The 57671-nt window shown below is 76.2% G+C and carries 49 protein-coding genes and 1 pseudogene (1 of these 50 only partly in view); 30 read left to right on the forward strand and 20 right to left on the reverse strand.

The annotated features are described in order from the left end of the window. Window positions 1-32: 32 nt before the first annotated feature. The 8 genes from JOE68_RS27860 to JOE68_RS27895 all read left to right on the forward strand — a co-directional run bounded on the left by JOE68_RS27860 (window position 33) and on the right by JOE68_RS27895 (window position 8803). Window positions 33-158, forward strand: coding sequence for a keywimysin-related RiPP (locus JOE68_RS27860; protein ID WP_204845350.1), 126 nt, complete (start codon window positions 33-35; stop codon window positions 156-158). 91 nt (window positions 159-249) lie between these two features. Then, window positions 250-2085, forward strand: coding sequence for an asparagine synthase-related protein (locus tag JOE68_RS27865; protein WP_204845351.1), 1836 nt, complete (start codon window positions 250-252; stop codon window positions 2083-2085). After that, window positions 2082-2339 carry a lasso peptide biosynthesis PqqD family chaperone gene (locus JOE68_RS27870; RefSeq protein WP_204845352.1) on the forward strand — a complete coding sequence of 86 codons (258 nt, stop codon included), beginning with the start codon at window positions 2082-2084 and terminating at the stop codon, window positions 2337-2339. Before JOE68_RS27865 ends, JOE68_RS27870 begins: the two co-directional genes overlap by 4 nt. Before the next feature lie 2 nt (window positions 2340-2341). After that, window positions 2342-2752 (forward strand): lasso peptide biosynthesis B2 protein, encoded by a 411-nt coding sequence (locus JOE68_RS27875; protein ID WP_204846321.1) that lies wholly within the window; start codon window positions 2342-2344, stop codon window positions 2750-2752. A gap of 10 nt (window positions 2753-2762) precedes the next feature. Further along, window positions 2763-3800 (forward strand): LLM class flavin-dependent oxidoreductase, encoded by a 1038-nt coding sequence (locus JOE68_RS27880; RefSeq protein WP_204845353.1) that lies wholly within the window; start codon window positions 2763-2765, stop codon window positions 3798-3800. Window positions 3801-3941: 141 nt separating this feature from the next. Further along, window positions 3942-5798 (forward strand): ABC transporter ATP-binding protein, encoded by a 1857-nt coding sequence (locus JOE68_RS27885; protein WP_204845354.1) that lies wholly within the window; start codon window positions 3942-3944, stop codon window positions 5796-5798. Between the two features lies 1 nt (window position 5799). Then, the gene (locus JOE68_RS27890) at window positions 5800-7479 is read left to right on the forward strand and encodes an ATP-binding cassette domain-containing protein (protein WP_204845355.1); all 1680 of its coding nucleotides are present in this window, start codon (window positions 5800-5802) and stop codon (window positions 7477-7479) included. Between the two features lie 175 nt (window positions 7480-7654). Beyond that, window positions 7655-8803, forward strand: a complete 1149-nt coding sequence (locus JOE68_RS27895; protein ID WP_204845356.1) for a histidine decarboxylase — start codon at window positions 7655-7657, stop codon at window positions 8801-8803. A gap of 53 nt (window positions 8804-8856) precedes the next feature. Here the strand turns inward: JOE68_RS27895 and JOE68_RS27900 are convergent, their stop codons facing one another. The 3 genes from JOE68_RS27900 to JOE68_RS31480 form a co-directional block, all read right to left on the reverse strand. Next, a complete protein-coding gene (locus tag JOE68_RS27900) occupies window positions 8857-9504 on the reverse strand; it encodes a hypothetical protein (protein ID WP_204845357.1) in 648 nt (215 codons plus the stop codon). 115 nt (window positions 9505-9619) lie between these two features. Next, window positions 9620-10948, reverse strand: coding sequence for an NsdA family TPR-like regulatory protein (locus JOE68_RS27905; RefSeq protein ID WP_204845358.1), 1329 nt, complete (start codon window positions 10946-10948; stop codon window positions 9620-9622). A 220-nt stretch (window positions 10949-11168) separates the two neighbouring features. Beyond that, on the reverse strand, window positions 11169-11633 hold the full coding sequence (locus JOE68_RS31480; protein ID WP_239565095.1) for a hypothetical protein: 465 nt from the start codon (window positions 11631-11633) through the stop codon (window positions 11169-11171). Window positions 11634-11821: 188 nt separating this feature from the next. On the opposite strand from JOE68_RS31480, the gene JOE68_RS31485 reads away from it, so the two are divergent. Next, a complete protein-coding gene (locus JOE68_RS31485) occupies window positions 11822-12022 on the forward strand; it encodes a hypothetical protein (RefSeq protein WP_239562375.1) in 201 nt (66 codons plus the stop codon). A 332-nt stretch (window positions 12023-12354) separates the two neighbouring features. Further along, window positions 12355-14484 carry a transglycosylase domain-containing protein gene (locus tag JOE68_RS27915; protein WP_307819938.1) on the forward strand — a complete coding sequence of 710 codons (2130 nt, stop codon included), beginning with the start codon at window positions 12355-12357 and terminating at the stop codon, window positions 14482-14484. 13 nt (window positions 14485-14497) lie between these two features. Here JOE68_RS27915 and JOE68_RS27920 read toward each other — a convergent pair whose 3' ends face one another. Continuing rightward, entirely contained in the window at window positions 14498-17284 is a 2787-nt protein-coding gene (locus JOE68_RS27920; protein WP_307819939.1) for an AfsR/SARP family transcriptional regulator, read from the reverse strand. Window positions 17285-17444: 160 nt separating this feature from the next. Here JOE68_RS27920 and JOE68_RS27925 point away from each other — a divergent pair, with 160 nt between their 5' ends. The 4 genes and pseudogenes from JOE68_RS27925 to JOE68_RS27940 form a co-directional block, all read left to right on the forward strand. Then, window positions 17445-18365, forward strand: a complete 921-nt coding sequence (locus JOE68_RS27925) for a hypothetical protein (RefSeq protein WP_204845362.1) — start codon at window positions 17445-17447, stop codon at window positions 18363-18365. A 263-nt stretch (window positions 18366-18628) separates the two neighbouring features. Beyond that, window positions 18629-19927 (forward strand): glycoside hydrolase family 18 protein, encoded by a 1299-nt coding sequence (locus tag JOE68_RS27930; protein WP_307819940.1) that lies wholly within the window; start codon window positions 18629-18631, stop codon window positions 19925-19927. A gap of 190 nt (window positions 19928-20117) precedes the next feature. Beyond that, entirely contained in the window at window positions 20118-21050 is a 933-nt protein-coding gene (gene sph, locus JOE68_RS27935; RefSeq protein WP_239562376.1) for a sphingomyelin phosphodiesterase, read from the forward strand. A gap of 95 nt (window positions 21051-21145) precedes the next feature. After that, a pseudogene (locus JOE68_RS27940) lies at window positions 21146-21577 on the forward strand (hypothetical protein); the annotation flags it as partial. 246 nt (window positions 21578-21823) lie between these two features. Here the strand turns inward: JOE68_RS27940 and JOE68_RS27945 are convergent. Both JOE68_RS27945 and JOE68_RS27950 read right to left on the reverse strand, forming a co-directional pair. Next, window positions 21824-21970 carry a hypothetical protein gene (locus JOE68_RS27945; protein WP_204845366.1) on the reverse strand — a complete coding sequence of 49 codons (147 nt, stop codon included), beginning with the start codon at window positions 21968-21970 and terminating at the stop codon, window positions 21824-21826. Next, on the reverse strand, window positions 21967-22326 hold the full coding sequence (locus JOE68_RS27950) for a hypothetical protein (protein ID WP_204845367.1): 360 nt from the start codon (window positions 22324-22326) through the stop codon (window positions 21967-21969). The genes JOE68_RS27945 and JOE68_RS27950 overlap by 4 nt, the downstream gene beginning before the upstream one ends. A 240-nt stretch (window positions 22327-22566) precedes the next feature. Between JOE68_RS27950 and JOE68_RS27955 the strand changes: the two genes are divergently transcribed. Beyond that, window positions 22567-23433, forward strand: a complete 867-nt coding sequence (locus JOE68_RS27955) for a GNAT family N-acetyltransferase (protein WP_204845368.1) — start codon at window positions 22567-22569, stop codon at window positions 23431-23433. Window positions 23434-23655: 222 nt separating this feature from the next. Here JOE68_RS27955 and JOE68_RS27960 read toward each other — a convergent pair whose 3' ends face one another. Further along, entirely contained in the window at window positions 23656-24030 is a 375-nt protein-coding gene (locus tag JOE68_RS27960) for a hypothetical protein (protein WP_204845369.1), read from the reverse strand. Window positions 24031-24646: 616 nt separating this feature from the next. On the opposite strand from JOE68_RS27960, the gene JOE68_RS27965 reads away from it, so the two are divergent. Then, window positions 24647-25912 carry a YcaO-like family protein gene (locus tag JOE68_RS27965; RefSeq protein WP_204845370.1) on the forward strand — a complete coding sequence of 422 codons (1266 nt, stop codon included), beginning with the start codon at window positions 24647-24649 and terminating at the stop codon, window positions 25910-25912. A 66-nt stretch (window positions 25913-25978) separates the two neighbouring features. Here JOE68_RS27965 and sigJ read toward each other — a convergent pair whose 3' ends face one another. Further along, complete coding sequence (gene sigJ / locus JOE68_RS27970; protein ID WP_204845371.1) at window positions 25979-26866, reverse strand: RNA polymerase sigma factor SigJ; 888 nt, start codon at window positions 26864-26866, stop codon at window positions 25979-25981. 160 nt (window positions 26867-27026) lie between these two features. Between sigJ and JOE68_RS27975 the strand changes: the two genes are divergently transcribed. Beyond that, window positions 27027-27521, forward strand: a complete 495-nt coding sequence (locus tag JOE68_RS27975; RefSeq protein ID WP_204845372.1) for a carboxymuconolactone decarboxylase family protein — start codon at window positions 27027-27029, stop codon at window positions 27519-27521. A gap of 168 nt (window positions 27522-27689) precedes the next feature. Here the strand turns inward: JOE68_RS27975 and JOE68_RS27980 are convergent, their stop codons facing one another. From JOE68_RS27980 to JOE68_RS28005, 6 genes are all read right to left on the reverse strand, one after another. Continuing rightward, the gene (locus JOE68_RS27980) at window positions 27690-28454 is read right to left on the reverse strand and encodes an alpha/beta fold hydrolase (protein WP_239562377.1); all 765 of its coding nucleotides are present in this window, start codon (window positions 28452-28454) and stop codon (window positions 27690-27692) included. Between the two features lie 344 nt (window positions 28455-28798). After that, the gene (locus tag JOE68_RS27985; protein ID WP_204845373.1) at window positions 28799-29227 is read right to left on the reverse strand and encodes a hypothetical protein; all 429 of its coding nucleotides are present in this window, start codon (window positions 29225-29227) and stop codon (window positions 28799-28801) included. 336 nt (window positions 29228-29563) lie between these two features. Further along, on the reverse strand, window positions 29564-30550 hold the full coding sequence (locus JOE68_RS27990; RefSeq protein WP_307819941.1) for a serine hydrolase domain-containing protein: 987 nt from the start codon (window positions 30548-30550) through the stop codon (window positions 29564-29566). 190 nt (window positions 30551-30740) lie between these two features. Then, on the reverse strand, window positions 30741-31529 hold the full coding sequence (locus JOE68_RS27995; RefSeq protein ID WP_204845374.1) for a putative adhesin: 789 nt from the start codon (window positions 31527-31529) through the stop codon (window positions 30741-30743). A gap of 215 nt (window positions 31530-31744) precedes the next feature. Continuing rightward, window positions 31745-33088: an MFS transporter gene (locus JOE68_RS28000; protein WP_204845375.1), complete on the reverse strand. Its 1344-nt coding sequence runs from the start codon at window positions 33086-33088 to the stop codon at window positions 31745-31747. Next, window positions 33081-34454: a radical SAM/SPASM domain-containing protein gene (locus JOE68_RS28005; protein WP_204845376.1), complete on the reverse strand. Its 1374-nt coding sequence runs from the start codon at window positions 34452-34454 to the stop codon at window positions 33081-33083. The genes JOE68_RS28000 and JOE68_RS28005 overlap by 8 nt, the downstream gene beginning before the upstream one ends. A gap of 794 nt (window positions 34455-35248) precedes the next feature. On the opposite strand from JOE68_RS28005, the gene JOE68_RS28010 reads away from it, so the two are divergent. From JOE68_RS28010 to JOE68_RS28025, 4 genes are all read left to right on the forward strand, one after another. Further along, on the forward strand, window positions 35249-38128 hold the full coding sequence (locus JOE68_RS28010) for an AfsR/SARP family transcriptional regulator (RefSeq protein WP_204845377.1): 2880 nt from the start codon (window positions 35249-35251) through the stop codon (window positions 38126-38128). A gap of 290 nt (window positions 38129-38418) precedes the next feature. Continuing rightward, on the forward strand, window positions 38419-39252 hold the full coding sequence (locus tag JOE68_RS28015; RefSeq protein ID WP_204845378.1) for a hypothetical protein: 834 nt from the start codon (window positions 38419-38421) through the stop codon (window positions 39250-39252). Beyond that, entirely contained in the window at window positions 39239-39670 is a 432-nt protein-coding gene (locus tag JOE68_RS28020) for a phage holin family protein (protein ID WP_204845379.1), read from the forward strand. Before JOE68_RS28015 ends, JOE68_RS28020 begins: the two co-directional genes overlap by 14 nt. Then, window positions 39646-40311: a DUF3618 domain-containing protein gene (locus JOE68_RS28025; protein WP_204845380.1), complete on the forward strand. Its 666-nt coding sequence runs from the start codon at window positions 39646-39648 to the stop codon at window positions 40309-40311. Before JOE68_RS28020 ends, JOE68_RS28025 begins: the two co-directional genes overlap by 25 nt. 200 nt (window positions 40312-40511) lie before the next feature. Here JOE68_RS28025 and JOE68_RS28030 read toward each other — a convergent pair whose 3' ends face one another. Further along, window positions 40512-41045, reverse strand: a complete 534-nt coding sequence (locus tag JOE68_RS28030) for a hypothetical protein (protein ID WP_204845381.1) — start codon at window positions 41043-41045, stop codon at window positions 40512-40514. A 465-nt stretch (window positions 41046-41510) separates the two neighbouring features. Between JOE68_RS28030 and JOE68_RS28035 the strand changes: the two genes are divergently transcribed. From JOE68_RS28035 to JOE68_RS28060, 6 genes are all read left to right on the forward strand, one after another. Next, on the forward strand, window positions 41511-42704 hold the full coding sequence (locus JOE68_RS28035) for an MFS transporter (protein WP_204846324.1): 1194 nt from the start codon (window positions 41511-41513) through the stop codon (window positions 42702-42704). A gap of 117 nt (window positions 42705-42821) precedes the next feature. Beyond that, window positions 42822-46541, forward strand: a complete 3720-nt coding sequence (locus tag JOE68_RS28040; RefSeq protein WP_204846325.1) for a nitrate reductase subunit alpha — start codon at window positions 42822-42824, stop codon at window positions 46539-46541. Then, complete coding sequence (narH, locus tag JOE68_RS28045) at window positions 46541-48235, forward strand: nitrate reductase subunit beta (RefSeq protein ID WP_204845382.1); 1695 nt, start codon at window positions 46541-46543, stop codon at window positions 48233-48235. Before JOE68_RS28040 ends, narH begins: the two co-directional genes overlap by 1 nt. Next, window positions 48232-48873, forward strand: a complete 642-nt coding sequence (gene narJ, locus JOE68_RS28050) for a nitrate reductase molybdenum cofactor assembly chaperone (protein ID WP_307819942.1) — start codon at window positions 48232-48234, stop codon at window positions 48871-48873. Before narH ends, narJ begins: the two co-directional genes overlap by 4 nt. Window positions 48874-48881: 8 nt before the next feature. Continuing rightward, window positions 48882-49658, forward strand: coding sequence for a respiratory nitrate reductase subunit gamma (gene narI, locus JOE68_RS28055; protein ID WP_204846327.1), 777 nt, complete (start codon window positions 48882-48884; stop codon window positions 49656-49658). Continuing rightward, window positions 49655-49987 carry a cupin domain-containing protein gene (locus JOE68_RS28060; RefSeq protein ID WP_204845383.1) on the forward strand — a complete coding sequence of 111 codons (333 nt, stop codon included), beginning with the start codon at window positions 49655-49657 and terminating at the stop codon, window positions 49985-49987. The genes narI and JOE68_RS28060 overlap by 4 nt, the downstream gene beginning before the upstream one ends. A 115-nt stretch (window positions 49988-50102) precedes the next feature. On the opposite strand, the gene JOE68_RS28065 is transcribed toward JOE68_RS28060, so the two are convergent. Next, window positions 50103-50384 carry a hypothetical protein gene (locus JOE68_RS28065; protein ID WP_204845384.1) on the reverse strand — a complete coding sequence of 94 codons (282 nt, stop codon included), beginning with the start codon at window positions 50382-50384 and terminating at the stop codon, window positions 50103-50105. 234 nt (window positions 50385-50618) lie between these two features. Here JOE68_RS28065 and JOE68_RS28070 point away from each other — a divergent pair, with 234 nt between their 5' ends. Together JOE68_RS28070 and JOE68_RS28075 are read left to right on the forward strand one after the other, a co-directional pair. After that, complete coding sequence (locus tag JOE68_RS28070; protein ID WP_204845385.1) at window positions 50619-51533, forward strand: universal stress protein; 915 nt, start codon at window positions 50619-50621, stop codon at window positions 51531-51533. 230 nt (window positions 51534-51763) lie between these two features. Next, on the forward strand, window positions 51764-52609 hold the full coding sequence (locus tag JOE68_RS28075) for a CPBP family intramembrane glutamic endopeptidase (protein WP_307819943.1): 846 nt from the start codon (window positions 51764-51766) through the stop codon (window positions 52607-52609). Between the two features lie 11 nt (window positions 52610-52620). Here JOE68_RS28075 and JOE68_RS28080 read toward each other — a convergent pair whose 3' ends face one another. The 3 genes from JOE68_RS28080 to JOE68_RS28090 all read right to left on the reverse strand — a co-directional run bounded on the left by JOE68_RS28080 (window position 52621) and on the right by JOE68_RS28090 (window position 55402). After that, window positions 52621-54006 (reverse strand): cytochrome P450, encoded by a 1386-nt coding sequence (locus JOE68_RS28080; protein ID WP_204845386.1) that lies wholly within the window; start codon window positions 54004-54006, stop codon window positions 52621-52623. 170 nt (window positions 54007-54176) lie between these two features. Then, window positions 54177-54689 (reverse strand): DUF2938 domain-containing protein, encoded by a 513-nt coding sequence (locus JOE68_RS28085; protein ID WP_204845387.1) that lies wholly within the window; start codon window positions 54687-54689, stop codon window positions 54177-54179. A gap of 47 nt (window positions 54690-54736) precedes the next feature. Then, entirely contained in the window at window positions 54737-55402 is a 666-nt protein-coding gene (locus JOE68_RS28090; RefSeq protein WP_307819944.1) for an ArsR/SmtB family transcription factor, read from the reverse strand. A 368-nt stretch (window positions 55403-55770) separates the two neighbouring features. Here JOE68_RS28090 and JOE68_RS28095 point away from each other — a divergent pair, with 368 nt between their 5' ends. Continuing rightward, entirely contained in the window at window positions 55771-56832 is a 1062-nt protein-coding gene (locus JOE68_RS28095) for a methyltransferase (protein WP_204845389.1), read from the forward strand. Window positions 56833-57003: 171 nt separating this feature from the next. Here the strand turns inward: JOE68_RS28095 and JOE68_RS28100 are convergent, their stop codons facing one another. Continuing rightward, on the reverse strand, window positions 57004-57671 hold the final stretch of the coding sequence (locus JOE68_RS28100; RefSeq protein ID WP_204845390.1) for an acyltransferase family protein. Its footprint extends 1378 nt past the window's final position; only the last 668 of its 2046 coding nucleotides appear in the window; the start codon falls outside the window, past its right edge; the stop codon is at window positions 57004-57006.

Raw genomic sequence — 57671 nt, forward strand, 5'->3', positions numbered from 1 at the left:
ACACCCCTGCCACGAACTACCGGAGGTACGAGATGACCGAGGACGCGAACACCTACGAGCCGCCCACCATGTCCGACGCGGGCGAGTTCGACGAGGTCACCCTCGGCGGCGGCGGCCGCGGCTACGACTACGACAAGGAGTGCTGGATCTTCTGCTGATCCGGCCCGAGGTGCGGTGACGCCGCGCCGCGCCCCGGCGCGGCCCCGCCCGGCCCGATCCCGGTCCCGGTCGCACGAGGTGGAGGGTGACGTGCAGTTCCTGGTTCTTCCCGACAGCGCGGCGGGCGCCCGCGTCGCGGAATCGGTCCGCCCGGCCGCGGGGGGACGGGTGATCGCGCACCCCTCCGGCCGGCCCTGGGTCGTGGGCGCCTGGCGGTCCGACGAGGTGGTGACGGCCACCGCCGGCACCCGGTCGCTGGTCCTGCTGGGCAGCTCGACGGCCACGGCGGCCGGCCTGCTCGCCGAGCTGGACCGGCTCTCCGGGCTGCGCGACCTCGACGCCGTGCCCGGCCGGATCGCGGGCAGCTACCACCTGCTGGCCTCCTTCGACGGCCGGCTGCGGGCGCAGGGCACGATCTCCGCGGCCCGCCAGGTGTTCCGCACCAGGGCCGGCGGCACCACGGTCCTGGCCGACCGGCCGCAGGCGCTGGCCGCGCTCGTCGGCGCCGGGCTGGACGAGGCCCACGTCGCCCGCCACCTGATGGCGCCCTCCGCGCCGTGGCCGCTCGCCGACCGCCCCGCCTGGACCGGTGTCGTGCGGGTCGAGCCCGACAGCCACGTCGTGGTCGACCCCGACGGCACGCACACCACCACCCGCTGGTGGACGCCGCCCGCGGCGGAACTGCCCCTGCGCGAGGGGGCCGAGCGGGTGCGCGGCGCCCTGCGGGCCGCCGTGGCCGCCCGCGCCCACGGGCCGGGCCGCACCAGCGCCGACCTGTCCGGCGGCATGGACTCCACCAGCCTGAGCTTCCTGCTCGCCGAGCGGAACCCCGACCTGGTCACCACCCGGCTGGAGGCGGTCGACCCGGCCAACGACGACGCCCGCTGGGCCGCCCGCGCCGCCCTGGACCTGCCCGAGGCCGACCACGTGGTGATCCCCCGCGGCGAAGCGCCGCTGAACTTCACCGGCGCGCTGGACCCCGACCCGGACGCGGAGGGACCCTTCGCGTGGCTGCGCACCAAGGGCGTGCTGGCGCACCACGCGCGGCTGCTCGCGGACAAGGGCGTCACCCGCCACCTGACCGGGCACGGCGGCGACGAGCTGTTCTACGTGATGCCCGCCCACGACCACAGCGCGGTGCGCGTCGACCCGCTGGGCTACCTGCCCCACCTGCGGCCCAACCGCAGCCTGCGCCGGTGGAGCCTGGGGCAGGCGCTGCGCTTCCTCGCCGACGGGACCAGCTACGCGTCGTGGCTCGACGCCGCCTCCCGCACGCTCACCGCCGGCCTGGGCCACACCTCGCACCCCAGCATGGGGTGGGGCGAGCCGCCCCGGCTGCCCGCGTGGGCCACGCCGCGCGCGGTCGAGGCCAACCGGGTGCTGCTGCGCGAGGCCGCTGCCGCCGCGCCCGAACCGCTCTCGCCGCTGCGCGCCCAGCACGCCACCCTCGACATGGCGCGCACCTGCGGGGACGGGCTGCGCCGCGCCACCCGCGTCACCGAGCGCCACGGCGTCAGCTGGCACGCGCCGTTCGTCGACGACCACGTCGTCGAAGCCGCCCTGTCGATCCGGCTGCGCGACCGCGCGGAGGCCAACCGCTACAAGCCGGTCCTCGCCGCCGCCATGCGCGGCTCGGTGCCCGACCACGTCCTGGGCCGCCCGACCAAGGGCGAGTTCAGCGCCGACGTCTACGCGGGCCTCGACCACCACAAGCGGGAACTGCTCGCGCAGTGCGCCGACCTCGAACTGGAGCGGCTCGGCCTGGTCGACGGCGACGCGTTCCGGCGCGCCCTGGTCACCCCGCACCCGGCCGCGCGCACGCTGATCCCGGTGATCACCACGCTGGCGTGCGAGTCGTGGCTGCGGTCCGCCGCCGCCGCGCGGACTTCCGCGCCCCTGTCCGCCACCTCGGGAGGAGCCCGATGACCTTCACCCTGGCCCGCCACGTCAGCGCGACCGACACCGACAGCGGCATGGTGCTGCTGGACCAGCGGTCGGGGCGCTACTGGCAGCTCAACGGCACGGCCGCCGCGGTGGTGCGCGGCCTGGTCGACGGCAAGCGGCCCGAGGACGTGGTCCGGGCGCTGAGCCAGGCGCACCCGCAGCACGCGGAGCGGGTGGCGTCGGACGTGTCGGCGTTCCTCGGTTCGCTGCGCGAGGCGAAGCTGGTGACCACGTGAGCATGCCGATCACGCTCGAAGCCGCCGGCCGGGTCCGGTTGCCGCGCCGGGTCGCGGCGCTCGTGGCCGTCGGCGCGGCCCGGGCGCTGACCCGGCTGTCCCCGTGGCGGTTGCGGCGCGCCCTGGAGGTCGTGCGGCGCGGTGCTCGACCGGCCACCGCCGCGCGTGCGCTCGCCGCCCGCTCCGCCGTGGTCTCGGTCAGCACGCGGTGCGCGGGCCAGCAGTGCCTGCAACGGGCCGTCGCCACCGCGCTGCTGTGCCGGATGGCCGGCCAGTGGCCGGACTGGCGCACCGGGGTGCGGACCGAGCCGTTCCGCGCGCACGCCTGGGTCGAGGTGGCCGGGGAGGCCGTCGGCGAGAACGAGGACGTCTCGCTGTACCGGGTCGTGTTCTCCGTGCCCGCGTCGGTGTGAAGGAGGATCCGTGGACGCCCGTTTCGGTCTTCTGCTCAGCGCACGGCGCGACGACGGCCAGTCCGACGCCGACGTGCTCGGCCGCACGGTGTCGCTGGCCCGCCAGGCCGACGCCCTGGGCCTGGACGACGTCTGGGTCACCGAGCACCACTTCCTCGACCGGGTGGTCTCGCCGTCCGCGCTCGCGCTGGCGGCCTACCTGCTGGGCGCGACGCGCCGGGTGACCGTCGGCACGGCGGTCACGCTGCTGCCGCTGCACTCGCCCGCGCACGTCGCCGAGCAGGCCGCGCTGCTCGACCACGTCTCCGGCGGTCGCTTCGCGCTCGGCGTCGGGCGGGGGCAGCCGCTGGCCGAGTACGAGGTGATCGGGCGCGGCGCCGACCGCTGGCGCGCCGGGATGCCCGGAGCCGTCCGGGAGCTGCTGGCGGCGTTGCGCGGCGAGCCCGTCGCGGAGGACCTGGTGATCACGCCCGGCCCGCGCGCGGCGGGTGGGCCGGACGTCCTCGTCGCCGCGAACTCGGAGGACTCGGTCCGCCTGGCCGCGGCGCACGGCCTGCCGATGCTGCTGTACTTCGACAAGGACACCGCCGCCAAGCGCGAGATGATCGCCGAGTACCGCCGGGCGGGCGGGCCGGCGGACGCCGACCACGCCTTCGCCGCCTTCGTGGCGGTCACCGGGACCGAGGCCGAGGCCCGCGCGCTGATGCGGGACCGGGCCCGCACGGTGGTGGGCGCCGACAACCGGCCGCGCCACCTGGTCCCGGTGTCCCGCACGCCGCCCACCGGCGCCGCGCTGGAGGCGGTGCTGGACACCGTCACCGAGCGGCTGCTCGGCTCCCACCCCGTCGGCGCCCTCGACACCTGCGTCGAGCGGCTGGCGGGGGAGATCGCGGCCTCCGGCTGCACCCGCGTCCTGTGCCAGGTGGAGTCGCCCGGCGGCACCGCCGACGCGCAGCGCCAGCTGCGGCTGCTGGCGCAGGCCGTCGTCCCCGGCGTCCGCTCCGCCCTCGCCGCCGCGCAGGCCCCGCCGAAGCCGGTCCTGCGCTGACCCCACCGCGGCCGGTGCCGTGCCGACCGCACTGCGGCCGGTGCCGTGCCGACCGCACCGCGGCCGGTCCTGCGCCGACCGCACCGCGGCCGGTGCCGGTGCCGGCCGCACCGCCGCGGCACCACACCGAGAGGACGGCACATGCGCTTCGACGGGCGGTTGCTGCTCACCGCCACCAGGGCGAGCGGGTGGCACGGCGCGGGGATCGCGGTGGCCGCCCTGGTCGAGGCCGGGGCGGCGCTGGCGCTGCCCGCGGTGGTGGCGCGGGTCGTGGACGGGGCGATCGCGGGCACGCCGGCGCCGGTGTGGCCCGTCGTCGTGGCGCTGGCGCTGGTCACGGCCGCCGAAGCGGCGGCCGTCGGGTTCGAGCGGCGGGCCGGGGTGCTGGGCGCGGTGCGGCTGCGGCGGGGGCTGCTGCGGCACCTGCTCGCGCTCGACGTCGCGACGGCGCGGACGTGGAGCACCGGGGACCTGCTCGGCCGCGTCCTGCAGTCGACCACCGCCGCGGCGTCCGCCACCAGCGCCGCGATCGGGCTGGTCGTCTCGCTGCTCACCTCGCTCGGCGGCGTGGTCGCCCTCGTGCTCGTCGACGGCTGGCTCGGGGTGGCCGTGCTCGCCGCCGCGCCGGTCGTGCTGTGGCTGTTCCGCTGGCTCACCCGGCAGGTCAGCGCCAACACCGGCGACTACCAGGACGCCTTCGCCGACCTGGTCACCCGCTTCGGCGACGCCGTGGACGGCGCCCGGACCATCCGGGCGAGCGGGACGCTGGAGCGCGAGACCGCGCGCGTGCTCGACGTCGTCCCGCGCCTGGGCGCGGCGGGCGCGCGGTTCTGGCGGATCCAGCGGACGGCCGTGTGGCGCTCGGGCCTGGTCATGCCCGCGCTGCAGGTCCTGGTGCTGGCCGTCGGGTGCGCGCGGCTGGTGTCCGGCCACCTCAGCGTGGGCGAACTGCTGGCCGTGCAGGCGTACTTCGGCTACGCGACCGGCCTGTTCCGGCAGAACGCCCTGCTGAGCAGGGTCGCCCGCGCCCTCGGGTCGGCCGAGCGGGTGGCCGGGGTGCTGGCCGAGTCGCTGCCGCCGGCCGGGCGCGCGACCCTGCCGGCGGGCGGCGGGGCGGTGGAGTTGGACGACGTCGGCGTCGTGCGCGGCGGGCGGGTCCTGCTCGACGGGGTCACCCTGCGGATCCGCCCCGGGCAGACGGTGGCGGTCGTCGGCGGCACCGGGTCCGGCAAGTCGACCCTCGCCGAGGTCGTGGGCGGGCTCAGCAGGCCCGGCACCGGGCGGGTGCGGCTCGACGGCGTGGACCTCGCCGAGCTGAGCGGGCCCGAGCTGCGGGCCGCCGTCACCTACGCGTTCGAGCGGCCCGTCCTGCTGGGCGCGACCGTCGCCGACGCGATCGGCTACTGCGACCGGCCCGCCTCCGCCGCCGACGTCACCGCCGCGCTGCGCGCCGCCGCGGCCGAGGACTTCGTGCGCCGGCTGCCGCTCGGGGCCGACACCCCGCTCGGCGACCTGCGGCTGTCCGGCGGTGAGCTGCAGCGCCTCGGCCTCGCGCGGGCGTTGTGGCGCGAGGCCCGCCTGGTCGTCCTGGACGACGCGACCTCCAGCGTCGACGTGGTGACCGAGGAGCGCATCACCGCCGCGCTCGGCGCGGCGATGCGCACCGGGACGCGGCTCGTGGTGGCCCACCGCGTCGCCACCGCCCGCGCCGCCGACCTCGTGGTCTGGTTGGCGGGTGGGCGGGTGCGCGCCGTCGCGCCGCACGCCGACCTCGCGGCCGACCCCGACTACCGCGCGGTGTTCACCGCTCCTGACCTCGCCGCTCCTGACCTCGCCGCTCCCGATCCCGCCACGCCCGATCCCGCCACGCCGGTTCCCGCCGCTCCCGAACCAGCCGTGCCCGAGTCCGCAGCGCCCGAGTCCGCGGCGGCCGAACCCGCAGCGGCCGAGTCCGCCGCGGCCGAGTCCGCCGCGGCCGAACCCGCCCGGAGCGTGTGACGTGGCGATCCCGCAGCTGCTGCGCCCGGTGGTCGTGGAGCACCGGGCGGCGCTGGCCGGCGTCGTGGGCTGGTCGCTCGTGGCGGCCCTGCCCGCGCTGGCGTCCGGCCGGCTGATCGCGGTCGCGCTCGACGGCGGGTTCCTCGCCGGGCGCGCGCCCCTCGGGTTCGCGCTGCTCGCGGTCTACGCCGCCGCGCTGGTGTCCGGCGCGTTCGCGGTGCGCCAGGCGATGCGCCCCATGGGGGTGTTCACCGAGGCCGTGCGCGACCACCTGGTGCGGACCGTGGTGCGCGGCGGGCTGGGCGAGGCCGTCGCGGCCGGCCGGGGCGCGCCGGGGGTCGGGGCGCGGCTGGTCGGCCAGGTCGAGACGGCCCGGCAGATCGTGTCGAACCTGGTCATGTCGGTCACCTCGGCCGGGCTGATGGTGCTCGCCGCCGCGATCGGGCTGGTCGCGCTGGCCCCGGTCGCGCTCGTGGCCCTGGTGCCGCTCGCCCTGGCCACCGGGGTGGCGCTGGTCGCGCTGACCCGGGCCTGGCGACGCCGCTACCGGGCCGCGCTCGCCCGCGAGGAGGCCCTGGCCGACGAGGTCGACGCCGTGCTGCGCGGGGTGCGCGACGTCGCCGCGTGCGGCGCCGCCGGCCGGGCCGCGGCCGACCTGGACCGCCTGCTGGGCGCGCACGCGGCGGCCGTGGGGCGGGCGGCCGACCTCGGCGGCGCGCGGATCGCGGTGATCGGCGCCGCCGCCCGCCTGCCGCTGCTGTTCCTGCTGCTGCTCGCCCCCGGCCTGCTCGACGGCGGCGCGCTCACGCCGGGCGAGCTGGTGGGCGCGGTCGTCTACGTCGTCTCCGGCCTCGAACCCGCCTGGCGGGCAGCCGCGGAGATCCTGGGCAACCAGGGCGTCGAGCTGGGCGCGCTGCTCGCGCGGCTGGGCCGGCGCCCCGCGGTCCCCGAGCCCCCCGCGTCGGGGGTCCGCCCGCCCGAGCGCGGCGCCCTGGCGCTGCGCTCGGCGACCTTCCGCTACGGCGAGCACTCCGACCCGGTCCTCGACCGGGCCGACCTGGTGATCGCCGACGGGGAGTGGGTCGTCGTGCTCGGGCCCAGCGGCATCGGCAAGTCGACGCTCGCGTCCGTCCTCACCGGGCTGGAGCGGCCGGAGTCCGGCTCGGTGGAGTTCGCCGGGCTCGACCTGTCCCGCTACCGGGCGGCCGAGCTGCGCCGCCGCCTGGCGCTGATCCCCCAGGAGGCGTACGTGTTCTCCGGCACCGTCCGCGCGAACCTGGCGCTGCTGGCCCCCGACGCCGACGACGCCGCGATCGGCGCCGCGGTCCGCGCGGTCGGGCTGGAGGAGCTGGTGGCCCGCCACGGCGGGCTCGACGGGCAGGTCGTCCCCCGGGCGCTGTCGGCGGGCGAGCGCCAGCTGGTCGCGCTCGGCCGGGTCCACCTCTCCCCGGCCCGCGTCGTGGTCCTGGACGAGGCGACCTGCCACCTGGACCCCGCCGCCGAGGCCCGCGCCGAGCACGCCTTCCACCGCCGCGGCGGCACCCTGGTGGTCATCGCGCACCGGGCCACCTCGGCGGCCCGCGCCCACCGCGTCCTGGTGCTCGACGAGACCGGCCTGCACGACCGCGCCGCGGCCCCGGCTCCCGGCGGCGCCCCCGCGCCCCGACGCGCCGGGCGTTGAACCTGTTGAACCGCCGTTCACCCGGCCCCGGCCACCGTGCGACACTCGGCCCCGCGCGGCCCGCCGCCCCTCGCGCGCGGCGTTCGCGTCGCCGCGGCGGCACCCCCGCGGCCGTGCCCCGACCCGCGCGGGTGGCGCTCGCGCCCCCGCCGCTGCCAACGGAGGTGACAGGGTCGTGGAAGCCCTTGACCCGCAACGGCTCCGCATCGGGGAGGACGGCGCGCCGCCGGATCCCGGCCCGCTGTCCGAGCTGGCGCGGCGGATGCGCGGCGAGCGGGACCGGATGCTCGGCTTCCCGTTCAACCTCGACTTCGACTACCGGCCGCTGGCGGAGTTCCTGGCGGTGCACGGCAACAACGTCGGCAACCCGCGCAGCGGCAGCGACTACCGGATCGACACCAGGCCGTTCGAGGTGGCGGTGCTCGACTTCTTCACCCGGCTGGCGGGCGGCGACCCGGCCCGCGTGTCCGGGTACGTGACCACCGGCGGCACCGAGAGCAACATGTACGCGGTGTGGGTGGCGCGCGAGCGGTACCCCGACGCGGTCCTGTACGCCTCCGCCGAGGCGCACTACTCGCTGCCCAAGATCGGCAGGCTGCTCCGCGTGCCCTACGTCGAGGTGCCCACCGCCGCCGACGGCACGATGGACACGACGGCCCTGCTGCGGGAACTGGCCCGCCACCCCGGCCGGGCCGCCGTGGTGGCGGCCACGATCGGCACGACCGGGCGGGGCGCGGTGGACGACCTGCCCGGGATCCGCCGCGCGCTGGCGTCGGCGGGGGTCGAGCGGAGCCGGGTGCACTGCGACGCCGCGTTCGGCGGCCTGCTGGCCGAGTTCGGCGACGAGGCGATCCCCTGGAACCTCGCCGCGGGCGCGGACAGCGTCGCCCTGAGCGGGCACAAGGTGATCGGGGCACCGATACCGTGCGGCGTGGTGCTCGCCCGGGAGGACGACGTCGAGGCCGTCCGGGCGGAGGGGGTCGCGGTCGGCGCGGACGACGACACCATCACCGGGTCGCGGGACGCGGTGTCGCCGGTCCTGCTCTGGTACGAGCTGCGCAGGCTCGGCAGGCGGGGGGTGGCCGAGCGGGTCCGCCACTGCCACCGCGTCGCCGCGCACGCCCAGCGCGGGCTGGCCGCGGTCGGCCGGCGCCCCAGCCGTGCCAGGGGCGGGACGGTCGTGCTGTTCGACGCGCCGCCGGAGGAGTTCTGCCGCCGCTGGCACCTGCCGCGCGACGAGGAGCACGCGGCGCTGGTGGTCATGCCGCACGTCGCGGAGCGGCACGTCGACCGGCTGTGCGAGGAGCTGCGGCGGGCCGGGTGAGCGGCGGCGGGGGAGGGGCGCGCGCCGACGCGCCCCCGACCCCCGCCGCCCGGTCAGCCGGCCGCCGCGAAGTGCCACAGGTCGGCGAGCACGGCCTCCATGTGCGGCGCGCTGCGGGGGATCCGCTCCGGGTCCTCGCCGGTGCCCAGCGCGTAGTCGATGACCTCCACCGCGCCGTCCACGACCTCCGGGGGCGCCTCGGCGTACTGCCGGAGGTAGGCGACGAGCTCGGCGGGCGCGTCGGTCCCGTCGAGCACGTCCACCAGGGCGCCGCACGCCGCGGTCCACAGCACGAAGTCGACCCGGGCCGCCATCGCGACCTGACCCGCCCCGGCCTGCAACCCCAGCCAGGACACCAGTTCCGCCGTCCGCCGGGGCGCGAGGGACAGCGGCGCGCGGCGCATCCCGTCCACGTCCAGGCCGAGCGCGGGCGCGACCTCCTTGACCAGGAAGGTCCTGGCCTGGCGCACCGTGTCGGCCACGAACAGGAAGAAGCCGTCGGGCACCTCGTGCCGGAAGCGGACCGACAGCAGCGGGTAGGCGCTGAACTCCACCTCCTGGGTCTGGAACTCCAGCAGCAGCAAGCGCCCCACCTGGCGCTCGTCCAGCCGACCGCCGCGCGCCGCGGCGAGGAACTCGTTGTCCTCCACGTGCTTGCGGACCGGCATCTCGTACTGGTTCACGACCGTTGCGGCGTCCATGCGCGGTCCTCCCGGTGACCCGACGGCTTCCCCTCCGCCAGTCAACGCCGCCGCGGCCGGGCGCGACAGGCTCGGCGACGCGCGCGTTGTTGAACCGGTTGAACGCGCCGGGGCGTCAGGCCGGCCGGCTCGCGCGGTGGACGGCGGCGTTACCGCGGTGCTCGCGCAGCTGCCGGTGGATCGCCCGGAACGCCCGGTCGACGCGGGCGGAGCGGATGTGGGGGTAGTCGTCGAGGAACTTCCGCCAGGTGGCGCACGCCTGCTCGAAGCGCCCGTGCCGCAGCTGGAGGTCGGTGAGCTGGTGGGTGGTCAGCATCCGGGACCGGCGCTCGCCCTCCGGCCGCAGCCGCAGCGACCTCCGCAGCGCCAGCTCGGCCCGGGGGTCGTCCCGCAGGAGCGCCAGGGCCTGACCGGCGTGGTGGGCCAGGTCCGCCCGCTCGGTCCGCCCCGGCGGCTGCCGCGTGCCGTCGACCTCGTCCAGGCACCTCTCGGCCTTCGCCAGGCGGGCCAGCGCGTCCCTGCGGCGGGCCAGCGCCGCGTGGGCGACGGCGGCCTGCCCGAGCAGCGCGGCACGGGCGCGCGGCGGCGCCTGCCCGCCCGCGCGCTCCGCCGCGGTGTCGGCCAGCAGGGCGGCTTCCCGGTGGTGGCCCAGGAAGAACGCCTGCGCGCTCATGCCGCACAGGACCGCCGCCCGCTCCGCGGCGTCCTCGGCCTCCGCGGTCAGCCGCAGCGCCGCCCGGAAGTAGCGCTGGGCGAGGTTGTGGTGCAGGTCGTCGAAGCACATGAGGCCGATCAGGTGCGCCAGCGCGGCCGTCGCGCCCAGCAGCCCGCGGCGCTCCCGCCCCCGGTGCAGCTCCAGCCGCGCCCTGACGTCGGTCGCGAGGTAGGCCGCCAGCGCCAGCCGGGCGTGCCCGCCGCCGAACGCCTGGTGCGTGGCGGTGAAGGCGCGGTTCAGCGCCGCCATCGCCGCCACGGTGGCGTCCGCGGCCCCCGGAGCCGGGGGCGCGCCGGGGCGGCGCCGGTCCGGGTCGCCCGGCCAGTCGGGCGCCACCACCCAGTCGACCCGGAACGGCTGCTCGCGCAGCACCGCGCGGCGCGCCGGGTCCAGGTCCGCCGCGACGAGTTCGAGCAGCGCGGTCGCCCCCGACCCCCCGTCGCAGCCCGAGGGCAGGTCGTTCGCCGTGCAGTCGGCCAGGCCGGTGTCGGCGACGGAGACGAAGCGCCCGGTGCGCCGGGACAGCGCCTGGGCCACGAAGGCCGGGACCGGTGGCCGCGGGCGGCTGCCCGACAGCCAGTGCGACACCGTGGTCCGGTCGTAGTGCAGGACGACACCGGCTTCGAGCGCCACGCGGTTGACCGCCAGGGCGAAGTTGTGGTGCGTCCAGCGCGCTTCTCCCACCAGGGCGCGGAGCAATTCGTTCTTCTGGCGATTGCGCGATGTCACGATTCTCCCGACAGCCGCGGAACACCGCTCCCGAGCGGACCCGCCGGCCGTTCTCCGACGAAGTGCCGTCCGTTGTCACCGACCGGCCGCCGGATTCACCGAGAGCCTTGTCCCGTCCAGTCAAGCACGTCGCCGAAGCCTCTGCCATCGAACCTTCGGGTGAGCGGCGAAACCCCTGTCCCGTGCGCCGAACAGGTCGGCAAACTCCTCTTCGGAGTAATTACCGGGTTTGTTTCGCGGCGAATGGATGAACACCCGGGCCGGCGGCGCCGGGGGCGCGCCCCGCCGCCGTCCGGGCGCGCTGGCGGACGCGGCCCGCCATCGACCGCGCCACCGCGGCCAGGTCCTCCCCGGCCCCGGGCTCCGGCTCGAAGGCCGCCAGGAGGGACAGGGCGTCGTCCAGCGCCGCCTCCGCCGAGTCTCCGCCGGCCCGGGTGAACAGCAGCGACAACGCGGGACGGATGGCCTTGCCGGCGCGGGCGCGGGCGGCGGCGCCGCGCTCGTCGCGCCGGCCGGAGTGGTGGCCGACCACCTCGGCCGGCGGCGGGCGGAGCCGGCCGACCGCACCGCGCAGCCGCGCGTCGACCACCGCCCGGTGGTGGGCCACCGCCCGGTGGTGGCCCACCACCCGCGCCACGTCGTCGGCGGCCCGTGCCCGATCGTGCGGCGGAACCACGTCGTCCACGGAGTTCTCCCCACCTTCCGCAGTGGTCGACCGCCGGTGCGACAGCACCGCCGAGGTCGACCCGGTAAATGTCCGCCCGCCGGTGCGGGCAAGACCCCGCGCGCGTGCCCGTCGTGAATCCGTCGAACGGCTCCGGCGAGTTCCGGCAAGCGCGTCCGGCACGCGACGCGCTCGACGCGGGAGCGGAGGTGGGACGACGACGGAAGAGCTTGTTCGACAACCTGTCCGACCGCGCCGACGACGCGGGTCGGGACGTGCGGAAAGCGGCCCGCCGCGCCTTCGAGGGCAAGAAGCGGAAAAAGGGCGGCGCCCGCAAGTGGGCCCGCCGGAACAACGCGGAGCCGGAACTGCCGACCGAGCAGGTGGCCCTGCTGGTCCAGGCGCGTTGAAGGTGTCGCGCGGCGACCCCGCCGGTGCTCCGGCCCGGGGTCGCGGAACCCGGGCCGGAGCACCGGCGGATCCGTTCACCCTTCCGGGGGTTGTGCACCCGCTGTGGCCGCGGTCCGACCGGCGCGTTCCCACGACGGGGGCAGCCGCGACGCGGAGGGTGCCGGCGCGGGTGCGGCCCGTGCCGGCACCCTCGGTCCGGGGACACCCGGACGGCGTGCCGGGGGAGGCCCGCCCTTGGTCGGCTCGGCGGTGGTGGAGGGGTTGTGTGCGCGCGACACCGCACAGGCGGGATCGTCCGGTGGGTGTGACGCCCGTGTCGAGGAGGGGGGCGGTGGCACGGCTGCTGGTGCTGTGCCTGGTGGCGGGCCTGCTGCTGGCCGGGGTGCTGTTCCCCGTCGCCGGCGGGGCGGGGCTGGCGCTGGCCTGGGCCGGCGAGCGGCTGGCGGGAGCGGTCGAGGCGCCGCCCGAGGTGGACCTGCCGGCGGTGACGACCCTGCTGGACTCCGCCGGCGAGCCGTTCGCCCACCTCTACGACCAGCACCGGGTGCCCGTCGGGTCGGACCGGATCGCGCAGGTGGTGAAGGACGCCGTCGTGGCGGTGGAGGACCACCGGTTCTACGAGCACGAGGGGGTCGACTGGGTGGCCACCGGGCGGTCGGCGGTGCGCAACTACACCGCCGGCCAGGTGGTGCAGGGCGCGTCGACGCTGACCCAGCAGTACGTCAAGAACCTGATGGTGCACGTGGTGGCGCGCGACGACCCGCTGCGCCGGGAACGCCTCCAGGTGCGGACCCCGGCGCGCAAGCTCGGCGAGATCCGCATGGCGGTCGCCCTGGAGAGCACCCTGACCAAGGACGAGATCCTCACCCGCTACCTCAACACCGTGCCGTTCGGGATCGGCGCCTACGGCGTCGAGGCGGCGGCGCGGACCTACTTCGGCGCCACGGCCGACCACCTCACCGCCGCGCAGGCCGCCCTGCTGGCGGCCCTGGTCAACAGCCCGGCGACGCTGGACCCCGAGCGCCACCCCGACGCCGCGCTGCGCCGCCGCAACGTCGTCCTCGACCTGATGGCGCGGCACGGCAAGCTGGGGCCGGCGGCCGCGCAGGAGGCCAAGCTGGAGCCGCTGGGCGTCCGGTCGCCGCTGCGGCCCCTGCCCAACGGCTGCGTGGGCGCCGACCCCGGCCTCGGCTTCTTCTGCGCCCGCGTGCTCGACCAGCTGGCCGGGCTGGGGCTGCCGCCGCAGCGGCTGGAGACCGGCGGCTACACCATCCGCACCACCCTGGACCGGGCGGTCGCCGCGGCGGCCCAGCGGGCGGTCGAGGAGCAAGTGCCCGCGGCGACGCCGGGGATCGCCAACACGATGGCCGTGGTCGAGCCGGGCCGGGAGCGGCACGAGGTGCTCGCCCTGGCGGCCAACCGCGAGCACGGCCCCGACGCGCAGCGGTCCCAGACCATGCTGGACCTGCCCGGCGGCGTGGCCAACGGGTTCGGCGCCGGCTCGGTGTACAAGGTCTTCACCGCCGCGGCGGCGCTGGAGCGGGGCTACCGCCCGGACTCGGTCATCCGGTCGCCCCCCACCCACACCTCCCGGGTGTTCAAGGGCGGCGGCCGGGACTGCCCGCCCACGGGCGAGCCGGGCACGCGGTGGTACTGCCTGCGCGACGGCGGCGCCGGCCACCCGCCGCGCATGACGCTGCGCCAGGCCCTGGCGACCTCGCCGAACACCGCCTTCGTCATCCTGGAGGAGGAGGTCGGCCTGGCCGCGGTGGTCGACGTGGCGCGGCGGCTGGGGCTGCGCCGGACCCTGGCGACCAACGTCGCCGGCGTGCCGCCGGACCCCGGCTCGCCGCGCCCCGAGCTGCGGGTCGACCAGGCGGAGTTCTTCACCGGGCGGCAGAACGCGTCGTTCACCCTCGGCCCCGCCCCGACCAGCACGCTGGAGCTGGCCAACGTCGCGGCCACCGTCGTCAGCGGCGGGGTCTGGTGCGAGCCCACCGCGGTCGCCGGGGTGGTCGACCGGTGGGGCGCGGCCGTGGCCCTGCCGCCGGCGCCGTGCGAGCAGGCCGTGCCCGAGCCGCTGGCCGCCGCCCTGGCCGCGGCGCTGAGCGACGACGACCGCGGCACCGCGGCGGCGGCGGCCCGGCGGCACCGGTGGACCCGACCGGTGATCGGCAAGACCGGCACCACCGAGGAGCACCTGTCCGCGGCCTTCCTCGGCGCGACGGTGGACTACGCGGGCGCGGTGCAGACGTTCAACGACACCCCCGAACCCCGGCCGATCTGCGTCGGGGCCGGTCCGCCGCGCCTGTGCGCCACCGGCAACCTGTACGGCGGGACCGCGCCCGCCGCCACGTGGTTCGACGCCATGGCGGAGATCCACGCCGACCTGCCGCCGTCCCCGCTGCCGCCGGTGGCCGACGACCCCCCGCCACCGACGCCGACCACCGCGCCGAGGTGACCGGGCCGCGGGGTCAGGGACCGGGTTCGTCGGCGGTGGCCTCGTCGGAGCCGTCGGACCCGTCGAGCCGGCGCAGGACGCGGTCGGCGCCGGCGTCGCGGCCCTGCTCCCGGTACAGCTCCAGGGCTTCCCGCCACGCCGCGCGGGCCTCGGCGCGCCGGCCCAGGGCGGCGAGCGCGTGGCCGAGGTGGTCGAGGGTGTCGGCGGCGTGAGTGGTGTCGCCCAGGTCCCGGAGCACGGCGAGGGCCTGCCGGTAGTGGTGGGCGGCCTGCTCGTGGCGGCCGGTGTGGTGGTCGATGTAGCCCAGGGTGTCCAGGGTGGCGGCCACGCCGTAGGGGTAGTCGTGGCGGCGGTGCAGGACGAGGGCCTGCCGGCAGTGCTCGCGGGCGGTGTCGTGCTCGCCCAGGCGGGCGGCCGACCAGCCGGCCCCGCTGAGCGCGCGGGCTTCGGCCACCGGGTCGTCGAGGCCGCGCCAGAGGTCCAGGGCGCGGAGGTCGTGTCCCAGGGCCCGCCGGTCGTCCCCGCGCTGCCCCCACGCCCACGCGAGGGCGTGGTGGGTGTGGGCCTGCTGGGCGTGGTCGTGGTGGTGCTCGGCCACGGCGAGGGCCCGGTGCAGGTGCTCGACGGCCTGCTCGTGCTGCCCCGACTCGGCGTGGGCGTTGCCGAGGAACCGGTGGGCCAGCACGAGGGCGGCGGGGTCGGGCAGGTGCTCGGCGGCGTCGGCGGCGGCCCGCCACGCGGCCAGGTCGTCGTGGCGGTGCCCGCGGCGTTGGTGGAAGGTGGTCAGCGCCCAGGCCAGGTGCCACGTGGCCCGGTGGCGCCGGTGGGCGGCGGCGGTGTGCTGGGCGGCCAGCAGGTGCGGGTGGTGGGTGTCGAACCAGGCCAGCGCGGTCGCGGCGTCGGGCAGCGGCTCGGGGCGGGCGCCGGGGGAGGGCGGGTCGAGCGGGTGCGGCGGGCGGTGGGGTTCCAGGAGGCGTTCGGCGGCGTGGGCGGTGTGCAGGTAGCAGTCCACCACCCGCTCCAGCGCCGCCGACCTGACGGGTTCGGGCAGGTCGTGGGCGAGGCTCGTGGCGTAGGCGCGGATCAGGTCGTGCGTGGCGTAGCGGCCACCGGGGTGGTGGTCGAGCAGGGAGGCGTCGGCCAGGGCGCGCAGGGTGGCGCGGGCGTCCCGGTCGGGCAGGTCGGTCAGGCTCGCGGCGGCGGGCAGGTCGATGTCGGGTCCGGGGGTGATGCCCAGCAGGGCGAACGCGGTGCGCTGCCGGTCGGTGAGCCGGCGCAGGGACCAGGACAGCACCGCGGGCAGGCTGGCCGCGGGGTCGTCGGAGTCCAGGGCGTCCAGGCCGTGGTCGCGCAGCTCGGCGACGATGTCGGCCAGGGGGAGGTGGGGTTCGGTGGCGGCGCGTGCGGCGATCACCCCGAGCGCGAGCGGGAAGCCGCCACACAGCCTGACCAGGTCGGTCACCGCGGGGTGGTCGGCTCCCGCGCGCGCCCGGCCCAGCCGGGCGGTCAGCAGGGCGCGGGACTCGCCCTCGGCCAGGACGTCCAGCGCCAGGTGGCGGGCCCCGCGGGCGGTGACCAGGCCGGGTAGCCGGGTGCGGCCGGTGACCACGACGGCGCAGGTCCGGCCGCCGGGCAGCAGCGGGGTGACCTGGTCGGCGTGGGCGGCGTTGTCGACCACGAGCAGCACCCGCTTGTCGGAGACCAGGCTGCGGTACAGGGCGGCTTGGGCGTGCGGGTCGGCCGGCAGGCGGTCGGGGCTGACGCCCAGGGCGTCGAGGAAGCCGCGCACGGCCGCGGCCGGGTCCATCGGGTCGCCGTCGGGGCTGAAGCCGTGCAGGTCGACGAACAGCTGGCCGTCGGGGAAGCGGTCGGCGTGCCGGTGCGCCCAGTGCAGCGCCAGCCAGGTCTTGCCGATCCCGCCGGCGCCGGCGACCACGGAGACCACCGGGCCCCCGGTGTCGTCCAGCGCCTCGTCCAGCGCGTCCAGCTCGGCGGCGCGGCCGGTGAAGTGCCGCGGCGGGGCGGGCAGCTGCCGGGGCGCCACCACCGGGCGGGCGGTCCCGCCGGGCGCGGCGGTCAACGCCGGGTCGGCGGCCAGGATCCGCCGGTGCAGCTCCCGCAGCGGCGGGCCGGGGTCGGCGCCCAGCTCGTCGACCAGCCGCTGCCGGGTCAGCCGGTAGTGCTCCAGTGCCTGCGCCGACCGCCCGGCCCGGTGCAGGGCCAGCAGGTACTGCCCCGCCACCCGCTCGTCCAGCGGGTGCCGCGCGGCCCGCGCGGACAGCTCCGCCAGCAGCTCGCCGCCCTGGCCCGCGCGCAGCCTGGCGTCGACCAGCTCGTGCCGGGCGGCCAGCTCCTCCTGGCGCAGCCGGTCGCGCTCGGCCTGCGCCCACGGGCCGGTCAACCCGGACAGCGGCTCCCCGCGCCACAGGTCCAGCGCCTCGGTCAGCAGCCGCACCGCCTCGGCGTCCTCGGCGCCGCGCGCCCGGCGGGCCAGGGCGCGGAACCGGCACAGGTCGACCGCGGACTCCTCGGCCGCGAGCAGGTAGCCGCCCGACCGGCGCACCAGCTCCACGCCGCCCGCGCCGGCCAGCGCCTGCCGCAGCCGGGACAGGTAGGACGACAGCGTCCCCCGCGCCCGCACCGGTGCGTCCCCACCCCAGACCCGCTCGACCAGGCGCTCCACCGACACCACGTGGTTGACGTCCACCACCAGCGCGGCCCACACGCACCGCTGCCGGGCCGGGCCCAGGTCCACCCGCCGACCGGCCACGAGCACGGCCACGTCGTCCAGCAATCGCACTTCGGCCACCACGCACCCCCGCGGACGTGGGTAGCGGTTCCGTTCGGCGGGGTCGCGGGAATCGCCGGAGGTTCACACGTTCGGGTCAACACTGGGCCGACCGCGCCGGCACGTCGGCCGAACGGGTAACCCGACTGCCGCCGGATCCGACAACACGACCGTGAATGGGAACAACCTGTCCCCCGGGCGCTTCACGGGCAACGCCGTGCAGGTCGGCCGTGACGTGACCGGCGACGTGGTCTTCCACCGGCCGCGGCACGCCTCGACCGCGTGGTTCGCGTTCGCCGCCGTGGCGCTGCTGGGGCTGGCGCTGGTCGCGGTGTGGCGGGTCGACGCCCTGCGCGTCACCGCGGTGGCGGGCGCGCCGCGCCCGGCGTCGGCCGCCGGGACCGGCCTCACCGCGACACCGCCGGGGAGGGTCCCCCCGGACCCGCAGCGGGCGCTGGCGCCGCTGGACATCACCACCCGGGAGGCGGTCCCGCAGACGTGCCGCCACGGGCGCGTCGTCCCGGAGACGCGGTCTACGACGATCCCGGTGCGCCAACCGGAGCTGTGGCCGCCGGACTCGGTGCTGGGCGACGGCGGCCACGTCGAGGTCACCGTCCAGGGCCGCCACGGCACCGCGGTCGTGCTCCACTCCGTGCGGGTCGAGGTGGTGTCGCGCCGCCCGCCGATGCGGGGCGCCTACCTGCCCGGCATCTGCGGCAGCAGCCGATCACCGCGCCACTTCGACGTGGACCTCGCGCAGCGGGCCCCGAAGGCGGTGCCCAGGCCCGGTCGCGACGGTCCCACCGTCCACCCCGCGGTGCCCTTCCCCTTCGTGGTCAGCTCGACCGACCCCGAGGTGCTGGTGTTCACCGGCCTCTCGCCGGACGAGGACGTCGAGTGGCGGCTGCACCTGCGGTGGTCCTCGGCGGGGGAGACGAGGGAGACGCGGGTGGACGACGACGGCAGGCCGTTCCGGACCACCTCCACCAGGGCGGCGGAGCCGTGGTGCTGGACGTACGAGGGCCTCGGCGGGAACAGCGGCTGGGCGGCTCCGGGGGTGCTCACCGGGGAGGACGTCCACTGTCCGGGGTGACGCGGCCGGCGCCCGACCGGTGGTGGTCCGCACGCGGGGGACCCGGGCCGGGCGACTGAGCGCCGCGTGACGACACCTTCGCGCGCAGTGGCGGTCCGGTGGGCCACGCGTTCCGCGCGCCCATCGGACCTGCCCGGATCCGGGGCCGTTGCTGCGTCCGCCGCTCCCGATTGCGCCGTCCGGCCGTAGCTGTGGTCTAGACCTCCATCTAGCGTGGTCTGGACCTTACCGTCGTCGCTGCCAGTGCAAGGAGAACCATGTCGATGAAGAGATGGGGAGCCGCCCTCGTGGCCGGCGCCTTGTCCATCGGGTTGACGGTCGCCGCGTCCCCGGCCCAGGCCCACGACCGCCACGGCGGCAGCTCCGCCCGCACCGTCGGGTACTACACGCAGTGGAGCTTCAAGGACCGCGGCATCCCGCTCCGCTACATAGTCGACAACGGCACCGCGGCCAAGCTCACCCACCTCAACTACGCCTTCGGCCTGCTCGACGAGAAGGGTGGTTGCGTCAGCTCCGACCCGGTGGCCGACTACCAGCGGCAGTTCACCGCGGAGCAGTCCGTCAGCGGCAAGGCCGACGTGCCCGGCCAGGCGCTGGCGGGCAACCTGAACCAGATCAAGCAGCTCAAGAAGAAGTTCCCCAAGCTGCGCGTCTACATCTCGCTCGGCGGCTGGACGGGCTCGAAGTACTTCTCCAACGCCGCGCTCACCCCGCAGTCGCGCGCGGCGCACGTGAAGTCCTGCATCGACCTGTGGCTCAAGGGCAACCTGCCGGGCGCGCCCGCCGGCGCGGCCAAGGGCGTGTTCGACGGCATCGACCTGGACTGGGAGTGGCCGGCCACCCCGGGCGAGGTCGGCAACGTCGTGCGCCCCGAGGACAAGCAGAACTTCACCAAGCTGCTGCGCGAGTACCGCGTGCAGCTGTTCAAGCAGAGCATCAGGGACCGCAAGCTCTACGACCTGACCGCGTTCCTGCCCGCCAACCGCGAGGCGATGGACCGCGGGTACGAGCTCGCCGAGGTCTACAAGCTGCTGACCTTCGCCACCGTGCAGGGCTACGACTACCACGGCACCTGGGAGAGGACCACCAACCAGCAGTCGGCGATCCGCGTGCCCGAGGGCGACCCGACCACGCCCAAGGACAGCGGTGAGATCGTCGTCGACGCGCACATCCAGCGCGGCGCGCCGCCGCACAAGATCACGCTCGGCGTGCCGTACTACGGTCGCGGCTGGACCGGTGTGACCAACCAGAACAACGGGCTGTTCCAGCAGTCCACCGGCGCCGCCCCGGGCACCTACGAGGCGGGCTTCGAGGACTACCGCACGCTCAAGACCCTGCTGGAGAGCGGGAAGTTCAAGCTCTACCGGGACGAGAAGGCCGGCCACGCCTGGCTGTTCGACGGCAACACGTTCTGGAACTACGACGACCCGACCGAGCTCAAGCGCAAGGGCAAGTTCATCCGCGACCGCAAGCTCGGCGGCGCGATGATCTGGTCGCTGGACGGCGACACGCCGCAGGGCGAGCTGATCAAGGGGCTGCACGCCGGTCTGAACCGGCGCTGAGCACCACCGCGTTCGCGGGGGGCGGGCCGAGGCGGCCCGCCCCCCGCGGGCGTCCCGGGCCCGCCGTGCGGCGGGAACGGGCGTCGACGGCGCGGGGGCGCGCCGGTGAACAGTCGGGACCGGGCGGCTGACCGGTGGGCGGCGGACCTTGTGCGGGCGGGGGGCTGCTTGCAGCATCGCCCTCGTGAAAATGCGAAAATTGATCGCGTTGGCCGCCCTGCCGGCCCTGGTGCTGGTCGGGACGCCCTCCCCGGCGGTCGCCGCGCCGACCGCGCCGAAGATCGCTTCGTACAACGCGTTCCTGCTGTCCCGGGCGCTGTACCCGAACTGGGGCCAGCTCGACCGCGCCGACCTGGTGCACCGGACGGGCGTGCTCGCCGGTCAGGACGTCGTCGTGCTCCAGGAGCTGTTCGACAACACCGCGGGCGACCGGCTGCTGGCGAACCTGGCCGGCGACTACCCGCACCGCACGCCCACGGTCGGCCGGACCCGGTCCGGCTGGGACGCCACCGCGGGCTCCTACCGCGACGCGGCCGCGGAGGACGGCGGCGTCGCGATCGCCAGCCGGTGGCCGATCACCAGGCGGGTCCAGCACGTCTACCGCGACGGCTGCGGCGCCGACCGGCTGGCCAACAAGGGCTTCGCCTACGTCCGCCTCGCCGCGCCCACCGGCCCGGTGCACGTCATCGGCACCCACGCGCAGGCCGAGGACCCCGCCTGCGCCACCGCTCCCGGCTCCGTCCGCGCCGGGCAGCGCGCCGAGATCGCGGCTTTCGTCGCGGCCGAGCGCATCCCGGCCGGTGAGCCGCTCTACGTCGCCGGCGACCTCAACGTGATCCGGGACAGCGCCGAGTACCCGGTGATGCTGGCCGACCTCGGGGCCGCCGCGCCGGTGTTCACCGGCCACCGGCACTCCTGGGACTGCGCCGACAACAGCGTCTGCCGGGACCAGTACGGGCCCGAGCACGCCCCCGAGCACCTGGACTACGTCCTGACCCTCCGAGGTCCGAGGCTGGCGAACGAGACCCGCCGGGTGAAGAGTCCGGTGTGGACGGTCACCTCCTGGTTCACCACCCACTCCTACACCGACTACTCCGACCACTACCCGGTGTTCGCCTCCTGATCCCGGGCCGGCCCGGACGCGCCCGGCGGCGGTCGGCGCGCCCGGGCCGCAGGCGTCCCGGGCCCCGCGCGGCGGACGCCGTGGCGGGTCGGCTCATGCGGAGCACGGGCCCGCGCCGGCGTTCCGGTGGGGTACCGGGTGGGGCACGCGCGAAGTCGCGGCGAACCGCTGTCGGTGCGGTTGCGGGCCGCGACGCGGTACGAGCACGAGCGGGCCGAGGCGTCGCCGTTCCCGGCGGGCCTGCCGGACCGGGGCGCGTGGGCGGCCTTGCCCGGCCGGAGCCACCACTTCCGCACCGCGCTGGAACAGGCGGGCGAGGTGTGGCGGCACGACGGGGTGGTGGGGCCGTTCGTCCGCCCCGCCCCGCCGCGCTCGAAGCCGACCTGGCCTGGCTCGCCGGCAGCGGACCGGTTCACCGCGCCCGACCCGCTGCCCGCGACCCGGCGGTACGTCGACCGCTGTGCCCCGGCTCGCCGACGGCGTTCGTCGCGCACCACTGCACCCGCTACCTCGGCGACCTGTTCGGCGGGCGGGTCATCCGGCGCGGGCTCGCCGCGCACCTCGGGCTGACCGGCGACGGCGCGCGGTCCTCGCGTTCGACGGCATCCCCGGGCCCGAGCCGTTCCGAGGCGGCTGCCGGACACCGCGCCGTGGGACGCGCGCGGCAGGCGGCCGTGGTCGCCGAGGCGAACGGGTGTTCCGGCTCAACCGCGCGGTGTTCGCCGACCTCGCGGAGGCCGCGGGCGTGCCGGGCACGCCGCCCGCCCGCGTGGTCAGCCGGGGAAACCGGTCACGTGCGGGGACTCGTGGCGGACGATCGCGACGAAACCGGGCGCCGCGGTGGACGACTCCACCACCACCCGCCGCTGCGCCACCGGCGCGGCGACCGCGGCCACCACGACCGCGACCGCGGCGGTCACGGCCCACCAGCGCCCGGCCGCCGCGCGCGGCCCGTCCCCCCGGCCGTCGAGCCGTCGCCGCAGGAAGGCCGCGACCAGCACCGCGACCGCCCCACCGCCAGCACCGCCGGACCCGGGCCGGTGATCCCCGAGCGGGTCTCCACCACGAACCAGTACAGGACGTAGCCGGTCATCAGCACGGCCAGCGTGCGCTGCCCCCCGATCCAGCGCACCAGCACGAAGAAGGCCACCACCGCCACCACCGCGGCGACGGTGAAGATCGTCCAGCCCGCCTCCTCCCGTCCCGCGCCGTCCCCCGGCACCAGGGCCACCGCCGCGCACAGCCACCCGGCCGCGACGAGCACCACCACGATCATCGGAACCTCCCCGCCCACCTCGACGCGCCTCCGTCCGCCCCGGTTTCGGCCCTCACCCGACCGGAGCAACACCCGGCGCCGCCGGGGGCGGTCCGCCGACCGGTTATGTCCTTTGTGGACTGCGCAGTCGGTGCGGTGCGAGCGGTCTCCGCGCTACTCGACGGGAGCCGGGAGGCCCGGTGACGCGCCGAGCGGAAACCGGGGTGCGGGTGACCGGCGAGGTGGTGTGTGATCAGGGTCGTGGCCGTTGCGCTGGGTGAGCCGGGGATCGACGGGGTGGACGAGGCAGCGGGCGCGCTGCGGGAGTGGCAGCACGAGGGGGCGCCGATGCAGCTGCACCCCGGAGACCTGGGCTGGTTCCTGCGGTTCGGCCCGCAGGCGACGGCCGCGGCGGTGCGGACCTGGAGCCGGGACGGGCGGGTGCTCGCCGTCGGGCTGCTGGACGGCCCCGCGCTGCTGCGGTTGGCGACCGCGCCGGACGCCCTGCGGGACGAGGAGGTGGCGCGGCGGCTGGTCGAGGACCTGACCGAGCCGGGGCGCGGCGTGCTGGGGGAGGGGAAGGCGTGCGTCGAGGCGCCGACGGGCTCGCTGGTCGGGGACCTGCTGCCCGAGTGCGGCTGGCGGGCCGACGAGCCGTGGACGCCGCTGCGCCGCGACCTCGCGGAGCCGGTGGAGGACCCGGGCGTGCGGATCGAGGTGGTCGGGCCGGAGCGGGCGCACGTGCGGGCCGCGGTGCAGCGGGCGTCGTTCGACGGGTCGACGTTCACCGACGAGCGCTGGCGCGCGATGGCGGCCGGGTCGCCGTACGCCGACGCCCGGTGCCTGGTCGCGCACGACGAGCGGGGCGAGGCGGTGGCGGCGGTGACGGTGTGGTCGGCCGGTCCGGGCAAGCCCGGGTTGCTGGAGCCGATGGGCGTGCACCGCGAGCACCGCGGGCACGGCTACGGCAGGGCGATCACCCTCGCCGCCGCGGCCGCGCTGCGGGAGCTGGGCTCGTCGAGCGCGGTCGTCTGCACCCCGGGCTCGAACGTCGGCGCCGTCGCCACCTACCGGTCGGCCGGCTTCCGGCAGCGCCCCGAGGTCCGGGACCGGTGCCGGGACGCCTGAGCGCCGGCGGGCCGCGCGGTACCGGCTTGCTCGGACAACACCGCGGTGGTCACCCGCGACGACGAACCCGTCGTCGCGGGTGACCACCGGAATCGACTTCCCCGACAACCGGCTGCGCCGTGCCGGGAATGCGGCCCGGGGTCGGAAATCGACCAGTGGTGGAAACGTCCTACCCTTTGCCGCCGGAATGCGTCGACGTAATTCGGGTCGACGCTCGGAGTGCTAGACCACGCGCAGGTAGAGCTTGACGACCTTGCCGCTGTGGCTCTTGTCGAAGCTCACCCGCTTGCCGTTGCCCCCCGCGCGAACGGTGCCGAAACTCGCACCGTCCCCCCACGCGCCGTACACCTCGGCGGCCTTGCCGTCCGCCTTGGTGTCCTTCACCCAGCCCTGCGCCCGGACCCGACCGCCACCGCAGGTGATGGTCCAGCCGGCCGCGCCGCCCCTGACCGAGGGGTCGTAGGTGTCCCCGCAGGTGCCCTGGATGACGATCACCCCCGGGTCGGGTGCCGCCGCCGCGGCGGTCCCCGCCATCGCGCTCGCGACCGCCAGCCCCGTCAACCCCGCGACGAGCCCTGCCCTTGCCGTCTTCCGCATTGTTGTTCCCCCTCTTCGGTCACGGCCCCCGCTGGTTTCCGGAGACCGCTCGGACCCAGGATGGGCCCGCTGTGCGCCGCTGCGGGGAGAAATCGTCGAAGTGCCGCCGGAAAGCCGTGTCGGAGCCGCCACGAGGACCACCGCCCAAGTGCGGAACAGAGCATTTCCGCCGCGCAGGCTGGAATATCCGCGCAGACCGGAACGCCGGCCACCGGCCCGGGTCGCGCGGTGCCGTCCGACGCCGCATTCCGGAGGAATTCACCCTGCGCGGCGGCATGGGCATCACGCGCTCGTGGGGTGGTTGTCCCTCGAACAGGTCGGAGTCGTCGGTGGCGGGCGCCCGGCGGGTAGCTCCGGGGGAGGGAGCTGTCCATGCCGCGCTCCCGAGCCACCACGGAACGGAGATTCACCATGGGTTTCACCGACGTGTTCAGCGACGACGACGATGACGACCGCCTGACGCTGACCGCCGACGAGCAGGAGCTGCTGGCCGGGATCGAGGACGGGCAACCGCAGGCCGCCCCGCGGTAGTCCGGGAGCGGGTGGGGGGTCTCACGCGGCCCTCCACCCGCGCCACCGGGCACCGGGCCAGCGCACCGCCGTCGGAGGGACCGCCATGTCGCACGTCGTGATCGACACCGAGGCCGAGCGCGCGGGCGCGCGGTCCGGCGAGCGGGCCGTGGACCTCGCCCGCGCCTGGTCGCACGGCAACCGGGCGCTCGCCGAACTCGGGCTGACCGCCCACCTGACCCCCGTGCCGCCCGGCGACCCGGGCGCGTGGCGGTGCGTCCTGCGCCGCGACGGCGAACCCGTCGTCGGGGGCGACGGCTCCGGCAAGGGCGCCTCCCCCGCGGCGCGGGTCGGCGCGCTGTTCGAGGCGTTGGAGCACCACCTCAGCAGGGACCTGCCGGCCGACGGGGTGCGGGTGCTCGGCGCGCACGAGGCCGCCGACGGCCTGGCCGGCGACGCCGCGTTCGCGGTGCTCGCCGCGGGACCGGACCGCCCGCTGGCGTGCCTGCCCTACCGCGACCTGCTCGACGGCTCCGAGCGCGCTCTGCCGGTGTTCCTGTCCGCGCCCGACCACCTCAGGCGCGACCGCGCCGCGCAGCGGGCCGCGCTCGGCGACACCTACGACTACTCCGCGGCCCGCCGCTACTCCCTCAACAGCGGTTGGGCCGCCGGCACCACCCCGGTCGAGGCGGCGGTGCACGCGATCAACGAGATCATCGAGCGCGACGCGATGTCGCTGCTGCTCGTCGAGCGCTTCCTGGTCCGCCGGCCCGCGCCGCTGCGCGTGACCCGCCCCGACACCCTGCCCGACGACCTGGCCGCGCTGCACCGCCGGGCCGAGGACCTGCTCGGGCAGCCGGTGCACCTGGTCGACATGACCACCGACCTCGGCGTGCCCGCCTACTGGGCCCACACCGCCGCGCCGGCCGGCCGGCCCGCGCGGGTGCGCGGGTGCGGGGCGTCGCTGTCGGCCCGCTACGCCGCCGAGCGCGCGCTGACCGAGCTGGTCCAGATCCACAGCATCGCCACCCACGAGGCCGACCCCCGCGCCGGGCGCGTCCCGCGCACCACCGCCCACCCGGCGCTGCACCGCTGCTACCTGGCCGACCTGACCGCGCCGGGGAGGGTCCGGCCCGTCGCCTTCGCCGACACCGACGCCCCCGCCACACCGCAGGACCACCTCGACGCCCTGCTGCGCCTGCTCGACCGGGCCGGCTACCGCGCCTGGGCCTGGCAGCGGCACGTCACCGACCACCTGGCCGTGCTCAACACCTGCGTCCCCGGGATGGAGCGCTTCATGCTCGTCACCGACGGGGCGCTGGTCCTGCCCGGTCGGCGCGGCCTGGACCACCGGGCGGCGGCGTCGTCCTGACGGGCGGGACCGGGCCGGCCCCGGCGGCGCGGTCGCCGGGGGAGCGCGCCGCCGACCCGGCCCGGGTCAGCGCCGCAGCCGGGTGAGGTCGAGGTGGGGCAGGCGGTCGGGGTCGGACAGGACGTCGATCCCGGCGATCCGCTCCTCGACGACGGTGAAGCGCATGATCGAGAACAGCTCGCCGTCGACGGTGTTGACCAGCCCGGCCACGCCGTCGACCAGCGCGGGGCGGGTGGCGCAGCGGGTGGCCATGCGCCGGAAGGTGGCCAACTGCCCGGCCACGGCCGCGGCGCCGCGCAGGACCCGCACCCCGCCGGGGAGCGCCCTGCCGCCGTCGACGCGCAGCGCGACGTCGGGGTCGAGCAGCGCCAGCAGGGCGTCGAGGTCGCCGCCGCGGGCGGCGGCCAGGAAGGCGTCGACGACGCGGCGGTGGGCGGCGGGTGCGGGCCGGGTGGCGGGCGGCGCGCCCCGGACGCGCAGGCGGGCCCGGCTGGCGAGCTTCCTGGCCGCGGCCGGCGTGCGGTCCAGGACGGGGGCGACCTGCTCGAAGGGCATCCCGAACAGGTCGTGCAGGACGAACGCCAGCCGTTCGGCGGGGGTGAGCGATTCCAGCACCACCAGCAGCGCCAGGCCCACCGAGTCCGCGACCAGCGCCTGCCGCTCGGGGTCGGCGACCTCGTCGGTGACGACCGGGTCGGGCAGCCGGTCGTCGAGCGGGTCCTCCCGGCGCTGCCGGCGCGCGCGCAGCACGTCCAGGCAGACCCGGCTGACGACCGTGGTCAGCCAGCCGCCGAGGTTGTCGATGTCCCCGGCCTCGGAGCGGGCCAGCCGCAGCCAGGTCTCCTGGACGGCGTCGTCGGCCTCCGCCCGCGTGCCGAGCAGCCGGTGGGCCACCGCTCCCAGGTGCTCGCGGTGCTGCTCGAAGCGCCGGGCCAGGAAATCGCTGTCGTTCACGGTCACCTCTCGGGTCGGCGGTCGAATGGTTGACGAACGGGACGCCCGGGATGTGACCGGTAGCCCGGCCCGGCGGGTCCGCGGCGGCCGGCGGTCACATCCGCGGCCCGCCACGCGTCAACGCGGTGTCCACAGCGGAAACCGGAGAGGACCACACCCCATGACCGCCACGCAGCACAACTCCCGATCGCGCCTGCCCGACCCGACCGCGCTCGTCCCCGAGCTGGGGCAGGTCGCCGGTGCCCTGTTCAAGGCCACCGGCAACGGCTCGATCCCGCGGACCACCGTCGGCCTGGTGCAGCTGCGCGCCGGGCAGGTCGTCGGCAACACCTACCTGACCACCCTGCACTCCGGCAACCTGCGCAAGGCGGGCGAAACCGAGGAGCGCATCACCGCGGTCGCGTCCTGGCGGGACGCGCCCCACTTCAGCGAGCCCGAACGGGTCGCGCTGGCGCTGGTGGAAGCCGTGCTGACCCCCAACCCGCACGGCGAACGGGTCCCCGACGAGCTGTACGCCCGGGCATCGGCCCACTACGAGGACAAGGCGCTCGTCACGCTCATCACGGCGATCGGCCAGGTCTGCTTCTTCCTCCCCCTGGCCCTGATCGGCAAGCCACTCCCGGGTGTGCCGCCCACGCGGCAGTGGCGCGACTGACGCCCGACGTGCCGGCTCGGCGGGCGGCCCGGGACCGCCGGCCGGGGCCGGTTGCGGTGCGGGGGAGGGGACCGGGCGCCGCGCGGGTCGGGCGGGCGCGGTCGGTGCCCCGCCCGCCGTCGCGCGGGGAACCGCTGCGGCGCCGTGGGGTTGCCGATTCCCCTTGTGTCACACGGGGGACGGGGCCAGGTCGTCGGCCGCGGCCCAGGCGGCGAGCTTCGGTCGCAGGATGCGGTAGAAGTCCGGGTGCAGGCCCATCGCGGTGTGGCTGCTGCGGATCTCGACGCACTCGGCGCTGGGGTCCTGGCACAGCTCCCACGGCGCGACGCGGTCGAGGCGGGAGGCGAAGGCCAGGGCGGGCACGGAGGGCGGCAGCTCCGCGGCGAGGGAGGCCGTGTTGGTGTGGTAGCAGGGGCCGGTGAAGCAGTCCTCGTCGAGCAGGCCGGGCACGCCGAGGGCGGACAGCCGCGTCAGCGCCCTCGCGGCCCGGACCACCCGGGGGCTGACGCCGAGCGGGTCCAGCACCGGGGAGCCGAGCGTCACCAGGCCCCGGACCAGGTCCGGCCGGCGCGCGGCGGCCAGCCGGCCGAGCCAGCCGCCGCGGCTCTGCCCCAGGACGACCACCCGTCGCCCGGTGCGCTCGACGTGCTCTTCGAGCCGCCGTTCGATGCGGTCGACCAGCTCGCTCGTGCAGCCCACGTTGAGCCCGATCCGAGCCGGCGCGGGCCGGTACCCCCGCGCCCGCAGCCACGCCGAGGCCAGGACGAGGCTGCGGTCGCCGAACCCGAAACCGGGGACGAGCAGCACCCCGAGGCCGCCGCCCTCGTCCGGGGTCCGGTGCCGCCAGCCGGAATCGCGCAGCAGGCGGGGGACCATGCTCAGCATCACGAGCAGCGTCTGCTCGGTCTCGGCGGCCCGTTTCAGCGCTCGCATGGCTCCTCCTGTCCACCGGCAGCCGGTGACCCGATCCCCTTCGGCGTACCCCTCCCGGCCGGCGGCAAACGGGCCGGCCGGCGGCGCCCCGTCGGCGCGGCGCGGCCCCGACGGCCGGCACGAGGTCGGCCGTCGGGTTCGCGATTTCGTCCACAGAGGACTGACCTGGGCTGCTCCCGTTGCCCGGCAAGGAGACTGTGGTGTCGTGATGGGGACGACCACGTCGACGGGACAGACCGGGAGCCGGGCGCGCGGTGGTGGTGCGGGCGGGTTCGGCCCGTCGAACCGCTGCGCGCCCGGCCGTGACCGGACACCGCCCGGTCACGGCCCCGTGGCTGCGGCGGTCACCACCAGGTGGTGGAGTTGTCCGCGGTGCAGTACCCGTTCGGGTCGGCCACGTAGCACGCCCGGAAGGCGCGGTTCGGGCTCGAACTCGTCGGGTAAGCCTGCGTGTAGTTGCGGCTGCCCGCCGTGTAGGTCGAGAAGTCGTCCGCCACCCGGTCGCCGTCGAGGTCGACCTCGAAGCGGATGAACTCCGGCCCGGTGTGGTCGAGGATCCGCCCCCAGCCGTGCTGCACGCCGCCGCAGTTGCCGTGGCGCACCTGCACGACCCGGCCGCCGACCGACCGCTGCACCGCCGTGAGCGGGTTGGAGCAGGTGGCCGGGTCGCTCACCCACGGGGCGGCGGCCGAGGCCGAGGCGGTCCCGGCGGCCAGTGCGGTGGTCGCGGCGGCGATCGTCAGGACGGCCGCCGCCTTCGTCGTCTTCTTCACGGTTCTCCCCCTTGTCCCCGGTTCAGCGGACGCGCTCGGCACTCCGGCCCGGGTGTTCGCGGGCCGCGGTGGGACTCCGCCCGGTCGACCCGGGTGGGGTCTCGGCCGAGGGTGCGGGGGAGCCACCGGGTGGTGCCCCCTGCGACCTCGGTGTGCCGGCACGGCTCGGTGTCGTCACTCCCCGCCGACACGAGCGCCTCGCCGTCCGTACTCATAGTCCCACCCCAGGTGGGGGTAGGCATTAAGCCCTTCGGGTGAATAGGCAAGGATCAACTTGCGCAGCGTCACCCCCTGCGGTGCGCGGCGCCGCCGCCCCGGCGCGGGGCGGTTCACCGCCTAGCGGCCCTCCTGCCCGGTCAGCCGGGCGAGCAGGGCGAACCCGTGCCGGTCCACCGGGGCGGCCGTCGCGGACAGCAGGACGACGCCCGCGCCTGCGGCGCGGTCGAGGCCGAGCCAGCTGCGGAACCCGCCGGTGCCGCCGTTGTGCCAGGTGATGAGCCGGCCGCGGTGTTCGAGGGTGATCCAGGCGGCGCCGATGCGCACCACCCGCCCGGTGAAGTCGGCGACGGGGTCCAGGGCACTGACACCGGGCGCGGAGCGGTCGAGCAGCGCGGCGGTGAGGCGGGCCATGTCCCCGATCGTCGCGCGCATCCCGCCGGCCGGTCCCAGCGCCTCGCCGGTCCAGGGCGGGCGTGCGCGCCCCGATCGGGTGGCGCCGACCAGCGCGCCGGGGCGCAGCTCGTCCGGGGTCGAGGGCACGTGGAGCGCGTCGAGGCCGAGGGGAGCGGCGATCCGGTCGCGGACCAGGTCCCGGAAGCTCGTGCCGGCGGCGGCGGCGAGCGCGTGGCCGAGGAGCTCGAACCCGAAGTTGGAGTACCGGGGGCGGGGCCGCTTGAGCCGCACGCCGCGCGCCTGGGCGATGAGCTGGTCGAGCGTCTCGCCGTAGGGGTTGGCGCCGGTCAGCCACAGCGCGAGGCTCCGCCGCAGGGGAGCGGCCGACGCGGGCAGGCCCGGCAGCCCCGAGCGGTGGGTGCTGATCGCGGAGAGCGCCAGGCCCGCCGCCGGCGCCGCGCCCAGCGGCAGCAGCGAGCCGAGGGTGGTCGCCGGGCCGATCTCCCCGCGTTCGAGCGCGTCGGCGTACAGCAGGCCGGTCACCCCCTTCGAGATCGAGCCGATCTCGAAGTCCGCGTCGAGCGGCGCGCCCACTGCCGCCACCGCCGCCCCGCGGGGCGAGAGCGTGGCGGCGGCGACCACCGGGTGCCGGGAACCCATGCGCTCCACCAGTTCCCCCGCGAGCGCCTCGTCGCCCCGGACTTCCCTCACGACCGACCACCGGACACGACGACGACCTCCTGCGATCCTGCTCCACGACGACGGTTCGACCGTACCCGCGGGAGATCCGGCCGGAATCACCTTTCGGCTGCCGTCGGCGCGACTTCGGTTCCGCTCGCGGTGGCGCGCCGGTGGTCGTTCCGGGCGCGGGCCGCGCGGGGGCACGGCGCGGTGGGTGCGCTCAGGCCGAAGGGTCCTTGAAGCGCACGTACCACCCCCTGTGCGTGAAGAGGTCCCGGAACCGGGGGTTGTCGGTGAGGCCGCTGCCGCAGCAGGCGTAGTGGACCTTCGTGTGCCCGGCCTGGGCGGCGTTCACGACCAGGGCGCTCAGCGTCGTGGGCCGGTCGACGGTGATCGAGGTGCTCTCGACGTTCAGCCCGTCCGGCTTCTGGACGGTGTAGTTGATCACCTGTTCGCCGGCGCGGTACGTCCTGGGGTAGCCCGGCGGCAGGGGCTGGACCTGGTTGCTGTCCGAGTGCTTCATCTCCAGGTCGTCCGCCGACAGGGACGTGAGCTGCTCGACCCGGTTGGCCGGGCGGTCGTCGAAGTAGGCGCCGGGCGGCGCGTACATGATCACCTCCATCCCGTCCGGGACGGTGAAGGTCGCGGCCTTCCGGCGGCTGTTCGGGGCCTCGGGGTCGAGGTGGTTCTCGTTGAACGCGCCGTGGCCCGCGACCACCGCGCCGAACTCGCGCTGCCGGTCCTGCGCCGACTGCTCCGCCGGCCTGTCCTGCTCCAGGCCGGGGTAAGGCTCGTCCAGGTCCATGTCCGAGGGAGGCGGGGACAGGGTGGAGATCGAGCTGGCGGGGCTGGCCCGCTGCACGTTCGCCAGCATCCCGCTCACCGCGCGGTTGCCGACCTGCCGCTGGAGGTCCAGCAGGTTCTGCAGCGGGGACGCCGGAGCGGGCGCGGCGTGCCCGTGGGCCTCCTCCTGCTCGGGTGCGTTGCCGGCGGGGGTGCGCGAGCGCACGGCCGCTCCTCTCGTCCGGGGTCGTCATCGGGGGTCGTCATCCGGGGTCGTCGTCCGGGTGCGCTGCCGAGTGTGGCCGCCCGCCGGGCCCGGCGGACGGGGCGGGAGGGCAGACCGGGGGCGCCGCCGGTGCCCGATGTGCCCCTCGGGCGCGCCGCGACCGGCCCACGCCGAGCGCCCGGCACGGTCGACCGCCGTGGCCGGTCGGCCATGCCTCAGGCGTTGCGCGGCTGCTCGCGCGCCGGGCCCGGGCGGGCGTCGGCGGCCCCGGCGACCGCCGTGCCGTCCCGCACCCGCAGGACGCAGCAGCCGGCGACGACGCAGAGCAGCCCGGCGACGGTGAAGATCGCGTCGATCGGGCCCATCCGCAGCCCCAGCGCCGAGATCTCCGCGGACCTGGTGAGCAGCGAGCCGGCCAGGCCGATCGAGACGACCAGCGAGAGCAGGGACGCGGTCTGGCTGGTGGTGTTCACCAGCGAGTAGACCCGGCTCAGCTCGGACCGGCGCACCAGGCCGACCAGCAGCGGCACGAAGACCGCGTTGGCCGCGCCGAGCGCCGCTCCGATCCCGCAGGCGACGAGCAGGGCCGGGGTGACCGCGGTCAGCCGCGCGTAGCCGACGACCAGCAGCCCCAGCGCGAGCAGGCTCGCGCCGTACACCCGCCAGTGGCCGACCCGGTCGCCCAGCCGGCCGGCCGGCAGGCCGCCGGCGACCGCGCCGAGCGCGAGGGCGCTCTCGACGGCGCCGAACCACACGCCGTCGGCGTGCAGGTTGTACTGCACGAAGTAGACCATCAGCGCGGTCATCGCACTGGTCGCGAGGCCGGCCAGGCCGATCGCGGCCAGCAGGCCGCTGAGCGCGCGGCTGCCGAAGGCGGCCCGCAACCCGCCGACCAGCCGGTCGCGGAACCGGTCGCGGGCCTCCCGCTCGCCGCCGGCCGCCGGCGCCGCGGTCCGGAGGGAGCGGACGGCCAACCAGGACAGCAGGAACGTCGCCGCGTCGACCAGCAGCGTCGCGGCCATGCCGATGCCGAACACGAGCAGGGCGGCCAGCGCGGGCGCGCAGATGCTCAGCACCGCGTAGGTGGTCTGGTTGTAGCCCGAGGCCCGGCCCAACCGGTCGGGCGGGACCACGTCGCGGAGCAGGACGATCCGCGCGGGGGCGTGGAACTGCGCCGCCGCCGAGGACACCACGATCACCCCGAACCCGAGCCAGAGCCGGGCGTCGACGCCCAGCCGCTCGGGCGGGGCCAGCAGGGCGAGGCCGAACAACCCGGTGACCACGCCGCGAACGGCGTCGGCGCACAGCATCACCCGCCGCTCGTCCCAGCGGTCCACCAGGACACCGGCCACGGGCGCCACCACCAGCGACACCGCGGTCGCGGTCAGGAGCATCGCCCCGCTGACCACCGGGGCCTGCGGCCGGCCGCCCAGCAGCAGCACGCCCACCCACAGCAGCAGCGCGGTGTCGGAGACCAGGTCGCCGAACTGCGACGCCGAGTGGGCGAACCAGAGCCGGGTGAACTCCCGGTTGACCAGGACGGGGAGGCGGCTACCCACGCCCGCCGGCCGGTTCGCCGCCTGCGGTGAGCCCGTTCATCCGGGCGACCAGGTCCAGCCGCTCCTGCAGGGTGAACTTCATCGGCGGGCACGGCACGTTGCCCTCGCGCCACTGCTTGGGGCACGCGCCGCCGCACACCGGCATGATCGGGCAGCCGTGGCAGGGCGTCTCACCCGCCGCGATGGCGTCGTGCCAGTCGTCGAACGGGCCGACCGGGCGGCGCTGGGCCGGCACCAGCTCGCCGACCCGGCCGAGGCCGCCGGTCGCCTCGTGCCGGGGCACGAGCGGGTGCTCCGAGCAGGAGAACACGGCCCCGGTGCTGCTGATGATCTCGGCGGACCTGGTCACCGCCGCGCACAGCTGGGTGACCGGCTCGAAGGGCAGGGCGACGAACTGCAACCCGTGCCGGCGCATCCGCTCCATCCAGGCGACCTCGCGCAGCGCGTACTCCCGGCGCGGGATCTCCCGCGCGCTGACGTCGTTGCCCCAGGGGTACACCGGGGCGAGGTTGAAGTTGACCCGGTCGTCGGCGAAGCCGTGCTCCGCCATCAGGTCGATGTACTCGTCGACCCACTCGGAGTTCAGCACGTCGATGTTGGTCCGCAGCGTGAAGACCACTTCGTGCAGCGCCGGGTCGTCCAGCGCCGCCCGGACCGTCGCGACGATGCGGTCGAAGGAGCGCCCGCCCTGCTTGAGCGGCCGGTGCCGGTCGTGGACGCGCGGCGGGCCGTCGAGGGTGATGTCGTACTCCACGACCCGGCACTCGTCCAGGAGCACGCGCAGCCGCTCGCCGGTCAGCAGCGTCCCGTTGGTCACCATGCGGGCGTGGTAGCCGACGCCGTTCTCCTCGGCCGACCGGATGAACGCCTCGCTGAGACCGCGGATGGTGGGGTAGCCGAGCATCGGCTCCGCGCCGAACCACCTGATCTTGACGGCGGTGGTCGCGGGCGCCTCGATGGCGGCGAGGACCCGAGCGGCGACCGCCGCGCGGTGGTCGGGCCCGACGCCGCCGCGGACGTGCTCCTGCCCGCAGTACTCGCAGCCCATGTTGCAGTACCGGCTGGGCAGCAGGACGAACCGCGGCTCGCTCAGGTCCGCGCACGCCGAGCGCTGGCGGTCGAGCACGGTCGTGCGCTCGTCCTCGCCGACGCCGACCAGCGCCTCGATCGACCGCAGCGCGGCCAGGGTCCGCTCGTCGACCTCGTGCAGCCGCCCGGTGAGCAGGCGGTCCGCCACGGCCGCCGGCACGCACCCCGCGGAACCGGTCCTGGTCGAGTACAGGACGCGCATCGGTTCACCCGCGGGGTCGCGGTAGGTCCGCTCGCTCAGCACGGCGTAGGAGCTCAACATCTCGACAGGGGACATGGCCGGTTCCCTCCGGGGTCGGGGTGGGAACCGGCCGGGGCGGGCGAACGCCGCCCCGGCCGGTCGCCGGATCAGCAGCCTCCGCCGCACGTGCCGTTCTTGGGGCCGTTGCCGCCGAAGTCGGGGTTGCGGTTGGTCGTGCTCAGCAGAACCATGGGACCTCCTCGTGGATCAGTACCGCCGGCGGGGCGCCGGCGGGGAACCGGACCGGCTCGTGACCGTCGAGGGCGGCGGCCCGCCCGCGCCGGCGGGGGACGTCCCGGCGGCGAACGGGGCCCGGCCACGAGCCGGTGGGGGACGGCTGTCGAGGCGTCGCGCCGGTCGGCGCTGCTCGGCGGGTGGCGGCCGAACCGCCGGCCGACCGGCGGACGTCAGGGCAGCGGTGTCGGCGCGCTCACCCGCGGCGCCACTCGGTGCCGCGGGGTCTGCGCACCGCCCGGCGGCCGGCGGGCCCCGCGCGCCCGCCCGGCGTCGACGGCGCTCCGGGTCCGCCCTGCCTCGACCGTGTCACCGGCATGTGTCGCTCCACCCCTGTCGTCCGTTCCCGTCGTTCGTCCCCGCGGGGAGCGCGGTGCGCGGGGCGGTACCCCTCGTCGGTCCGACAACCGCCGGCGCGGCGCGCCCACCCCGGTGCGGTGGTCCGTTCCACCGCACCGACAGCGTGGCCGCCCGCTTCCACCCGTTAACACGACGTTCTGCGAATCCCCTGTTCAGTGGTGCCGCGCGGGGCGGCGGCGGGCCTAGACAGGAGTCCTCCACGGCGCCCCGGGCCCACCGGGGGGAGGGGCTGGGTGATGGCGGCGGAGCTGCGGGTGCTGGGCGAGGTCGAGGTCCTGGCCGACGGGGCGCGGGTGGAGCTCGGGCACGCCCGGCAGCGGTGCGTGCTGGCGGCGCTGCTGGTCCAGGCCAACCAGGTGGTCGCCACCGGTCGGCTGGTGGACCGGGTCTGGGGCGAGCACCCGCCCCGGCGGGCCCGGCAGCTGGTCAGCAACTACCTGTCCCTCCTGCGCGCCCTGCTGGCCGCCGGCGGTGTCGCGGGGGAGGTGGCCATCCAGCGGCGCGCCGGCGGCTACGTCCTGCTGGTCGACCCCGACCGCGTCGACCTGCACCGGTTCCGCCGCCTGGTCGCCGAGGCCCGCGCCGACCCCGACCCGGCCCGCGCGCTGGAGCTGCTGGAGCGGGCCGCGGGGACGTGGCGGGGCGAGGCGCTGGCCGGCCTGGACACCCCGTGGACCGCCGCGGTGCGCCAGGAGCTGGAGCGCGAGCGGTTCGCCGCGGACACCGACCGCCTCGACCGGGCGCTGCGGGCCGGGCGGCACGTCGCGCTGCTGCCCGAGCTGACCGCCCGCGCCGCCGCGCACCCGCTGGACGAGCACGTGGCCGCGCAGCTCATGCTCGCCCTCTACCGCGCGGGCCGCCAGGCCGACGCCCTGGACCACCACCGGCGGCTGCGCGCCCGGCTGGCCGACGAGCTGGGCGCCGACCCCGGACCGGACCTGCGGCGCCTCCACCAGCGCATCCTGGCCGCGGACCCCGCCCTGGCCGCCCCCGCGGCGGGACCGGGCCGGCCGGTGGCGACGCCCCGCCAGCTGCCGGCCGCGCCCGCGGTGTTCACCGGCCGCGCCCGCGAACTGGCCGAGCTGGACCGCGCCCTGCCCGCCGCCGCGCCGCCCCCCGCCGGCGAGGGCCCGGGGCCGGGCGCGGCCGGGGTGGTGGTCTCGGTGATCGGCGGCGCGGGCGGGGTCGGCAAGACCTGGTTGGCGCTGGTCTGGGCGCACCGCAACCTGCACCGCTTCCCCGACGGGCAGCTGTTCGTCGACCTGCGCGGTTTCAGCCCCGCCGGGCGGCCGACCGAGCCGGTCGACGCCGTGCGCGGGTTCCTCGCCGCCCTCGGCGCGGACCCGGACGCGCTGCCGGCGGACCTGAACGCCCTGGCCGCCCTGTACCGCAGCCTGGTCGCGGGCAGGCGGGTGCTGGTGGTGCTGGACAACGCCGCGACCGCCGAGCAGGTCGTGCCGCTGCTGCCGGGCAGCGCGTCGTGCGCCGTGCTGGTCACCGGCCGCGTGGTGCTGCCCTCCCTGATCGACCGGCACGGCGCCCGGCACCTGTCGCTGGGCGCGCTCTCCCGCGAGGAGTCCCGCGCGCTGCTGGCGCGTCGGCTCGGGGGCCGGCGGGTCGGGGCCGACCCGGGGGTGGTCGAGGAGTTGATCGGCCTGTGCGGGCGGCACCCGCTGGCGTTGGCGATCACCGCCCGGCACGCCGCCACCCGGCCGGGCATCCCGCTGGCGGAGTTCGCCGCGGAGCTGCGGGAACCGGGCCTGGCGGCGCTGGACCACGACACCGATCCCGCGGCCAGCCTGCCCGCGGTGCTGTCCTGGTCCCTGCGCCGCCTCACCGAGGAGCAGCGGACGGTGTTCGCGCTGCTCGGCACCACCCCCGGCCCGGACGCCGACCTGCCCGCCGCCGCGTCGCTCACCGGCCTGCCCGAGGCGCGGGCGCGCCGGGTCCTGCGCGTGCTGGAGGACCACTCGCTGCTCGACCGGCGCCCGCACGGGCGCTACGCCATGCACGACCTGGTCCGCGCCTACGCCGCCACCCTCGCCCGCGACCTCCCGGAGCCGGTGCGGCGGGCCGCCCTGGAGCGGGTGGTCGACTTCTACCGGCACACCGCGCACACCGCCGACCACCTGCTGTACGCGCTGCGCCCGGTGGTCCGGCTCGCCCCTCCCGCCCCCGGCTCCCGCCCGCTGCCGCTGCCCGACCAGCGGGCCGCGCTGGCCTGGCTGGACGCCCACCACCCCCACCTGCTGGCCGCCCAGCACATCGCCGCGGGCCACCGCCACCACGAGGCCGTGTGGCACCTGGCCTGGACGCTGAACACCTTCCACCTGCGCCGCGGGCACCGCCAGGACGAGCTGGCCGTGTGGCGGGCCGCCGTCGACGCCGCCGAGCACCTGCCCGACCCCGCCGCCCTCATCCACGCCCGCCGGCGCCTCGGCCACGCCCACGCCGAGCTGGGGCGGCACGAGGAGGCCGTCGCGCACCTGCACCACGCCCTCGCCGTGGCCGAGCACCACGACGTCCCCGTCCAGCAGGCCCGGACCCACCACGCCCTCGCGTGGGCCTGGGAGCAGCGCGCGGACCACCGGCAGGCCCTGGAGCACGCCCGCCGCGCCCTGGACCTCTACCGCGGCCTGGACCAGCCGGTGTGGGAAGCCGACGCGCTCAACACGGTGGGCTGGCACGAAGCCCACCTGGGCGAGTACGACACCGCCCGCGACCACTGCCGGGCCGCCCTCGCCCTGCACCGGCGGCACCAGGACTCCGACGGCGTGGCCGACGACCTGGACAGCCTGGGCTTCATCGACCACCGCACCGGCCGCCACCAGCGGGCCGTCGACCACTACCGGCAGGCCCTGGACCTCTACCGCGATGTCGGCAACACGACCGAGGCCGTCGACACCCTCGACTACCTCGGCCACCCCTACGCCGCTCTCGGCCAGCACACCCGGGCGCGCGCCGCCTGGCAGGAGGCCCTGGACCTGTACCGGCGACTGGGCCGCGACACCGACGCCGAGCGCGTCCGGAAGCAGCTCGACGACCTGGACGCGGCGCAGGAGCCCGTCGGGTCGCCGACCCCGTCCGCCCGGCCCCTCGACGCCGGCTGCCGGTGAGCGCGGCGCGCCCGCGGAACGCGTTTCCCCCGTCGGCGCGGAATGCTCGCCGACCGGGACCGGCCGACCGGTCGCGCGGTAGCCCGCGGTAGGCGCCCCGGCACGGTGAGCACCGCCCGGCCGGCCCGATCGCCGCTGGTCGGAGCCCCGGCGCACGGGTCGAAGCCCGCAGGGTGCCCGTTCCCCCGTGATTGAACCAATTGTGGGGAAGTTCGCGGAATCGGTTGGTCCGCGAAACCTGGGGGGTACGTGGACGGTGGGACCGAGAGCAACTACCGAAGGAGAAACCGGTGACTGACACCCGAGGCCGGTCCACTGGGCCGGACAGCACGGTGGAAGCGGTGGCCTCCACGGCGTCGCAGGAGGGCAGTGCCGTCGCCCAGCACGCGAAGGGCGCGGCCGCGGATGTCGCCTCCACCGCGAAGGAGCAGACCCGGCAGGTCGCCCACGAGGCGAAGCGGCAGACCGGGGAGGTCGTCGACGACGTGCGCCGGCGCATCGGCCGGGAGGCCGACGACCAGGCGCGACGAGTGTCGCAGGGGATCACCAAGCTCGCCGACGAGCTGTCCTCGATGGCCGAGCACTCCTCCGAGGGCTCGCCGGCCGCGGGTGCGCTGCGCCAGGTCGCGGACACCGGCCGCCAGGCCGCGCGCTTCCTCGACGAGCGCGGCGCGGGGGGCCTGCTGGAGAGCGCCCAGGACTTCGCGCGGCGCAAGCCCGGGACGTTCCTCCTGGGCGCCGCCGTGGCCGGCTTCCTGGTGGGCCGCGTGGTGAAGAGCGCCGGCGGGTCGTCGGGCTCGCCGCAGGGCACGGGCCCGGCCGGGCGACCGGACGTGGCGCGAGGCGAGCAGGTGGGCGCCGGGCAGCCCGGCTTCGACCGGCCGGGCTTCGGCCCGGTGGGTTCCGGTCCGGTAGGCCCCGGTCCGGTGGGTTCCGGTCCGGTGGGCACCGGTCCGACGGGTGTCGGCCAGCACGCCGCGCCGCCCCCCGCCCCGACCACGCAGTTCCCGCCGACGGCGCCGGTCCCGTCCGGGCCCGTGCCGCCGCCCGTCACCGACCCGTCGGCTCCGCTGGGTCCGCGGCACACCACGCCAGGGGGAGGCTCCGCGCATGTCCAGCCCTGAAGCCGAGTACCCGCGCGTGGCCGGAGCGGCGCCGGTGGACGACCAGACCTCCCTGGGCGAGCTGGTCGGTGAGCTGGCCAACGACCTGTCCCGGTTGATGCGCCAGGAGCTCGAACTGGCCAAGGCGGAACTGCGCGAGGAGGCGGCCAAGGCGGGCAAGGCCGCCGGGATGCTCGGCGCGGCGGGTTTCGCCGGGTACATGACCGTGGTCCTGCTCAGCTTCGCCCTGGCGTTCGGCCTGTCGTACGCGGTGGGCCTCGGGTGGGCGACGCTGATCGTCGGCGTCCTCTGGGGCATCGCGGGCGCCGTGCTCTACAGCGCGGGCCGCTCCAGGCTGAAGTCCGTTTCCCCCAAGCCGAAGCGCACCATCGAAACCCTGAAGGAGGATGCGGAATGGGCACGTCACCCGACCGGATAAGGCAGGAGATCGACCAGACCCGCGCCGAACTCGTGGCCGACACGAACCGGATCGTGGACCGCACGAGCCCGAAGCGCATCGTGCAGCGGCGCACCAGGAGCGTGCGCCACGGACTGACCACCCTCAGGGAGAAGGTTATGGGCACCATGCCGCAGGCGACGCCCGGTGGCGCGCCGGGGCGCGAGCAGGGCTTGGGGCAGACCGTGCAGGACAAGGCGCACAGCGCCGCCGAGACCGTGTCGGAGACGGCGGGCCAGGCGGCCCAGGCCGTCCGGGAGGCGCCGGAGCAGGCGATGCGCCAGGCCCAGGGCAACCCGCTGGCCGCCGGGCTGGTCGCGTTCGGGGCCGGCCTCCTGGCCGCGTCCCTGCTGCCCGCGACCCGCGCCGAGCAGGACGCGGTGCGCCAGGTGGGGGAGCGGGCCGCGGAGTACGTGGAACCGGTCAAGGAGGCCCTCGCCGAGACCGGGCAGCGGCTGAAGGAGGAGGTGGGCGGCACCGTGCAGGAAGCCGCCCAGCAGGTCGGCCAGACCGCGAACGAGGCCGCCCGCACCACGGCCGAGCAGGCCAAGGACGCGTCCGCCGACGTGGCGGGCCACGCTCGCGAGTCGGGGCAGACGGTCGTGCAGGACGCGCGCGGCTGACGTGCGCGGCCCGGCGGGGCGGGAAGGGCGGCAGCCCTTCCCGCCCGCAGCGGTGCGCGGGTGCGCGTGCTCCGTCCCGCCGTTCCGGGCCGTACCCGCGGTGACGCCCCGGGGATCCCGGCGGCTCCGGACGCCCCGCGCCCGTTTCCCCGCCGCCGGTGGACCCCGGCCGGCCCCGAGCCGGAGCCGCCGCCGTCGGACTACGCCGCCGGCGCCCGGCCGGCGGCGCGCGGGTCGAGCAGCGCGCGTGCGGTGAAGAACGCGACCCCGCCGAGCAGGACGACCACCGCGAGGAGCGCGAGGTAGGCGGCCGCGCCCGCGGTGAACGGGACCTGTCGGGGCCCGCTGTTCAGGATCATCAGGTGCAGGAAGCAGGCGGAGGCGGCGCAGAAGACCGCCCCGCCCCACAACGCGCCGAGCACCCGCTTGGTGACACCCGCCCGGTTCACGTCGAGGTGTCCACCGTGGACGGAAGAGCGGGCGCCGGTGAGTGTCGTGCCGGACAGCAACAGCCACAACGCCGCCAGAGCCCCCATCATGACGCCGATCGCGCTGATCGGGTGGTACGAGGTGGGCAGGCGCAGGCCGACGACGACCAGCGCTACGCCGAGGACCGGCGCACCACCGGCCAGGGCCGGCCCGATCACCCCGCACCGCGCCCGGACGTGCGCGGCCCGCCGGGCGGAGATCCGCACGAGCAGCGGTGGCGGGCCGCTCCCGATCGGGATGATCACCGGCCGGCCTTCCGCCCCACGTCGATGTCGCAGCCCTTGCAGGGGGCGTTCGGCCTGTGGCGTCGCGTCACGAACGGAGGATATGTCGTCTCCGTCCACTCACGACGAAGGTGGTGACCGGTGCGCGGCGCGCGGGTCGGCGGCGCGCGGGGTGCGGAGGGGAGTGGAGGGGGGCTGACCTGGTCCGTTGCGCCGGTTCAGCTGGCGTGCCCCGGTGGTGTGGTGATCGTCGTGGCGGGTGGGGGCGGTGGTCGGCGCCCGCCGGGGGCCGCGGTCCCGGCCGTGGTCGGGTGGCCCGGGTTCGAGTTGCCCGCCGGTCGGAGCGTGGACACGATGGCGCGAACGAGGGCCGAGACCGCCGATGACCTCGACACGCGGCACGACGAGGAGAAGGCAGCAGTGGAGCAGCCTGGCTCGCCACCGACGGCATCCGGCGGCCCGCCGACCACCGGGCGGCGGGCGCTGATGCTGGGCCTGGCCACGGTCGGGTTCGCGATCAACTTCTGGGCGTGGGCGCTGCTGAGCCCGCTCGGCCCGCTGTTCCACGACTCCCTGGGGCTGACCGCGTTCCAGGAGGCGCTGCTGGTGGCGGTGCCCGTGGTGGTCGGGTCGGTGGGGCGCATCCCGGTGGGCGCGCTGACCGACCGGTTCGGCGGGCGGGTGATGTTCCCGCTGGTGTCGGCGGCCACGATCGTGCCGGTGCTGTTCCTCGGGCTGCTCGGGCACGGGTCGCTAGCCGCGCTGCTGGTCGGGGGCTTCCTGCTCGGGGTGGGCGGCACGGCGTTCGCGGTGGGGGTGCCGTTCGTCAACGCCTGGTTCCCGCCCGAGCGGCGCGGCCTGGCGATCGGGGTCTTCGGCGCGGGCATGGGCGGCACCGCGGTCAGCGCCCTGACCACCGTGCAGCTGGTGGACGCCCGCGGCGTGGCGGCGCCGTTCCTGGTGACGGCCGCGGTGCTGGCGGTGTACGCGGTCGTCGCGGCCCTGCTGCTGCGCGACGCGCCGGGGCGGACCGCGCCGACCGCACCGGCGGCGCGCCGCCTGGCCGGCGCCGCCCGGCTGCCGGTGACCTGGCAGGCGTCCTGGCTGTACGCGGTGGCCTTCGGCGGCTACGTGGCGTTCTCGGTCTACCTGCCCGCCTACCTCAAGACCTCCTACGGGCTCACCCAGGCCGACGCGGCCGGGCGGATGGCCGGGTTCGTGCTGCTCGCGGTGGTGATGCGCCCGGTCGGCGGCTGGCTGTCCGACCGGTTCGGCCCGATCCGGGTGCTGGTCGCGGTCTTCGCCGTGGTCGTGGTCGGCGCGGCGGTGCAGGCGGCCACGCCGGTGCTGATGCCGGTGGGCACGATCGCGTTCCTGTCCCTGGCCGGCGCGCTCGGCGCGGGCAGCGGCGCGGTGTTCGCGCTGGTCGCGCTGCTGGCGCCGGGGAACGCGGTCGGCTCGGTCACCGGGGTGGTCGGCGCGGCCGGCGGCCTGGGCGGGTTCATCCCGCCGCTGGTCATGGGCGCCCTCTACGGCGCGTTCGGCTCCTACGCGCTCGGGCTGGCCGCGCTGGCGGTGGTCGCCGCGCTCACCCTCGCGTTCACGGTGACGACCGTCCGGCGATCGCTGCACGCCCACCAGCGGCGGCCGGAGCGGTCGGCGGGAGCGCGGCGTGCGTGAGCGCGGAGCGGGCCCGCCGCGCCCCCTGCCCGACCCGGACCGCCAGGAGGACCGACCACGGTGAGCACCCACCCCGCACCCGACGCCGCCGACCCGACCCCCGACCCGGTCCCCGGCCTGGACACCGGGCTGACCGAGGCGCTGATCCGGACCCGCCGGTTCTTCACCCGCGCCGAGGTCTCCCCGGACCTGCGCGCGCTGCACCGGGTCGGCGGGCGGCAGGCCGACGAGTTCTACCGGGACCGGTGGAGCCACGACAAGGTGGTGCGCTCCACCCACGGCGTGAACTGCACCGGGTCGTGCTCGTGGAAGGTCTACGTCAAGGACGGGATCATCACCTGGGAGGCGCAGCAGACCGACTACCCGTCCGCGGGACCGGACCGGCCCGAGTACGAGCCGCGCGGCTGCCCGCGCGGGGCGGCGTTCTCCTGGTACACCTACTCGCCCACGCGGGTGCGCTACCCGTACGTGCGCGGCGTGCTGCTGGAGCTGTACCGGGAGGCGCGGTCCCGCCTCGGCGACCCCGTCCTGGCCTGGGCCGACGTCGTCGAGGACCCCGAGCGGGCCCGCCGCTACAAGGCCGCGCGCGGCCGGGGCGGGCTGGTCCGGGCGTCCTGGGACGAGGCGGTGGAGCTGGTCGCCGCCGCCCACGTGCACACGATCAAGACCTACGGGCCCGACCGCGTCGCCGGGTTCTCCCCGATCCCGGCCATGTCGATGGTCTCCCACGCCTCCGGCGCGCGGTTCGTGTCGCTGCTGGGCGGGGCGATGCTGTCGTTCTACGACTGGTACGCCGACCTGCCGGTCGCCTCGCCGCAGGTCTTCGGCGACCAGACCGACGTGCCGGAGTCCGGCGACTGGTGGGACGCCGGCTACCTGGTCATGTGGGGCTCCAACCTCCCGGTCACCCGCACGCCGGACGCGCACTGGATGGCCGAGGCCCGCTACCGCGGCCAGAAGGTCGTGGCGGTGGCCCCGGACTACGCCGACAACGTCAAGTTCGCCGACGAGTGGCTCGCCGCCCGGCCCGGCACCGACGGCGCGCTGGCCATGGCCATGGGCCACGTCGTCCTGCGCGAGTTCTTCGTCGACCGGCGGGTGCCGTACTTCACCGACTACGTCAAGCGCTACACCGACCTGCCCTTCCTGGTCCGGCTCGACGAGCACGACGGGGTCCACCGGCCGGGCAAGTTCCTCACCGCCGCCGACCTGCCCGCCCACGCCGACCAGGAGCACGCGGCGTTCAAGACCGTCCTGCTCGACGCGGCCACCGGCGAGCCCGCGGTGCCCGGCGGCTCGCTCGGCTTCCGCTACGGCGAGCAGGGCGCGGGCCGCTGGAACCTGGACCTGGGCGACGTCGACCCGCTGCTGACGGTCCTGGCCGAGCCGGCCGACGCGGGGCGAACCGGCGCGGGGGCGGCGGGCGGGGCGTCGCCGCCGGTGGAGTCGGTGGTCGTGGAGCTGCCCCGCTTCGACCGCCCGGACGGCGCGCCGGCCACCCTGTGGCGGGGCGTTCCCGTGCGCCGGGTCGGCGGGCACCTGGTGACCACGGTGTTCGACCTGCTGCTGGCGCAGTACGGCGTCCACCGCCCGGGGCTGCCCGGCCGCTGGCCCAGGGGCTACGACGACGCCGAGCAGCCGTGCACGCCGGCCTGGCAGGAGGCGATCACCGGCGTGCCCGCGCGGGCGGCGGCGCGGATCGGGCGGGAGTTCGCGGCCAACGCCGAGGAGACCCGCGGCCGGTCCATGATCATCATGGGCGCCGGGGCCAACCACTGGTTCCACTCCGACACCATCTACCGGGCGTTCCTGGCGCTGACCGCGCTCACCGGCTGCCAGGGCGTCAACGGCGGCGGGTGGGCGCACTACGTCGGGCAGGAGAAGTGCCGCCCGGTCACCGGCTGGTCGCAGCTGGCCTTCGGCCTGGACTGGGCGCGCCCGCCGCGGCAGATGATCCAGACCGCCTACTGGTACCTGCACACCGACCAGTTCCGCTACGACCGGTTCGGCGCCGACACCCTGGCCTGCGCCACCGCCGGCGGGCGGCTGGCGGGCCGGACCACCGCGGACGTGATCGCCCAGTCCGCGCGGATGGGCTGGATGCCCTCCTACCCCACGTTCGACCGCAACCCGCTGGACCTGGCCGACGAGGCCGAGCGGGCCGGCGCGCCCGCGGGCGAGCACGTGGTGGCGGAGCTGAAGGCCGGGCGGCTGCGGTTCGCCTGCGAGGACCCGGACTCGCCGCGGAACTTCCCGCGGGTGCTCAGCGTCTGGCGGGCCAACCTGCTCGGCTCGTCGGGCAAGGGCAACGAGTACTTCCTGCGGCACCTGCTGGGCGCGGACGACTCGCTGCGCGCGGAGCAGACCCCGCCCGGCGCCCGGCCGGAGGAGGTGGTCTGGCACGAGGAGGCGCCGGTCGGCAAGCTGGACCTGCTGCTGTCGCTGGACTTCCGCATGACCAGCACCACGATCTTCTCCGACGTCGTGTTGCCCGCCGCCACGTGGTACGAGAAGCACGACCTGAACACCACCGACATGCACCCCTTCGTGCACTCGTTCAACCCCGCGATCGCGCCGCCCTGGCAGGCCCGCACCGACTGGGCGGCCTTCCAGGCCATCGCCGAGACCTTCAGCGGGCTCGCCGCCGGCCACCTCGGGACGCGCCGGGACGTCGTGGCCACCCCGCTGCTGCACGACACCCCCGACGAGCTGGCCACCCCGCACGGCGTGGTGCGCGACTGGAAGGCCGGCGAGTGCGAGCCGGTCCCCGGCGTCACCATGCCCAGGATCACGGTGGTGGAGCGCGACTACACCGCGATCGCGGCGAAGATGGGTGCGCTGGGCCCGCTGGTCGACTCGCTGGGCGCGACGACCAAGGGCGTCACCTTCCGGGTCGAGCGGGAGGTCGAGCGCCTGCGGCGCGCGAACGGCGCCATCCGCGGAGGACCGGCCGACGGCCGCCCGTCGCTGGTCCGGGACGTGCACGCCTGCGAGGCGATCCTCGCCCTGTCGGGCACCACGAACGGCCACCTGGCCACCCAGGGCTTCCGCACCGTCGAGCAGCGGACCGGGACCCGGCTGGCGGACCTGGCCGCCGAGCACGAGGGCAGGCTGATCACCTTCGCCGACACGCAGTCCGCCCCCGTCCCGGTCATCACCTCCCCGGAGTGGTCGGGCAGCGAGACCGGCGGGCGCCGCTACTCGCCGTTCACGATCAACGTCGAGCGCCTCAAGCCCTGGCACACCCTCAGCGGGCGCCAGCACTTCTTCCTCGACCACGACTGGATGGCCGAGCTGGGCGAGCAGCTGCCGGTGTACCGGCCGCCGCTGGACATGACCGCGCTGTTCGACGAGCCGCGCGTCGGCGAGCAGGACGAGCGGGGGCTCGCGGTGCGCTACCTGACGCCGCACTCGAAGTGGTCGATCCACTCGGAGTACCAGGACAACCTGCTCATGCTCAGCCTGTCGCGCGGCGGGCCGACAATCTGGCTGTCCAAAGAGGACGCCGCCCGGATCGGGGTGGCCGACAACGACTGGATCGAGGCGGTCAACCGCAACGGCGTCGTCGTGGCCCGCGCGGTCGTCTCCCACCGGATGCCCCGGGGCACCGTCTACATGCACCACGCCCAGGACCGGCTCATCGACGTCCCCCGCTCCGAGACCTCCGGCAGGCGCGGCGGCATCCACAACTCCCTGACCCGGCTGCTGATCAAGCCCAGCCACCTCATCGGCGGCTACGGCCAGCTGTCCTTCGCGTTCAACTACCTCGGCCCCACGGGCAACCAGCGCGACGAGGTCACGGTCATCCGCCGCCGCGGCCAGGAGGTGACCTACTGATGCGCGTCATGGCCCAGCTGGCGATGGTGATGAACCTCGACAAGTGCATCGGGTGCCACACCTGCTCGGTCACCTGCAAGCAGGCGTGGACCAACCGCTCCGGCGTCGAGTACGTCTGGTTCAACAACGTCGAGACCCGGCCGGGCCAGGGCTACCCGCGCTCCTACGAGGACCAGGAGCGCTGGCGGGGCGGCTGGGCGCTGGGCCGCCGCGGGCGGCTGCGGCTCAAGGGTGGCGGGCGGCTGCGCAAGCTGCTGACCATCTTCAGCAACCCCAAGCTCCCCGGCATCGACGACTACTACGAGCCGTGGACCTACGACTACGACAGCCTCACCGACGCGCCGCTGCAGGAGCACACCCCGGTCGCCCGGCCGCGGTCGCTGCTCAGCGGCGAGCCCACCCGGATCACGTGGTCGGCGAACTGGGACGACAACCTCGGCGGGTCGCCGGACCACGGCCACCGGGACCCGCTGCTCAAGGGCATCGCCGACAAGGTGAGGTTCGAGTTCGAGCAGACCTTCATGTTCTACCTGCCGCGGATCTGCGAGCACTGCCTCAACCCCTCGTGCGCCGCGTCCTGCCCCTCGGGGGCGATCTACAAGCGCAGCGAGGACGGCATCGTGCTGGTCGACCAGGACCGCTGCCGCGGCTGGCGCATGTGCGTCTCGGGCTGCCCGTACAAGAAGGTCTACTTCAACCACCGCACCGGCAAGGCCGAGAAGTGCACCTTCTGCTTCCCCCGCGTGGAAGTCGGCATCCCCACCGTCTGCGCCGAGACCTGCGTCGGGCGCCTGCGCTACATCGGCCTCGTGCTCTACGACGCCGACGAAGTCCTCAAGGCCGCCTCGACGCCGGACGAGAAGGACCTCTGCGAGGCGCAGCGCCGGGTGTTCCTCGACCCGGACGACCCGGAGGTGGCCCGCGAGGCCGAACGCGCGGGGATCCCGCACGACTGGGTCGAGGCCGCCCGGCGCTCCCCGGTCCGCGCGCTGATCACCACGTTCAAGGTCGCCCTGCCGCTGCACCCGGAGTACCGCACCCTGCCGATGGTCTGGTACATCCCGCCGCTGTCGCCGGTGGTCGACGTCGTCCGCGACACCGGCCACGACGCCGAGGACCACGGCAACCTGTTCGCCGCCATCGAAGCCCTGCGCATCCCGGTCGAGTACCTGGCGCGGCTGTTCACCGCGGGCGACGTCGCGCCGGTCGACGCGGTGCTGCGCCGCCTGGCCGCGATGCGCAGCTACATGCGCGACATCAACCTGGGCCGCGAACCCCGCGAGGCCATCGCCACCGAGGTCGGCATGACCGGCGAGCAGGTCTACGACCTGTACCGGCTGCTCGCCCTGGCGAAGTACGACGAGCGCTACGTCATCCCGCCCGCCCACGCCGAACAGGCCCACGGCCTGGAGGAGCTGGCCACCGAGTGCAGCCTGGACTACGAGGGCGGCCCCGGGATGGGCGGCTCCGGGCCGTTCGGCGAGAACTCCGGCGGCGCCTCGCCGATCGCGGTGGAGAACTTCCGGATGCTGCGCGACCGGCAGACCAGCGACACCACGGCCGCCCCCGTGGACAGGGGCAGCCGCGTCAACCTGCTCAACTGGGACGGCAAGGGCCGCCCCGACGGGCTGTTCCCGCCCCGGCGGCCACCGGGCGGCGGCGACCCGGCCGGCGAGGTGGAGCCGAAGCCGTGACCCCCGCCGACACCCACCGCGCCACCGCCTGGCAGGTCCAGTCGCTGGCGATGGGCTACCCCGACGACCGGTTCCTGGACCGGCTGCCGCTGCTGCGGGCCGCGACCCGGACGCTGCCCGCCCCGCTCGCCGCGCCGCTGACCGCGTTCTTCGAGCACGTGGCGGCCACACCGCCGACCGACCTCGCCGCGGACTACGTGGCGACCTTCGACCACCGCAAGCGGTTCAGCCCCTACCTCACCTACTTCGCCTACGGCGACACCCGCAAGCGCGGCCTGGCCCTGCTGCGGTTCAAGCACGCCTACCGCGCCGCGGGGCTGGTGGTCGACGACGGCGAGCTGCCCGACCACCTCGCGGTCGTGCTGGAGTTCGCCGCCACCGGCGACCCGGCGGCGGGGCGACGGCTGCTGGTCGAGCACCGCGCCGGCCTGGAGCTCATCCGCCTGGGCCTGCGGGAGACCGGCTCGCCGTGGGCGCACGTCCTGGAGTCGGTGTCCGCGACCCTGCCGTCGCTGGGCCGGCGCGAGCGGGAGGCCGTCGCCCGCCTGGCCGCCGAGGGACCTCCCGAGGAGGAGGTCGGCCTCGCGCCGTTCGCCCCGCCCGAGTACATGCCGCCACCGCGAGGAGACCGCCGATGACCCCGCCGATGACGCTGTGGCAGCCCCTCGCCCGGCAAGCCGGAGCCGCGACGTCGAGCACCCTGGACGTCATGCTGTGGGTCGTGGTGCCCTACGTGTCCATAGCGGTGTTCGTCGTCGGCCACGTCTGGCGCTACCGCTACGACAAGTTCGGCTGGACCACCCGCTCGTCCCAGCTCTACGAGAACCGGTTGCTCAGGCTGGGCAGCCCGCTGTTCCACTTCGGCATCCTGCTGGTCGCCCTGGGCCACGTCGGCGGCCTGCTCGTCCCGAAGTCCTGGACGGAGGCGGCGGGGGTGAGTGACACCGCCTACCACGCCGTCGCCGTCGGGCTCGGCGCGCTGGCCGGGGCGTGCACCCTGGCCGGCGCGGCGATCCTGGTCTACCGCCGCCGCACCGTCGGCCCGGTGTTCTCGGCCACCACCCGCAACGACAAGGCCATGTACGTGCTGCTGGTGGGCACCATCGTGCTCGGCCTGGGCACCACGGTGCTGGGCAACCTCACCGAGCACCCCCACGACTACCGCGAGACGGTGTCGCCGTGGTTCCGGTCGATCTTCTCCCTGCAGCCCCGGCCGGACCTGATGGCCGCCGCGCCGCTGGGTTTCCGGCTGCACGCGCTGTCGGCGTGGGCGCTGTTCGCGTTCTGGCCCTTCAGCCGCCTGGTGCACGTGTTCTCCATGCCGCTGGGCTACCTCACCCGGCCCTACATCGTCTACCGCAGCCGCGACGAGCGGCAACCGGGCACCCACGCGCCCCGGCGGGGCTGGGAGCGCGCGCGATGAGCGACCGCGCCGCCACCGCGCTCGGGGCACTGGCCCCGGAACTGCTCGCCGAGGCCCACCGGCACGCCGCCCGCCGCGCCGCCCGGACGCTGGTGTCCGGGACCTCGCAACGGGTCACGCTCATCGCCCTGGCCAAGGGCGCCGAACTGGCCGAGCACGACTCGCCCCCGGCCGCCACCCTCCACGTGCTCACCGGGACCGTGCGCCTGCACACCCACCAGGACGGGTGGACGCTGGACAGCGGGCACCTCACGGCCGTCCCGCCGCAGCGGCACGGGCTGACCGCCCTGACCGACGCCGTCGTCCTGCTCACCGTGGCGCTGCGCTGACCCGCCGCTCCCGGGCGGGACCACGCCTCGGCGGCGGCGAACAGCAGCGGGGTGGTGGCGCCGCGGCGGGCGCCACCCCGGCCACCGGCCGGGTCCCGCGGCCCGCGCGGTCGCGTCAGACCTGCGGGTAGACGCCGAAGTGGACCCGGCCGGCCCGGTTCCGGCGCACGTCCAGCACCTTGTCCGACAACACCCGCGCGGCTCGGGGGTCGAGGAAGACGCGGGTGTCGTCGCGGACGACGACCACGTCGTCGGCCTCGGGGTGCGGCCGCATCGACAGGTCGAAGGCGCGGTCCTGGTCGGCCGCGGTGATCCGCAGGCCGCCCTGGCGGCCCACGCCGGTGGCGGCGGTCAGCTCGTCGATGGCCTGGACGGCCGTGCTGTCGAGGTCGAGCATCTCGATCCCCTCCGTCGGTCGGGTCCGGTCGCGCCGAGGCTAGGCGACCGCTCGCGCGTCCGAGCGCGACCGCCGCGCACCGCAAGGAGAACGTCAGGATCGGGGGTGGCGCGGCCCCGGCCGCGGGGGGCGCGCCTTGCGATCACCTGTCATCGTCGGCGGAATCGGGTCGTGCCGGGCGACAACGGGTACCCGCCCGGTGCAGGGACTCGATCGACGCGGCGGAGGAAGGTCATGGACGAGACGAGCGGCGGTGCGGTCGTGGTCGGTGTCGACGGGACCGAGCCCTCGGAGCGGGCCGCGCTGTGGGCGGCCCGGCGGGCGGCGGTGTTCGGCGGGCCGGTGGTGCTGGTGCACGGGTTGCGGTGGCCGGTGTACGCGCAGGCGCACCTGCACGTGCCGGGAGGCGTCGGCGCCCTCGAACCCGACGTCACCCACGAGCCGATGCGGCGGTGGGCCCAGGAGGTGCTCGACGACCTCGCCCGGCGCTGCCACGAGGCGAGCGGCGTCGAGGTGCGCACCGAGGTCGCCTCGGGGGAACCGGAGGAAGCGCTGGCCCGCGCCGCCGACCCGGTCGCGTTCGTGGTGGTCGGGCACTCGGACCACGGCGGCGTGGCCCGGTTCCTGCTGGGCTCCACCGCGCAGCGGCTCGCCCGGTCGTGCCCGTGGCCGGTCGTGGTGGTGCGCGACGAGGCGGCCTGCGACGAGCGGCGCGCCCGCGGACCGGTCGTGGTCGGCGTGGACGGCTCGCCGGTCAGCGCCCGCGCCCTGCGGTTCGCGTTCGGGTTCGCCGCCCGGCACGGCGTCGAGGTCGTGGTGCTGCACGCCTCCGACGCCACGACGACCGCGGCGGCCGAACCGGAGCGGACCCGGGAGGAGGACGCGCTGCGCGAGGGGACCGGCCCGGTGGGCTCGGAGTTGGCGCGGTGCGCGCGGCTGCACCCCGACGTGCCGCACCGGCTGGTGGACACCCCGGGCCCGCCGACCGACGCGCTGCTCGCCGCCTCCGCCGAATCGGGCCTGCTGGTCGTCGGCAGCCACGGCAAGGGGGCGGTGCGCCGGGCGGTGCTGGGCTCGGTCAGCCACGCCCTGGTCGACGGCGCCCCGTGCCCGGTCGCCGTGCTGCCCCCGCGGACCGGCGGGAGCTGACCGGACCGCGCCGCGTCCGCCGGGCGCGGCGCCGCCGGCGGCCCGGTGACGGCGCTCCGGGACACTGCCCCGGCCCGCGCCGTCGAGCGCCCGGCGGCGCGGGCCGCTCACCCGACCTTGCGGTTGCCGGTCTTTTCCCGACCCGGGGGCGCGGTGCGGGGCGAACGGGGGGTAGGGACGGCGGGACGGCCGCGTCACGGGTGGCGCGGCCCACGACAGGAGGTGCTCGGGTGCTACCGCGGTGGTCCCCAGGAGCCGGGTACGAGACCGGGCGCGGGGCGGGGCGCGACGTCGGGGTCCCGAACCCCGGCGTCACCCCGCCCGCCGACGCGCCCTTCCGCCCCGGCGGTGTGCGCGCGGGGCTGACGGCGCTGGGCGTCTTCGCGGTCGCCCAGCTGGTCATGCTGCCGGTGTCGGGGCTGGTGCTGGCGCTGTTCGTGCTGGCCGACCCGGACGCGCTGGCCGGCGACCGGTTGCCGCCGTGGCCGCTGCTGGCCCTGCTGGTCGTGCCGGCGTCGGTGGGGGCGCTGACCGCCGTGGCGGGCACCGCCCTGGCCGGTCGCGGGCCGCGGGCCGGGCGCGTGCGCCGCGAGCTGGCGCTGCGCTGGGACTGGTCGGCCCTCGGGACCGGGCTGGTGCTGGGCCTGGGCGGCCTGCTGCTGACCGTCCCGGCGGCGTGGGCGTGGGCGGCGTGGGTCGGTGACGACCGGGCCGGCTCGGTGGTGGGCGACGCGTTCGCGGGCCGGCAGCTCGGCCTGCTGCCGGCCGCGGTGGCGTTCCTGGCCGTGTGGCTGGTCGCGCCGCTGGTGGAGGAGGTGCTGTTCCGCGGTGTGCTGTGGCGGGCGCTGGAGCACTGGGGCTGGAACCGCTGGGTGGTCTTCGCCGTGACGACGGCGGTGTTCTCGGTGGCGCACCTGGAACTGCTGCGCACCCCGCTGCTGGTGGTGCTGTCCATCCCGATCGGCCTGGCGCGCCTGGTCACCGGCAACGTGCTCGCCGGTGTGGTGGCCCACCAGGTGAACAACTTCCTGCCCGCCGCCGGGATCTTCCTGGCCACCAGCGGCGTGGTGGGCTGAGCGCCGCCCGCTCACGAGGGCCGGGGCTCCCGCCGGGGGTCGACGGGCCGGACGTCGAACCGGAGGCGGAAGTGGTCCAGCGAGCCGGGCAGGGGCGCGACCGGGCCCAGCAGCCGCGGGTGGGTCAGGCGGAAGTCGTGGCGGCGCAGCAGGTCGGCCAGGATCGCGGTGGTGGTCAGCAGGACCAGGTTCTCGCCGGGGCAGCGGCTGCCGCCGCGGCTGAAGGGCAGCAGCGCCCACTGCTCCTCGCCCCGCCCGTCCAGCCACACCTCCGGGTGGAAGCGGTCGGGCTGGGCGAGCACCCGCTCGTCGCGGTGGAAGTATGGGCTGGAGACCACGACGTTGGTGCCGGCCGGCAGCTTCCCGCCCCGCCAGTCGAGGTCGTCGCCCACCCGGCGCACGACGGACGGGATGATGGGCCACAGCCGGACCGACTCCAGCACGGTGGCGCGCAGGCGCGTCAGCGCGAGCACGTCGCGCGGCCCGTGCTCGGCCAGCTCGGCCCGCATCAGGTCCAGCTCGGCCCGGTGGCTGCCCAGCAGCGCCAGCGCGCGGATCGCGGCCCGCGCGGCGGCGTCGAAGCCGAACAGCCAGTGCGGGACCTGCCCGTCGGGGTCGGCCTCCGCCGGGGCGTGCGCGGAGCGGGCGATCGCGGCGAGGCTGCCCGGCTCGGCGCGGTCCAGGTGCTCGCGCAGCCGCGCGGTGAACGCCCGGTGGGTCCGGCGGCGCCGGCGCCCCGCGGCCATCCAGTTGCCGCTGCGGCGCAGCGCGGCCAGCAGCTCGGTCAGCTCGTGGTCCTCGACCGCGCCGCTGCCCAGGACGACCCGGCGCGCGATCCGCCAGCAGCAGGGGGAGAACTCCTCCCAGGTGAGCCGGCCCGTGCGGTCCAGCCGGGCCGACAGGGCGGCCACCTCCTGGGCCACGCCGGTCAGGAACGCGCCCGCCTCCCGGTGCTCGGGCCGGTCGGAGTCCAGCACGAGGTCGTTGACGCGGCGGCGCGCGGCGCGCCGGTCGGCCGACGACACCAGGACGGCCGTGGGCTCGAAGTGCCCCAGCGCCTCGCGCTTCATCGGCGCGGCCGGTGTGAGCAGGTGCGCGGGCTCGGTGAACACCCGGCGCACGTCGTGCGGCGAGAGCACGTAGGCCAGGCGCAGGCCGGGCAGCCGCACCAGCAGCGGACCGTCGCCGTAGCGCTCCCGCATCCGCCGCAGCAGCTCGCCGGAGCGGTCCTGCAGGCCCAGCGCCGCGGACAGGCGGACCACCGCCCGCCGCCGGGCGGTCACCCCCTCGGCGATCCAGGGCAGCGCCACTCCCGCGGCGATGCGGAGCGCGTCCGGCACGGAGGCGCGGGGGAGCGGCCCGCCGGCGGTGTCGGCTCCGCGTTCGCCTGGGTTCATCCTCCCAAGGTCGGCGCTGCCGGTGGTGAGGGCAATGGTGCGCTCGTCTCGGGTCACGCGGCCCGGGACGGGCCCCGCGGCGCCGGGTCCCGCCGCCGCGCCCGGACGAGGCGGACGGCAGAGCCCGCGCACCTGCCGGTCGGCAGGTGCGCGGGCTCTGCCGCGTCAGCTCAGCACCCGTTGCGCGGTCGCGCCAACCGGGTCAGGGCGTTGCCCGCCAGGTACAGGCCCACGCCGTAGAACGCGTGGGCGCGCACGCTGCGCAGGCGCGCCACCGTGGGGTCCGGGGTCTTGGACGCCGCCACGCCCATGCCGAAGGCCGGCTGCATGATGAACCAGGGCGCGGCCGTCGTGGCCAGCCCGGCGATCATGGCCGGCACCAGCGTGGGGTGCCGGGACCACGTGGGGTGGGTGGCGACCAGCGCGCCGGCGAACGCGGTGCCGATGCTGTAGTGGGCGACCCAGCCGATCTCGCGCTCGTGCGGCACCGGCTCCGCCGTGCGGATGTTGTCGTGCTTCAGCTTCCCCTCGCGCATGTGGCCGATCCAGCGGCCCAGCAGGCGGTAGTCGAGCGGCTCCACGCCGGTCAGCTTGCGCACGACCTCGCCACCGAGGTCCATGACCGCGGTGGCGCCGACTCCGATGGCCACGGAGCGGGCGAGCATCGACAACAGTCTGGACATGTCTCTCCTTCACTGGAACCAGGTGGTTGATGCCGGCCGCATCGGGCTCAGGACGTGCCGACGGACAGCGGCTTGCCCGCCAACTGCCACTCCAGGATGCCGTCGGCCAGCCGGTAGGCGCGGAACCCGCGAGCGGTCAGCAGCCGGACGGCGTCGTGGGAGAACGCGCAGTAGACACCGCGGCAGTAGGCCACGATCTCGCGCTCGGGGGGGAGCTCGTCGAGCCGCTCGGCCAGCTCGCCCATGGGGATGGAGATCGCGCCCGGGATGTGCCCCGCCGAGAACTCCTCCTCGGGCCGGACGTCGACCACGATCGCCTGGCCGGCCTCGACCCGGCGCAGCAGCTCCTCCCGGTCGATCTCCTCGGTGTCGTCCGGTCCGAGGTAGCGGCGCGCCGACGCGTCGACCCCGGGCGACTGCGCCGCGGCGACCGTGAGCAGCCGGCAGTACAGCTCGGCGACGTCGGGTCCGCCGATGTGGTGGCGGATCGTGGTGCCCTCGCGCACCGTCGTGACCAGGCCGGCCTGCTTGAGGACCTGGAGGTGGGCCGAGGTGGTGGTCACGTTGAGCTCGGCCGACCGCGCCAGCTCGACCACCCCGCGCGGGCGCTGCACGAGCAGGTCGATCAGCTCCAGGCGCTTGCCGTTGCCCAGCGCCTTGCCGACGCGCGCCAGCTCCTCGAACAGGGCGGAACGGGACCGTTCAGCGTCCACTCGGCACCTTAAACCTCGTCTTCCACGATTCCATGGAACAGTGTACCTTCGGCTCGGTGCGAGGCCAAGTCGAATGCGGACCGCGGTCGACCGCGCCCCGGTGGCGCGCCGGTCCGCCGGCCCGCCGCGGTCGGGCCGCACCCGGCCGGACGTCGCCGTCGAGCGCGTTCGACCGTCCACTTCGGACATCCGGCGGATTCCCGAAGCGCCGGCCGCCACCTCTCCGCACGTCACCCGCGTCCGGACCGCCCACGAACCCCTGAGGGTGCTTCCGCGCGCCGCGGCGGTGCCCGACGATCGGGCGGGGCGGGGCCGCGCCACCGGCGGCCCCGGTCTCGGCTGAGCCGATTCCCTATTGGAGGACAGAGATGGCGGAAACCGACGACGAGCGGGCCGGCGCGCGCAGCCTGCTGATGCAGCGGCTGTTCGGCTCCCGCGTCACCGAGGTGCTGGCCGCCATGGCCAGGTTGGACCTCGCCGACGCGATCGGGGACGGCATCGCCGACGTGCACGATCTCGCCCGGTCCTGCGACCTGCCCGCGGACGGGCTGCACCGGTTGCTGCGGGCCCTGGCCGGCCTGGGGATGTGCGAGGAGAGCGAGCCCGGCAAGTTCGCGCTCACCGCGAGCGGCGCGTTGCTGCGCAAGGACCACCCGGAATCCGTGTACGACTTCGCGCGCTTCCACACCGCGCCGGAGACCACGCGGCCGTGGACGAACCTGGAGCAGGCACTGCGCACCGGGCGCCCCACCTTCGACGAGCACTTCGGCAGCCCGCTGTACGAGTACATGGCCGGGCACCCGGAGCTGTCGGCGCGGTTCGCCGCGGCGATGCGGGGCGAGAGCCTCGCCACCGCCGACACGATCGCCGAGCACTACGACTTCAGCCCCTACCGCACGGTGACCGACGTCGGCGGCGGCGACGGCACGCTGATCACCGCGATCCTGCGCCGCCACCCCGACCTGCGCGGGACGATCTTCGAGACGCCGGAGATCGCGGAGCGGGCGGCCGAGCGCGTGCGGGCCGCCGGGCTGCACGACCGCTGCGCGGTCGTCAGCGGCGACTTCTTCGACCTCGTGCCGGGCGGCGCGGACCTGTACCTGGTCAAGAGCACCCTGCACAACTGGGACGACGAGCACGTGGTCCGCATCCTGAGCAGCTGCCGGACCGCCCTGGCCGACCGCGGGCGGCTGCTCGTCATCGACGTGGTGCTGCCCGACCGGGCCGAGCCCGACCCGGCCGAGCTGAACCCCTACGTCAAGGACCTGCAGATGCTGGTGCTCCTCGGCGGCCGGGAGCGCACCCGCGCCCACCTCGACCGGCTGTGCGCGCGCGCCGGGCTGGTCATCGACCGCGTGCTCCCGCTGCCCCCGCACGTCGGGCTGAGCCTGACCGAGGTGGTGCCGGCGCCGGCCGGCCCCACCCCCTGACCGGGGGCGGCCCGCCGCACCGGCATCGCGGCGTTCCCGGCCGGCGGCCACCGGCCGGGAACGCGCCCTCGGCGACCGGCGGGCCGCGACCGTCCACTCAGGACCGCCCCGGGGCGGGGGCCCCGGCGGAGCGCCGGGTGGCGGCGCGCCGCCCCGTCCGGCGCTCCGGGGTCACTGGCTCTGGCCGCCCACCGGTGACAGCGAGTCGATCGCGCGCTCGACGGCCGACGCCATGGTCTTCATGTAGGTGGCGCTGATGTGGCTGTCGTCGAGGTAGACGTGGACGTTGCCGATGACCGGCGGGCAGTGGTCCCCGGGGCAGAAGTAGTCGCTGAAGTCCAGGAACTCCACGTTCGACGGCAGGTCCGGGATGCTCGCGTACGGTGGCTCCGGGCTGAGCAGGGTGGCCCGCGGGGCGCCGCACCGGGGCGCTGCGGCGCCGTGGGTGCTCGCGCACTCCGAGGGCTTGAACGGGTGGCGCGGGTTGTCGCGCACCGCCGCCACGGCGATCCCGGCCTCCTCCAGCTTCCGCCACTGGGCGACGAACCCCGGCGGCGTCTCCTCGGTGAGCCCGGCCCGGACGTCCCGGGTGCCGTTGGTCAGCACGAGGTCGGGCCGCAGGGACAGGATCTTGTCGAAGGCGTCGGCGTTCCACCGGAGGCACTTGGCGTCGCCGGGCATCGCGTTGGACTCGGCCGAGAACGGGCAGGCGCCCTTGTTCATCGCGACGACCTCCCAGTTCCGCTGCCGCGCGACCTGCCCCAGGGCGGCGAGGTACTGCTGCATGTGCGAGTCGCCGACGACCACGATCCGCTTGTCGGGCGTGCCGGTGACGGGGC

Origin of the sequence: Saccharothrix algeriensis (assembly GCF_016907655.1) — a bacterium.
In the GTDB taxonomy this organism is placed as follows: Bacteria; Actinomycetota; Actinomycetes; order Mycobacteriales; family Pseudonocardiaceae; genus Actinosynnema; species Actinosynnema algeriense.

Excerpts from the sequence above, each read along its gene's own strand:
- JOE68_RS27860 (WP_204845350.1), top strand. The coding sequence starts at position 33 with ATGACCGAGGACGCGAACACCTACGAGCCGCCCACCATGTCCGACGCG.
- sph (WP_239562376.1), top strand. The coding sequence starts at position 20,118 with ATGCGAAAATTGATCGCGTTGGCCGCCCTGCCGGCCCTGGTGCTGGTC.
- JOE68_RS27975 (WP_204845372.1), top strand. The coding sequence starts at position 27,027 with ATGACCGCCACGCAGCACAACTCCCGATCGCGCCTGCCCGACCCGACC.
- narI (WP_204846327.1), top strand. The coding sequence starts at position 48,882 with ATGACGCTGTGGCAGCCCCTCGCCCGGCAAGCCGGAGCCGCGACGTCG.
- JOE68_RS28010 (WP_204845377.1), top strand. The coding sequence starts at position 35,249 with ATGGCGGCGGAGCTGCGGGTGCTGGGCGAGGTCGAGGTCCTGGCCGAC.
- JOE68_RS27885 (WP_204845354.1), top strand. The coding sequence starts at position 3,942 with ATGCGCTTCGACGGGCGGTTGCTGCTCACCGCCACCAGGGCGAGCGGG.
- JOE68_RS27980 (WP_239562377.1), bottom strand. The coding sequence starts at position 28,454 with ATGCGAGCGCTGAAACGGGCCGCCGAGACCGAGCAGACGCTGCTCGTG.
- JOE68_RS28020 (WP_204845379.1), top strand. The coding sequence starts at position 39,239 with ATGTCCAGCCCTGAAGCCGAGTACCCGCGCGTGGCCGGAGCGGCGCCG.
- JOE68_RS27875 (WP_204846321.1), top strand. The coding sequence starts at position 2,342 with ATGCCGATCACGCTCGAAGCCGCCGGCCGGGTCCGGTTGCCGCGCCGG.
- JOE68_RS27950 (WP_204845367.1), bottom strand. The coding sequence starts at position 22,326 with ATGATCGTGGTGGTGCTCGTCGCGGCCGGGTGGCTGTGCGCGGCGGTG.
- JOE68_RS27960 (WP_204845369.1), bottom strand. The coding sequence starts at position 24,030 with ATGCGGAAGACGGCAAGGGCAGGGCTCGTCGCGGGGTTGACGGGGCTG.
- JOE68_RS27870 (WP_204845352.1), top strand. The coding sequence starts at position 2,082 with ATGACCTTCACCCTGGCCCGCCACGTCAGCGCGACCGACACCGACAGC.
- JOE68_RS28065 (WP_204845384.1), bottom strand. The coding sequence starts at position 50,384 with ATGCTCGACCTCGACAGCACGGCCGTCCAGGCCATCGACGAGCTGACC.
- JOE68_RS28025 (WP_204845380.1), top strand. The coding sequence starts at position 39,646 with ATGGGCACGTCACCCGACCGGATAAGGCAGGAGATCGACCAGACCCGC.
- JOE68_RS27965 (WP_204845370.1), top strand. The coding sequence starts at position 24,647 with ATGTCGCACGTCGTGATCGACACCGAGGCCGAGCGCGCGGGCGCGCGG.
- JOE68_RS28080 (WP_204845386.1), bottom strand. The coding sequence starts at position 54,006 with ATGAACCCAGGCGAACGCGGAGCCGACACCGCCGGCGGGCCGCTCCCC.
- JOE68_RS27930 (WP_307819940.1), top strand. The coding sequence starts at position 18,629 with ATGAAGAGATGGGGAGCCGCCCTCGTGGCCGGCGCCTTGTCCATCGGG.
- JOE68_RS28070 (WP_204845385.1), top strand. The coding sequence starts at position 50,619 with ATGGACGAGACGAGCGGCGGTGCGGTCGTGGTCGGTGTCGACGGGACC.
- JOE68_RS27900 (WP_204845357.1), bottom strand. The coding sequence starts at position 9,504 with ATGGACGCCGCAACGGTCGTGAACCAGTACGAGATGCCGGTCCGCAAG.
- narH (WP_204845382.1), top strand. The coding sequence starts at position 46,541 with ATGCGCGTCATGGCCCAGCTGGCGATGGTGATGAACCTCGACAAGTGC.
- JOE68_RS28035 (WP_204846324.1), top strand. The coding sequence starts at position 41,511 with ATGCTGGGCCTGGCCACGGTCGGGTTCGCGATCAACTTCTGGGCGTGG.
- JOE68_RS28060 (WP_204845383.1), top strand. The coding sequence starts at position 49,655 with ATGAGCGACCGCGCCGCCACCGCGCTCGGGGCACTGGCCCCGGAACTG.
- JOE68_RS28085 (WP_204845387.1), bottom strand. The coding sequence starts at position 54,689 with ATGTCCAGACTGTTGTCGATGCTCGCCCGCTCCGTGGCCATCGGAGTC.
- JOE68_RS28005 (WP_204845376.1), bottom strand. The coding sequence starts at position 34,454 with ATGTCCCCTGTCGAGATGTTGAGCTCCTACGCCGTGCTGAGCGAGCGG.
- JOE68_RS28095 (WP_204845389.1), top strand. The coding sequence starts at position 55,771 with ATGGCGGAAACCGACGACGAGCGGGCCGGCGCGCGCAGCCTGCTGATG.